The sequence below is a fragment of the Acinetobacter sp. LT1 genome (assembly GCF_059800965.1).
In genome coordinates this window covers 1-57,671 of record NZ_JBBAXE010000024.1, presented here as the reverse complement: position 1 = coordinate 57,671, position 57,671 = coordinate 1, and the positions used below count along the sequence as shown (strand labels likewise).

General features: G+C 39.3%; 54 protein-coding genes and 1 pseudogene (1 of these 55 running past the window's edge). 20 read left to right on the top strand and 35 right to left on the bottom strand.

Annotation, left to right across the window (positions count from 1 at the left end; genetic code table 11):
- A protein-coding gene (locus tag WBW42_RS17905) for a DUF432 domain-containing protein (protein WP_002117309.1) crosses the window boundary here: on the top strand, positions 1-596 show its 3' portion. It extends 226 nt beyond the left edge of the window; only the last 596 of its 822 coding nucleotides appear in the window; the start codon falls outside the window, past its left edge; its stop codon occupies positions 594-596.
- Positions 597-605: 9 nt separating this feature from the next.
- Positions 606-1,523, top strand: a complete 918-nt coding sequence (locus tag WBW42_RS17900) for a mechanosensitive ion channel family protein (RefSeq protein WP_005066312.1) — start codon at positions 606-608, stop codon at positions 1,521-1,523.
- Here the strand turns inward: WBW42_RS17900 and WBW42_RS17895 are convergent.
- The gene (locus WBW42_RS17895) at positions 1,513-4,317 is read right to left on the bottom strand and encodes a DUF2339 domain-containing protein (RefSeq protein WP_032057504.1); all 2,805 of its coding nucleotides are present in this window, start codon (positions 4,315-4,317) and stop codon (positions 1,513-1,515) included. The genes WBW42_RS17900 and WBW42_RS17895 overlap by 11 nt on opposite strands.
- Positions 4,318-4,471: 154 nt before the next feature.
- Here WBW42_RS17895 and polA point away from each other — a divergent pair, with 154 nt between their 5' ends.
- A complete protein-coding gene (gene polA / locus WBW42_RS17890) occupies positions 4,472-7,243 on the top strand; it encodes a DNA polymerase I (protein WP_032057505.1) in 2,772 nt (923 codons plus the stop codon).
- 54 nt (positions 7,244-7,297) lie between these two features.
- Here the strand turns inward: polA and WBW42_RS17885 are convergent, their stop codons facing one another.
- Genes WBW42_RS17885 through ppx form a run of 5 tightly spaced genes read right to left on the bottom strand, consistent with a single transcriptional unit; the run spans position 7,298 to position 12,397 of the window.
- Positions 7,298-7,867: a YggT family protein gene (locus WBW42_RS17885; protein ID WP_000501183.1), complete on the bottom strand. Its 570-nt coding sequence runs from the start codon at positions 7,865-7,867 to the stop codon at positions 7,298-7,300.
- Between the two features lie 21 nt (positions 7,868-7,888).
- Positions 7,889-8,725 (bottom strand): pyrroline-5-carboxylate reductase, encoded by an 837-nt coding sequence (gene proC, locus WBW42_RS17880; protein WP_005804294.1) that lies wholly within the window; start codon positions 8,723-8,725, stop codon positions 7,889-7,891.
- Positions 8,700-9,980: a tRNA lysidine(34) synthetase TilS gene (tilS, locus tag WBW42_RS17875; RefSeq protein ID WP_017482375.1), complete on the bottom strand. Its 1,281-nt coding sequence runs from the start codon at positions 9,978-9,980 to the stop codon at positions 8,700-8,702. Before tilS ends, proC begins: the two co-directional genes overlap by 26 nt.
- Positions 9,981-10,036: 56 nt before the next feature.
- Entirely contained in the window at positions 10,037-10,858 is an 822-nt protein-coding gene (locus tag WBW42_RS17870) for an acetyl-CoA carboxylase carboxyltransferase subunit alpha (RefSeq protein ID WP_005066304.1), read from the bottom strand.
- An 18-nt stretch (positions 10,859-10,876) separates the two neighbouring features.
- Positions 10,877-12,397: an exopolyphosphatase gene (gene ppx / locus WBW42_RS17865; protein ID WP_014208409.1), complete on the bottom strand. Its 1,521-nt coding sequence runs from the start codon at positions 12,395-12,397 to the stop codon at positions 10,877-10,879.
- Positions 12,398-12,672: 275 nt separating this feature from the next.
- Here ppx and trxA point away from each other — a divergent pair, with 275 nt between their 5' ends.
- Positions 12,673-12,999: a thioredoxin gene (gene trxA / locus WBW42_RS17860; RefSeq protein ID WP_002054512.1), complete on the top strand. Its 327-nt coding sequence runs from the start codon at positions 12,673-12,675 to the stop codon at positions 12,997-12,999.
- Positions 13,000-13,321: 322 nt separating this feature from the next.
- Positions 13,322-14,590 (top strand): transcription termination factor Rho, encoded by a 1,269-nt coding sequence (gene rho / locus WBW42_RS17855; protein WP_002117304.1) that lies wholly within the window; start codon positions 13,322-13,324, stop codon positions 14,588-14,590.
- A 191-nt stretch (positions 14,591-14,781) separates the two neighbouring features.
- On the opposite strand, the gene WBW42_RS17850 is transcribed toward rho, so the two are convergent.
- The gene (locus tag WBW42_RS17850; protein WP_002117184.1) at positions 14,782-14,907 is read right to left on the bottom strand and encodes a hypothetical protein; all 126 of its coding nucleotides are present in this window, start codon (positions 14,905-14,907) and stop codon (positions 14,782-14,784) included.
- A gap of 94 nt (positions 14,908-15,001) precedes the next feature.
- On the opposite strand from WBW42_RS17850, the gene WBW42_RS17845 reads away from it, so the two are divergent.
- Positions 15,002-15,244, top strand: a complete 243-nt coding sequence (locus WBW42_RS17845) for a hypothetical protein (protein ID WP_002117215.1) — start codon at positions 15,002-15,004, stop codon at positions 15,242-15,244.
- Between the two features lie 139 nt (positions 15,245-15,383).
- On the opposite strand, the gene WBW42_RS17840 is transcribed toward WBW42_RS17845, so the two are convergent.
- The 3 genes from WBW42_RS17840 to pheS are packed head-to-tail and all read right to left on the bottom strand — an operon-like array spanning position 15,384 to position 19,071.
- Positions 15,384-15,680, bottom strand: coding sequence for an integration host factor subunit alpha (locus WBW42_RS17840; RefSeq protein ID WP_000126166.1), 297 nt, complete (start codon positions 15,678-15,680; stop codon positions 15,384-15,386).
- Positions 15,677-18,058, bottom strand: coding sequence for a phenylalanine--tRNA ligase subunit beta (pheT, locus tag WBW42_RS17835; protein WP_017482376.1), 2,382 nt, complete (start codon positions 18,056-18,058; stop codon positions 15,677-15,679). The genes WBW42_RS17840 and pheT overlap by 4 nt, the downstream gene beginning before the upstream one ends.
- A gap of 32 nt (positions 18,059-18,090) precedes the next feature.
- The gene (pheS, locus tag WBW42_RS17830) at positions 18,091-19,071 is read right to left on the bottom strand and encodes a phenylalanine--tRNA ligase subunit alpha (RefSeq protein ID WP_163114379.1); all 981 of its coding nucleotides are present in this window, start codon (positions 19,069-19,071) and stop codon (positions 18,091-18,093) included.
- Between the two features lie 158 nt (positions 19,072-19,229).
- Here pheS and WBW42_RS17825 point away from each other — a divergent pair, with 158 nt between their 5' ends.
- Positions 19,230-20,222 (top strand): hypothetical protein, encoded by a 993-nt coding sequence (locus WBW42_RS17825; protein ID WP_032070382.1) that lies wholly within the window; start codon positions 19,230-19,232, stop codon positions 20,220-20,222.
- Between the two features lie 3 nt (positions 20,223-20,225).
- Here WBW42_RS17825 and WBW42_RS17820 read toward each other — a convergent pair whose 3' ends face one another.
- The 5 genes from WBW42_RS17820 to WBW42_RS17800 form a co-directional block, all read right to left on the bottom strand.
- Positions 20,226-20,729 (bottom strand): GNAT family N-acetyltransferase, encoded by a 504-nt coding sequence (locus WBW42_RS17820; protein ID WP_025468544.1) that lies wholly within the window; start codon positions 20,727-20,729, stop codon positions 20,226-20,228.
- Between the two features lie 57 nt (positions 20,730-20,786).
- On the bottom strand, positions 20,787-21,344 hold the full coding sequence (gene ybiA / locus WBW42_RS17815) for a riboflavin biosynthesis intermediates N-glycosidase (RefSeq protein ID WP_017482379.1): 558 nt from the start codon (positions 21,342-21,344) through the stop codon (positions 20,787-20,789).
- A gap of 91 nt (positions 21,345-21,435) precedes the next feature.
- Positions 21,436-21,795 (bottom strand): 50S ribosomal protein L20, encoded by a 360-nt coding sequence (gene rplT / locus WBW42_RS17810; protein ID WP_000124858.1) that lies wholly within the window; start codon positions 21,793-21,795, stop codon positions 21,436-21,438.
- A gap of 11 nt (positions 21,796-21,806) precedes the next feature.
- Positions 21,807-22,001: a 50S ribosomal protein L35 gene (rpmI, locus tag WBW42_RS17805; protein ID WP_002054552.1), complete on the bottom strand. Its 195-nt coding sequence runs from the start codon at positions 21,999-22,001 to the stop codon at positions 21,807-21,809.
- 11 nt (positions 22,002-22,012) lie between these two features.
- Positions 22,013-22,201, bottom strand: coding sequence for a hypothetical protein (locus WBW42_RS17800; protein ID WP_017482380.1), 189 nt, complete (start codon positions 22,199-22,201; stop codon positions 22,013-22,015).
- A 38-nt stretch (positions 22,202-22,239) separates the two neighbouring features.
- Here WBW42_RS17800 and nreB point away from each other — a divergent pair, with 38 nt between their 5' ends.
- Positions 22,240-23,490 carry a nickel resistance MFS transporter NreB gene (nreB, locus tag WBW42_RS17795; protein ID WP_002117292.1) on the top strand — a complete coding sequence of 417 codons (1,251 nt, stop codon included), beginning with the start codon at positions 22,240-22,242 and terminating at the stop codon, positions 23,488-23,490.
- Between the two features lie 40 nt (positions 23,491-23,530).
- Here nreB and WBW42_RS17790 read toward each other — a convergent pair whose 3' ends face one another.
- The 4 genes from WBW42_RS17790 to thrS form a co-directional block, all read right to left on the bottom strand.
- Positions 23,531-23,959, bottom strand: coding sequence for a YqaA family protein (locus WBW42_RS17790; RefSeq protein WP_017482381.1), 429 nt, complete (start codon positions 23,957-23,959; stop codon positions 23,531-23,533).
- A 53-nt stretch (positions 23,960-24,012) separates the two neighbouring features.
- Complete coding sequence (locus tag WBW42_RS17785) at positions 24,013-24,633, bottom strand: glutathione S-transferase N-terminal domain-containing protein (RefSeq protein ID WP_002117212.1); 621 nt, start codon at positions 24,631-24,633, stop codon at positions 24,013-24,015.
- A gap of 229 nt (positions 24,634-24,862) precedes the next feature.
- A complete protein-coding gene (gene infC, locus WBW42_RS17780) occupies positions 24,863-25,414 on the bottom strand; it encodes a translation initiation factor IF-3 (protein ID WP_075383312.1) in 552 nt (183 codons plus the stop codon).
- Positions 25,415-25,419: 5 nt separating this feature from the next.
- The gene (gene thrS / locus WBW42_RS17775; RefSeq protein WP_230445075.1) at positions 25,420-27,342 is read right to left on the bottom strand and encodes a threonine--tRNA ligase; all 1,923 of its coding nucleotides are present in this window, start codon (positions 27,340-27,342) and stop codon (positions 25,420-25,422) included.
- A gap of 392 nt (positions 27,343-27,734) precedes the next feature.
- Between thrS and WBW42_RS17770 the strand changes: the two genes are divergently transcribed.
- Positions 27,735-29,372, top strand: coding sequence for an acyl-CoA synthetase (locus tag WBW42_RS17770; RefSeq protein ID WP_032057510.1), 1,638 nt, complete (start codon positions 27,735-27,737; stop codon positions 29,370-29,372).
- Positions 29,373-29,420: 48 nt separating this feature from the next.
- Here WBW42_RS17770 and yjgA read toward each other — a convergent pair whose 3' ends face one another.
- The 9 genes from yjgA to mazG form a co-directional block, all read right to left on the bottom strand.
- The gene (gene yjgA, locus WBW42_RS17765; protein ID WP_019767969.1) at positions 29,421-29,957 is read right to left on the bottom strand and encodes a ribosome biogenesis factor YjgA; all 537 of its coding nucleotides are present in this window, start codon (positions 29,955-29,957) and stop codon (positions 29,421-29,423) included.
- A 2-nt stretch (positions 29,958-29,959) separates the two neighbouring features.
- Positions 29,960-30,229 (bottom strand): HPr family phosphocarrier protein, encoded by a 270-nt coding sequence (locus WBW42_RS17760; protein ID WP_000567533.1) that lies wholly within the window; start codon positions 30,227-30,229, stop codon positions 29,960-29,962.
- Complete coding sequence (rapZ, locus tag WBW42_RS17755; protein ID WP_002117179.1) at positions 30,226-31,077, bottom strand: RNase adapter RapZ; 852 nt, start codon at positions 31,075-31,077, stop codon at positions 30,226-30,228. The genes WBW42_RS17760 and rapZ overlap by 4 nt, the downstream gene beginning before the upstream one ends.
- Before the next feature lie 23 nt (positions 31,078-31,100).
- Positions 31,101-31,949: a pantoate--beta-alanine ligase gene (gene panC, locus WBW42_RS17750; protein WP_032057513.1), complete on the bottom strand. Its 849-nt coding sequence runs from the start codon at positions 31,947-31,949 to the stop codon at positions 31,101-31,103.
- 3 nt (positions 31,950-31,952) lie between these two features.
- A complete protein-coding gene (panB, locus tag WBW42_RS17745) occupies positions 31,953-32,762 on the bottom strand; it encodes a 3-methyl-2-oxobutanoate hydroxymethyltransferase (protein ID WP_032057515.1) in 810 nt (269 codons plus the stop codon).
- Positions 32,763-32,807: 45 nt separating this feature from the next.
- Positions 32,808-33,290 carry a 2-amino-4-hydroxy-6-hydroxymethyldihydropteridine diphosphokinase gene (folK, locus tag WBW42_RS17740; protein ID WP_032057517.1) on the bottom strand — a complete coding sequence of 161 codons (483 nt, stop codon included), beginning with the start codon at positions 33,288-33,290 and terminating at the stop codon, positions 32,808-32,810.
- Positions 33,287-34,750, bottom strand: coding sequence for a polynucleotide adenylyltransferase PcnB (gene pcnB / locus WBW42_RS17735; RefSeq protein WP_032057519.1), 1,464 nt, complete (start codon positions 34,748-34,750; stop codon positions 33,287-33,289). The genes folK and pcnB overlap by 4 nt, the downstream gene beginning before the upstream one ends.
- A gap of 125 nt (positions 34,751-34,875) precedes the next feature.
- Complete coding sequence (locus WBW42_RS17730) at positions 34,876-35,280, bottom strand: ComEA family DNA-binding protein (protein ID WP_032057521.1); 405 nt, start codon at positions 35,278-35,280, stop codon at positions 34,876-34,878.
- Complete coding sequence (mazG, locus tag WBW42_RS17725; protein WP_032057523.1) at positions 35,249-36,055, bottom strand: nucleoside triphosphate pyrophosphohydrolase; 807 nt, start codon at positions 36,053-36,055, stop codon at positions 35,249-35,251. The genes WBW42_RS17730 and mazG overlap by 32 nt, the downstream gene beginning before the upstream one ends.
- Positions 36,056-36,167: 112 nt before the next feature.
- Here mazG and WBW42_RS17720 point away from each other — a divergent pair, with 112 nt between their 5' ends.
- Positions 36,168-36,941: an SDR family oxidoreductase gene (locus WBW42_RS17720; RefSeq protein ID WP_014208394.1), complete on the top strand. Its 774-nt coding sequence runs from the start codon at positions 36,168-36,170 to the stop codon at positions 36,939-36,941.
- A 46-nt stretch (positions 36,942-36,987) separates the two neighbouring features.
- Here the strand turns inward: WBW42_RS17720 and WBW42_RS17715 are convergent, their stop codons facing one another.
- Genes WBW42_RS17715 through cysM form a run of 4 tightly spaced genes read right to left on the bottom strand, consistent with a single transcriptional unit; the run spans position 36,988 to position 42,489 of the window.
- Entirely contained in the window at positions 36,988-39,294 is a 2,307-nt protein-coding gene (locus WBW42_RS17715; RefSeq protein WP_002117181.1) for a RelA/SpoT family protein, read from the bottom strand.
- 30 nt (positions 39,295-39,324) lie between these two features.
- Positions 39,325-40,716 carry a 23S rRNA (uracil(1939)-C(5))-methyltransferase RlmD gene (rlmD, locus tag WBW42_RS17710; protein WP_032057525.1) on the bottom strand — a complete coding sequence of 464 codons (1,392 nt, stop codon included), beginning with the start codon at positions 40,714-40,716 and terminating at the stop codon, positions 39,325-39,327.
- Positions 40,717-40,725: 9 nt separating this feature from the next.
- Positions 40,726-41,544, bottom strand: a complete 819-nt coding sequence (locus WBW42_RS17705; protein ID WP_005066255.1) for a 3'-5' exonuclease — start codon at positions 41,542-41,544, stop codon at positions 40,726-40,728.
- 12 nt (positions 41,545-41,556) lie between these two features.
- A complete protein-coding gene (gene cysM, locus WBW42_RS17700; protein ID WP_002117176.1) occupies positions 41,557-42,489 on the bottom strand; it encodes a cysteine synthase CysM in 933 nt (310 codons plus the stop codon).
- 172 nt (positions 42,490-42,661) lie between these two features.
- Here cysM and WBW42_RS17695 point away from each other — a divergent pair, with 172 nt between their 5' ends.
- The 6 genes from WBW42_RS17695 to WBW42_RS17670 all read left to right on the top strand — a co-directional run bounded on the left by WBW42_RS17695 (position 42,662) and on the right by WBW42_RS17670 (position 49,552).
- Entirely contained in the window at positions 42,662-45,469 is a 2,808-nt protein-coding gene (locus WBW42_RS17695; RefSeq protein ID WP_032057527.1) for a GacS-like sensor histidine kinase, read from the top strand.
- 94 nt (positions 45,470-45,563) lie between these two features.
- Entirely contained in the window at positions 45,564-46,352 is a 789-nt protein-coding gene (locus WBW42_RS17690; RefSeq protein ID WP_017482394.1) for a crotonase/enoyl-CoA hydratase family protein, read from the top strand.
- A 12-nt stretch (positions 46,353-46,364) separates the two neighbouring features.
- Positions 46,365-47,234, top strand: coding sequence for an NAD(P)-dependent oxidoreductase (locus tag WBW42_RS17685; protein WP_017482395.1), 870 nt, complete (start codon positions 46,365-46,367; stop codon positions 47,232-47,234).
- Between the two features lie 13 nt (positions 47,235-47,247).
- On the top strand, positions 47,248-48,042 hold the full coding sequence (locus tag WBW42_RS17680; RefSeq protein ID WP_017387608.1) for a hydroxypyruvate isomerase family protein: 795 nt from the start codon (positions 47,248-47,250) through the stop codon (positions 48,040-48,042).
- Between the two features lie 81 nt (positions 48,043-48,123).
- Entirely contained in the window at positions 48,124-48,525 is a 402-nt protein-coding gene (rsfS, locus tag WBW42_RS17675; RefSeq protein ID WP_001047580.1) for a ribosome silencing factor, read from the top strand.
- Between the two features lie 205 nt (positions 48,526-48,730).
- Positions 48,731-49,552: an SDR family NAD(P)-dependent oxidoreductase gene (locus WBW42_RS17670; protein WP_032057529.1), complete on the top strand. Its 822-nt coding sequence runs from the start codon at positions 48,731-48,733 to the stop codon at positions 49,550-49,552.
- A gap of 53 nt (positions 49,553-49,605) precedes the next feature.
- On the opposite strand, the gene WBW42_RS17665 is transcribed toward WBW42_RS17670, so the two are convergent.
- From WBW42_RS17665 to WBW42_RS17655, 3 genes are read right to left on the bottom strand one after another with little or no spacing between them, the layout of a single operon-like run.
- Positions 49,606-51,060: an NAD(P)(+) transhydrogenase (Re/Si-specific) subunit beta gene (locus tag WBW42_RS17665; RefSeq protein WP_017387605.1), complete on the bottom strand. Its 1,455-nt coding sequence runs from the start codon at positions 51,058-51,060 to the stop codon at positions 49,606-49,608.
- A 12-nt stretch (positions 51,061-51,072) separates the two neighbouring features.
- Positions 51,073-51,387: a proton-translocating transhydrogenase family protein gene (locus WBW42_RS17660; RefSeq protein WP_000230434.1), complete on the bottom strand. Its 315-nt coding sequence runs from the start codon at positions 51,385-51,387 to the stop codon at positions 51,073-51,075.
- Positions 51,388-51,398: 11 nt separating this feature from the next.
- Positions 51,399-52,526 (bottom strand): Re/Si-specific NAD(P)(+) transhydrogenase subunit alpha, encoded by a 1,128-nt coding sequence (locus WBW42_RS17655; protein WP_032057532.1) that lies wholly within the window; start codon positions 52,524-52,526, stop codon positions 51,399-51,401.
- Between the two features lie 238 nt (positions 52,527-52,764).
- On the opposite strand from WBW42_RS17655, the gene WBW42_RS17650 reads away from it, so the two are divergent.
- The 4 genes and pseudogenes from WBW42_RS17650 to WBW42_RS17635 form a co-directional block, all read left to right on the top strand.
- Positions 52,765-53,691, top strand: coding sequence for a DMT family transporter (locus tag WBW42_RS17650; RefSeq protein ID WP_017387604.1), 927 nt, complete (start codon positions 52,765-52,767; stop codon positions 53,689-53,691).
- A gap of 68 nt (positions 53,692-53,759) precedes the next feature.
- Complete coding sequence (locus WBW42_RS17645; RefSeq protein WP_017482398.1) at positions 53,760-54,170, top strand: RidA family protein; 411 nt, start codon at positions 53,760-53,762, stop codon at positions 54,168-54,170.
- Positions 54,171-54,185: 15 nt separating this feature from the next.
- On the top strand, positions 54,186-55,376 hold the full coding sequence (locus WBW42_RS17640) for an MFS transporter (protein ID WP_017387602.1): 1,191 nt from the start codon (positions 54,186-54,188) through the stop codon (positions 55,374-55,376).
- Positions 55,377-56,053: 677 nt separating this feature from the next.
- Positions 56,054-57,562: pseudogene (locus tag WBW42_RS17635) on the top strand (restriction endonuclease); the annotation flags it as partial.
- Positions 57,563-57,671: the final 109 nt, after the last annotated feature.

The following is a 57,671-nucleotide window of genomic DNA, read 5'->3' as shown; positions in this document are numbered from 1 at the left end:
ATACGGTTCAAGTAGAACGTTACATGTTTCGAAAGACTAATCCAGAATTTTTACTGATGCCACGTCTGGCAGATCGTTCTGTGGTCATAAAACCTGTTGATCCTATTTACATTCCAGCAGGTCAACGTGGGACTCTATATATCAGCACACCATTATGGATTGCAGGCTTAGTTGAAAGTCAGCATGAACCTTTGTTTGAGATTCCCGTGATTCAGCCTAAAGATACGTGGTTTGGTCCTAATGCACAGCAAGGTGAAATCTGTTATGCCACTTCCGTGGATGGCCGTACTGATTTGAATCTATTAACACCACGCGCTTTCCGTGCTGTTACTCCAATCGACTTTCACAACACAAGTAATCATCAATTACGCTTTGATCGTATGAATGTGCCAGTTACCGCCCTTCCTCTTTTTTATAGTGAAAGTACAGGTCGTTTATGGACTTCACAAATTAAAGTTTATTATGAGGGTTCTGATCGTCCGGCACGTATTCGTATTGAAAATCGTACGCCACCTCTTGCTGGTGAAGTGACCTATGTTCACCCACCACGTTCACCTGGTGGAGCATTATTCAATATGTTTGATTCATTCTTTTAAGAGGTTTATATGGCTGATTCAAATATTCCAAAAGATATCGCTGATAGCCTCAAAAGCATATTTACCAATATCAATACCGAACGTATTAGTGAAATTTTAGTCGCTGTTGTACTGTGTTTCATTGGCTTTGTTCTTGCCCGTATTATTTCCAATACGTTTATTAGAACCATTGGCTCACGTTTTAATGCTCACCAACGCCTTGTATGGCGCCGTGGTATTTTTTATTTCATTTTCTTACTCTTCATCATGACGAGTTTGAAAGAAGCTGGGTTCAAACTTAGTGTATTCCTCGGTGCAGCAGGGATTTTAACTGTAGCACTCGGTTTTGCATCGCAAACATCTGCCAGTAACTTGATTAGTGGTTTATTTTTGATTGGTGAGGGTTCATTTGAAGTCGGTGATACGATCCAGATTACTCTCATTCGTGGTAATACAATTGAAGGCGAAGTCATTTCAATTGATTTGCTTTCGGTAAAATTACTTACACTCGACAATGTCTATATTCGTTTGCCGAATGAACAGCTTATTCGTGCGCCTGTACACAACTTGTCTAAATATCCGATACGACGTATCCCAATTACGCTCGCAATCAACTTTCACGAAGATATTATTAAAGTCCGTGAGGTTCTACTGAATGTAGCAGCTCATTATCCACTTGTACTGGATGATCCAAAACCCGCAGTTACGGTTACCGCATTCAGGGAGTCATCAATTGAGCTTTTATTCACAATGTGGTGTCGACAAGAAAACTCTTTAAAAGTTCGAGATGAAATGCAAGAACGAATCAGAAATGGATTTTTAGATAACCGAATTGAAATTCCTGTTCCTAAAATGGGCTTGATTGATCGGCCGTCTACCGGTTTTGCTGAAGACGATATCGATCAATATAGCAATCAAAAAGAGTTAAAACGAGAGCCTAAAGCTTAGGCTCTTGATTCTTCTGCGCGGTAGACGACGGGGGTAATGGCGCAAGATAAGCAATAATTAACATTACTCCACCTGCTCCAATAAACGAAATGACTCGGGTTAATGTCGCACTTTGTGATAGATCAAGCAAAATCAACTTTAATACCACAATACCTAAAAGTGCAGCACCTACAAACCAGAGTTGACGAATCATTTTACGGCTTGAGAATGTAGTTAATACAAATGCCAAAATGACCCAAAGCAATGTCAAACTTAACTGCACTTCACCATTCGTCCAAATTGCTAAGCTCCATAGTGGTGTCCCCCAGTAATGATGTAAGCCCCTAACGACCACACTACTGAATACCAATAACCCAGCTAAAATTGTTGTAATTTTAAAAGTCCACTCTAGTGATTTATCTTGCTCAAAAGCATGTTGATAAATAATAAAGAGCAGACCTGCAAATACTACAATAGAAAGAAAATCAGTTAAGTTAAATAAAGGAACAAAATAAAGGTACTCAGCAGAGTGGCTATCAACGCTCACAACTAGCAACCAAATTAAGCTTAAACACCAAACCGGAATTTGATGTAACAATGCAGTTTTATGAGCCTTATACACCCAAAGCGAATAAACCACAGGGATAAAAGCCAGAGCAACAACTGGCATTTTTGGAAAGATCGCCAAACCAACTACTGCTAACGCCAACCAGCTTAAACCAGCCCAGACATTTAAGTACCCAGACTCATCCGACTGCGGTTGAGCCATAAGAAATAAGGCACTTAGAATAATGGTAGCGACTAAGAAAGTAGTTTGTTGTAATGAGTCTACCCATTTAAACAACGTAAACACTTGACTCGCAAACGCTTCACCCAAAACTAACAACAGTAACAGGCTAATTAAAATTAACTGCAAACTTTGCCATTGCACACGAAGTTTATAGTGAACGATTGCACTAAATATTGCTATTAGAACTACGGCGAACATCAAATATGGACTCAAAGAATGATGATACCATGTCATTATTTCTACACCAGCTACAGCACCTGCATACATCCCTAAACACAAGAAAATGCTACTAAACATGCTTGCGCTAAAATAGCGTTGCTCTTTACTGTTGTATTGCAATAAATAAAAGGCAGAAATAAATTGAGCAATTGCATAGATGCTTGTGCTTAGCGTTGGGAACTCTTCATTTGCCCACACTTGATAAAACAGTGCAATAGAGCTAAGTAAAACTAAAACTACACCAATATATCGGCTTAAACGGTAGCGCTCAGTTACTCCCCACACAATTAAAGCCGTACCTTGAGCAACCCAACCAATTGCTGTCCAATGTGCTCCTTTTGCAAGCGGGAAAATTAAGGCAAAAAATGCAACCGCGAGAATGAAAAAGCTTTTTGCAAGGACCGAAAGCTGAGGATGAGTTTTTTTAATCCAGAACGTTAATACTGCATAGGTACCCGCCAAGACGGCTGCACCAATCGTCAAGGCTTGTGTAGACTCATGTACTAAGTAGGCATGAAGGGTAAAGCCCAGTACTGGCACACTAAAAATAAGACCAACATCTAAGAGCGGAGGTAAACGAATCCCTTCTTGTTTTTCATGTGCTGAAGTCCGAGCTATATTTTGGCTATAACGAACACTAAGCCAAATAAACAGCGCTATATGGCACCACAAAATCCAGTCTAATGTATTAAATTTTGCGGGTTCTGCATAAAATGCGATTGCACTACCACCAATAAACATTGTGGCAAAGAAAGCAATTTGATTTAAGATTTTCCAAGGCTGAATAAAATTAACCGCAGCAACGGCCAAGTTAATTACTAAGTAGTAGCTAAATAGGAAGGTTACATCAGGACGATATTGCGGAATAACTAAAGGGGCTGCATAGGCCATGCCGAGTGCTAAAATTGCCAAATAAATAGCTTGTTGTTTTAAACTCAGGAATACCGTAATAGCCAATAAGATCGTAAACAGAATACTCGCTGTAGTTAGGTTGGCAATTACACCAAAATGATGTGAGAACACAAGTGTCAGGAATACAACAGCCAGCCCGACACCTTGCAATGCCACAGCAAAAAGCTGATTTTTCTTTTGCAATGTATACCCAAATGCCGTTAACACACCTCCAGCAATCGCAATAAATCCAAGTTTCACACCTAAACTAAGTTGCCAATGCTCACTTGCAAAACGTAATAACAACACCACCCCAACCATAAGCACAGCAACAGCAACTCTTAAGATTGGATTGCCATGAATCATCCAATCCACGGCTGGTTGCCACCATGCGGTTTGTACATGGGTTGGTTGTTCTGTTTGATTGAAAGTTGCCATTTCCGCTGGGACTAGCGTGTCCGTATTGCTGGCACTAACTTGTTCTATTACAGGATTTATAACTTCTGTTTGTATGGTCTCATTTACATGAACAGTTTGTTTTGCTGACTCAAGGTATAATAGTCGAGTATGAAATGCACTGATGGTTTGAATCAAACATAGTAATAAAACCAGTAAAGCCCCACCCGCAATCCACATCCAATGATTTATATAAGCAACTAATGCAACCAAGGCTGCTGCATAAATCACTGTTCTTTGCATGTGAATAGAATAAAGTGGCGTTTTCTGCTGAGAAAACTGCTGTTCTAAATGAGTTAAACGCTCATGTAGATTTGACAGTAATTCAACTAGAATGACAGTAAGTGCAATAGATAAAGCAACAACGGCACTCTGAAATTTAAAACCAATTGAAATGGCTAAAAACAAAGTCAAAGCGATCAAAACAATGATCATTCCCTGTTTGTCTTTTTTATACATGGGCTTAGCAATATGACACCTTCATTACAGGTCATCTTACTTCAAGCCAATACAAGCGTATATTTATACATACAAAATACTGCAAAAATCATAAACCTGCATTCATAGCCGTTTTCACGTAAAATACCCGTAATTCAGATTAAGGAATTGTTCAATGCCACCATTTGTCTTGGTTGATGGGTCCTATTTTTTATTTCGTGCATATCATGCATTACCACCATTGACGACCTCTACAGGGTTACATACCAATGCAATACGTGGGGCAATTTCTGCCATTCAAAAATTAATGCGCCGTATGCAGCCAACACATATGGCCGTCATTTTTGATACGCCTGAGCCAACTTTCCGCCACAAGCTTTCACCTATTTATAAAGGTGATCGCCCGACCATGCCGGAAGAGTTATCTCAACAGATTCCGTATTTGCATGCATTGATTAAAGCTCAAGGGATTCCTTTATATAGTCTTCCAGGTGCAGAGGCAGATGATATTATCGGTACGCTCGCTAAACGTGCCGTACTCGAAGGCCATCATGTACTTATCTCAACCGGAGATAAAGACATGGCTCAGCTCGTCAATGACCATGTAAAATTAGAAGACAGCTTCAAAGACCGCGTAATGGATACCGACGGGGTATTTGAAAAATTTGGTGTTTGGCCAAATCAAATTATTGATTACTTAACCCTTATGGGTGATGCGTCTGATGGCATCATGGGTGTACCTGGCGTAGGTGCAAAAACAGCAGCTAAGTTACTAACTGAATATGGCACTTTAGACAATATTATTGCCAATGCAGACCAACTTAAAGGCAAACTTAGCCAAAATATTAAAGATAACTTAGACAATATTAAGCTTGACCACCAGTTAGCTAGTATCGTCTGTGATCTTCCTTTAGAACTCGATTGGCATGAGTTAAAACTTACTGATCCAAATGTAGAAGCTCTACGTAATCTTTATACTGAGCTTGAGTTTAGAAACCAATTACAGTCGCTTGATCATCCAAACAATCCAAATAGCTCAAGCTATAAACAACAAGCTTCACAGACTATTGTGCAAAATGAAGTTAAACCTGCTGAATCTATAGAAACCGAAGATCAAGCAAGCTTAACTAGTCAAGATGACCAGCTTGGAACTGCAAATTATCATACTGTTTTAACTCAAGAAGCATGGGATCAGCTCTGGCAACGCATGCAAAATGCCGATCATTTTGCTATTGATACAGAAACTACAAGCCTTGATTACCGTATTGCAGAGATGGTTGGTTTTTCAATCGCATTTGATGCGAAAGATGCCTACTATGTTCCATTAGCGCATAATTATGAAAATGTGCCGCAGCAACTAGATCGTGATCAAATTCTGGTTCAAATTAAGCCTGTGCTAGAAAATGAAGCAGTTAAAAAAATTGGGCATCACCTTAAATATGATGCCCATATCTTTGCCAATCATGGCATAGAACTTAAAGGCTGGTATTTCGATAGCATGCTTGCATCTTATGTATTAAATGCAGCAGCCACTCGTCACGGCATGGATGACGTAGCTCGTGTCTACTTAAGCCACTTAACCACCACTTTTGAACAAATTGCTGGTAAGGGTGCTAAACAAAAGACTTTCAATCAAATTGAGATTGAAGTTGCTGCTCACTATGCAGCAGAAGATGCACATGTGACCTATCGTTTGTATGAAGTGCTTTCAAACAAACTTAAGCCATTTCCTGAGCTAGAAAATATTTTATATAACATCGAAATGCCAGTTGCCCGTATTTTATCGGGTATGGAAGAAGATGGTATTCGTCTAGATCATGCCTTCTTAGATAAATTAAGCGTTGAATTTGCAAAAACGATGGAAGGGCTTGAAAATCAAGCGATGGAAATTGCAGATGAAACTTTTAATATTGCATCTCCTAAACAAGTAGGTGAAATCCTATTTGATAAATTAGGAATCAAAGGCGGTAAAAAAACTGCAACTGGACAATACAGCACCAGTGAAAGTGTTTTAGAAAAAATTGAACATCCTTTAGCGGAAATTATTCTAGAGCATCGCGGTTTAGCAAAGCTAAAAAGTACCTATACTGATCGTCTAGTTGAGCAATCTCATAACGACACGCATCGTGTACATACAAGTTATCACCAAGCACTTACAGCAACAGGTCGCCTCTCCTCTTCAGATCCTAACTTACAAAATATTCCAATTCGTAGACAAATTGGGCGCCAAATTCGTAAAGCATTCATTGCGCCAGAAGGTCGAGTATTATTGGCTGCCGATTACTCGCAAATTGAATTACGTTTAATGGCTCATTTTTCTCAAGATGATGCGTTAGTACATGCGTTCCAGCACGGACAAGATGTTCACCGCCGTACTGCTGCAGAAGTATTGGGTATTGCTATCGAAGATGTGACCAATGACCAACGCCGTCAAGCGAAAGCAGTTAACTTTGGCCTACTTTATGGTATGTCTGAGTTTGGTTTGATTCGTCAATTAGGCTTTACACGTCAAGAATCGCAAAACTATATTAAGCAATATTTCCAACGCTATCCTGGCATCTATGAATATATGCAACGCACACGTCAAGTTGCATCAGAGCAAGGTTTTGTTGAAACTATTTTAGGTCGTCGTCTTTATACACCTGATATTGATGCACGAAATGTAATGGTACGTAAGGCTGCTGAACGTGCTGCAATTAATGCGCCTTTACAAGGTAGTGCTGCTGATATCATTAAACTCGCAATGATTGAAGTCGATAAAATCTTGCCAAAAGATCAAGCCAAGTTACTTCTTCAAGTACACGATGAATTAGTATTTGAAGCAGATCAAAACATTGCCGAGGAGCTCTCTAAGCAAATCGCGACTGTCATGGAATCTGTAGTAAAAATTTCTGTACCTTTAGTTGTTGAAGTTGGGCAAGGGCAAAACTGGGATGATGCCCATTAATTAATAGAAATAAAAAAAGGGCTGTATTAACAGCCCTTTTTTTATTGCGTTAAGTTAAAGTCCTGTTAAAAGAACTTTTGCAACTTCATTCATTAAGATCTCGGCAATATAAAGCGCTAAAAAGGCCAAAATTGGAGATAAGTCAATCATTCCCATATTAGGCAATAAACGACGGAATGGTGCGAGTAATGGTTCAGCTAAATCTTGAATCACTTCAATATAAGGTGAACGCGATTGAGTGAACATAACCACCCAACTCAAAATAATTGTCGCGAAAATTAAATAACGGCAGAAACGGATCAGGTCCTGAATCATAGTCACAAATGTCAGAATCACTAAGTGAACCGGACTATTTGGCATAGAACCAGAAAGATACATCACGCCAAAAATTTTCAGCAAATATAAAATAATTAAAAGAACCAACGCAGCCAAATTAAATCGGCCTTTTGCGACCGTCGGAAAAATTCGGCCAAAAATATCAACAATTTTAGTCGCCTTTACGGTCGATAAAACCACAGGATTATAAGGACTTACTGCCGCCAATTGCATTAAAAAACGGAAAAAGACCAATAAAATCGCGACATTAATTAAAATTCCAAAAATTAGCGCAGAATTTGCACCCATAGTTGTCTTATCCTATTTAAGCTATTTCGCACTGTCACTCAATTCTTGAGCCAATTCTTGACTACGCTTCTGTGCAGCAGCCAATGCAGATTGAATATTTTGGGAGATTTGTGCACGGTCAAAAACTTCAAGTGCAGCTTGAGTTGTGCCATTTGGCGATGTCACATTCTTACGAAGTTCAGAAGGAGTGTTTGAACTCGTAATTGCCATTTGAGCTGCACCTAATGCCGTTTGAAGAGTCAACGCAGTTGCAACTTTTTCATCAAGTCCTAAATTTTTACCCGCACGGATCATACTTTCCATGAGATAGAAGAAATATGCAGGACCTGAGCCAGAAACCGCTGTTACCGCATCAATTTGAGCTTCGGAGTTTACCCAAATTGTTAAGCCTGTGGCTGCTAAAATCTGACTTGTTAATTCACGATCCGAAGTACCTACTACATCATTTGCATAGATACCATGCGCACCCGTCTGAACTAGAGCTGGCGTATTTGGCATAACTCGAACAATTCGATTGCTATCAATTAAGTTTGATATCGTTTGAATTTCAGCACCAGCAATAATTGAAATAACCAATTTATCTGATAACAGTCCTTTTAAAGGACGTAAAACAGTCGCCAAAACTTGTGGTTTTACTGCCAGTACAACGACATCAGCATTTTTAATTGCAGCTACATTATCTTGTGTCACATGGACTTCTTTTTCTTGCAATAATTGACGTATTTGCTCAACAGGATCTGAAACGGTAATACGTGTTGGCGGTAAACCTCTTGAAATGAGCCCACCAATCAAAGCTTGGGCCATATTACCACCACCAATAAAACAGATATTACTATTTACTGCACTTGTCATAACCATCTTCGCCATTTACCAGATTACAAGAATAAGAAATTAAATCTGGTTGCCATCCTCCTTGCTCACAATACGGAGACTGAGCCAACCAAAATCCTTTCGGTGTAAAAACCCCAAGCATAACATTATCTATGACTAATATTTGAATTGTATGACGAAGCCAAGGCAAAATATGTGCTTCTTGAATTGCTTTTTTTAATGGCCATTGCCCAACACGACCATATAAATGGACCTTTTCACCACCTTGGCGTCGAATAATTTTTAATTTTTTATTTAATAAAGATGCAGACAAACCCATATTTTTTTGAGTAATTTGAAAATATCCTGAAGCACAATGCACTATTTCCCCCATTTGGAAATAATGCTCTGTCTCGGTTTCAACTGGATTTAATTTTTCAACAAGAAAAACTTGCTTACTCAACCTATAAAGATGATGTTGATAACGAACATAATAAAACTGGTTCCAGTGTAATGCCGCTTGTGCATCAGACTTCGAATTAATTACTTCATTTTTTAAACGCTCAACCATTTCAAATGCAGGTCGATATTGCCCATCACCTTTCATCCAAACCGAAAGCAATTGACGCTGACGGGCAGAAGATAGTTTTAATAGCTGATTTAAGTCCAAACATTCGTCCGTACCACAATTTTGCAAATCAACTTTTAAAACTTCTTCTAAAATTTCAGAAGCATCTTGCATCAGATAGCTGGTACGACTAAGTGCTTGCTGCATTTTTGGAAAACGGTTTTGTAAGAAGGGCCAAAGTTCTTCACGCGACCACGCCCGATCATAATGGATATCGTAATTTGTAGGATCATCTATATACTCAATTTCAAGTTGAGTAGTCCACTCGGCAATCTGCTCACGGGTTAAATCCAAAAAAGGGCGCCAAATTGTCATATCTACACGATGATCAATACACTGCATAGCAGCAAGCCCATCAACACCCGCACCCGACAATAAACGCAATATTACTGTTTCAGCTTGATCTTGCTGGTGATGAGCAAGCAATAAAATTTCGTTGGCTTGTAAATGTTGTAGATAAGCGTGATAACGTGCCTGACGTGCTTGAGCTTCCAAATTACCGTCAGTAACTTGAACTTTTTGAATGGTATAAGGAATATTTAAACGAGTCGCTTGTTTAGCAACGAGTTCGCCCCACTCTACACTTTTTGATTGCAGTTGATGATCTATATAAATTACTCGGATCTTTTGAGGGAAAATTTGAGACATCAAATGTAGTAGCAGCATTGAATCCATGCCGCCACTACATCCAATAAGAAAAGTACTATTTTCTGAAAACTCTTGAGCCTGTTTTAAGACGCAATGCCTAAATTTTCGCTGCCAAACTTCATTAAACGTTGATAACGTGCTTCGCATCGTTCATTTGCATCCATTGGTAGCAACTCATCCAAAGCTTGCTTCAAAACTACTTTTAGGTTTTGCATAACTTGCTCAGGGTCTAAATGAGCCCCTTCGCCTTCATCTACTACGTATTCAACAATACCTAGAGATTGTAATTTATCTGCTGTCAAACCTAAAGCTTCACTTGCTTGAGCCGCTTTTTCAGCAGTTTTCCACAAAATAGATGCACAGCCTTCTGGTGAAATCACAGAATAAATACTATGCGACAACATAATTACTCGGTCAGCAACACCAATACCTAAAGCGCCACCAGAACCGCCTTCACCAAGTACTGTTGCGACAACAGGAACTTTCAAACTTGAAAGCTGAGCAAGGCTAGTTGCAATTGCTTCAGCTTGTCCACGTTCTTCAGCACCAACACCTGGATAAGCACCCATAGTATCAATAAATGTGAAGACCGGAAGGTTAAAACGCTCTGCCATATCTAATAGGCGTTGAGATTTACGGTAACCTTCTGGGTTAGCCATACCGAAGTTGTGCTTTAATTTTTCACGGGTACTACGACCACGGTGTTGGCCAATAACCATCACAGGCTGACCATCAAAACGAGCAAGACCACCTACCATCGCACCATCGTCACCAAACAAACGATCACCATGCAAGGCATCAAACTCTGTAAAGATTTCACCGACATAATCTAGAAACTGCGGACGATCAGGATGACGTGCAATTTGAACCGTTGTCCACGCTTTGGACTGAGTAGCTTTTTTCATAGGTCGAATATTATCCCTTTAATCGATAAATTTTTCCGACTGAATATTCAATTCAATGTCCCAATGCTTAAACTGCTCTTGCTCATCATGCAAGTCGGCAACTAACAATGGCCATTGTTTGGCATCACCAGAAACACTAAGTTGCCATTGTTGATCATTTATGATGGTCAGTTCAATGGCAGGAAGCATCTGATCACTTCGACTATGGTTGAGTAAAACTGCTAGGCGAAGTAATAAACATAGATAAAGTAATTTATTACCACCAGCCTTCAAAATTTCATTTTTTACATCATTTCGCAATTTACGACGGTGGTGAGCGACCAAATGTGAAAGGTGATTTTGATCAATTTGTGAGAAGCCCGGAATATCAGAATGCTGCAATAAATAAGCACCATGACGGTGATACCCACCATGGCTAATCGCCAAACCAATTTCGTGCAAATAGGCAGCTCGGCGCAGTAAGTCACTGTCTTCACTCGTTAAATTAAGCGATTCTGCAACACCATCAAATAATTGTTGTGCTGTATTTACGACTCTTTCTGCTTGTTTTGGATCAGCGTTATAACGTCCCATTAAAGCTTGTACACTGCGATCGCGGATATCTTCATGTTTAAAACGACCTAATAGGTCATACATGACTCCTTCACGTAATGCACCATCAGAATATGCCAAACGATCAATTTCTAAAACTTCGAAAACTGCGTACAAAATTGCCAATCCGGCTGGCAAAACTGCTCGTCGGTCTTCTCTTAACCCTTCAAAATCAATTTCAGAAATATTTTTAAACTTAAGTAATTTATCTTTGAGTTTATATAAGCCTTCTCGAGTAACGTTTTCTTGTTCATCACTCAAGCCCATATTCACCATAATTTGGCGGCAAGCTTTAATGGTTCCACTAGAACCAACTACAGTATCCCAACCTTCCATTTTATACGTTGTTGCAATAGCTGAAAGTTCTTTACGGGCAGCAACTACTGCTTTATCAAAGGCTTTTTGTGTGATTTCGCCATCGGCAAAGTAAGCTTTTGTATAAGCCACGCATCCCATTTGCAATGACTCAGTGTAAATAGGTTCAAACTCTTCACCAATAATGAACTCAGTAGAACCACCACCAATATCTACAACTAAACGTCGACCACCATTTGCCATGGTATGCGATACGCCAAGATAAATCAGACGTGCTTCTTCTCGCCCAGCAATAATTTCAATAGGTTTAGGCAAAATTTCTGCTGCTTTTTGAATAAATTCATGGCCATTTTTTGCCTGACGCAAAGCATTGGTCGCCACAATTCGTAAGCGATTTGGTTGAACAGAACTTAATCTCCCTACAAAACGAGCCAAGCAGGCTAAGCCTCGTTGCTGAGCGGCTTCTGTTAGGTTTTTATTCTCATCTAAACCAGCTGCGAGCTGTACTTTTTCTGACATCGAAGCAACTTTTTTAACTTCGCCATGATCTACCCGTGCAATTGCAAGGTGAAAACTGTTCGACCCCATATCTATGGCGGCAAGTAATTCTTCATCAATCAGAAAATCAGACATTATTGAACTAAACCCATAACAATTCACGCCTAGAGTAATTCACAAGAATGCAATTGAAAAGCCATTTTCATCAACAATTAGCTGTGATTTAAATTTTTCTATTTATTAGTTGATTGTACAAGTCGATGATGAATATCGTGAGCATCCATTAGACAAATTTAGTTAAGCCTTGAATAATAGCATCAAACCCTTACATTGAACTAAGTAGCTATGTAATACTGATAGAGATAATTTCTCCTGTAATAGCACTTTTTTCTAAAAATTGGAGCCGTACCATGTCTGCGACTATTGTAAATACAACTGATGATAACTTCCAAGCAGATGTTTTAGATGCTGAAACCCCTGTACTTGTTGACTTCTGGGCAGGATGGTGTGCACCTTGTAAAGCGATCGCACCTGTTCTTGAAGACCTATCAAGTGAATATGCTGGTAAAGTAAAAATTGTTAAAGTTGATGTGACTTCTTGCGAAGATACAGCAGTGAAATACAACATCCGTAACATTCCTGCTTTACTACTTTTCAAAAATGGTGAAGTTGTAGCTCAACAAATTGGTGCTGTACCTCGCTCTAAACTTGTTAGCTTTATTGATGAAAACGTTTAAGTCAAAATGCTAAAAAAGAAAATACGCTATACTTTTTTATAGCGTATTTTTTTCGCCTATAAATTGACAAATTTGCTAGGCTGGCTTATATTGCATGCTCAAGAGGCACTGAAGGGAATCATCTTCGTCCGGCTTCTTACAAGACACAAACATAAAGATCGCCACTCGGCAACAGAAATTGTTTTTTCACATTTCTCTTCGAAACAATTAATCAGACTTCTGAATTGTTATTGTGTAAATACAATTGCGATAATCTTTTTTGTATGCGAGCGATTTTTCTCCTTTTTAAACCACACTCTACTCTTTCCTAATTCTGACCCTTATGAATTTAACTGAACTCAAGAAAAAACCAATCGGCGAACTAATTAAAATTGCTGAATTTATGGGCCTGGAAGGTATGGCTCGTAACAGAAAGCAAGATATTATTTTTGCCATTTTGAAACGCCATGCGATGAATGGCGAAGAAATTTTTGGTGACGGCGTTCTCGAAATTCTCTCTGATGGTTTTGGTTTTTTGCGTTCTGCCGCAGGTTCGTATTTAGCAGGTCCGGATGATATTTATGTGAGTCCTTCACAGATCCGACGCTTTAACTTGCGTACAGGTGATACCATCACAGGTACTATTCGCCCTCCAAAAGAAGGTGAGCGTTATTTTGCGTTGCTCAAAGTTAACCAGATTAACTACGACACGCCAGAAAATTCTCGTAATAAAATTTTATTTGAAAACTTAACTCCCCTTTTCCCGACCGAACAATTGGTTATGGAATTAGGTAATGGTACGACAGAAGACTTAACTGCTCGTGTCGTTGATTTAGTTGCGCCAATTGGTAAAGGCCAACGTTCTATTATTGTTGCACCGCCGAAAGCGGGTAAAACAATGTTACTTCAAAATATTGCTCAATCGATTGTTAGAAACAATCCAGAAGTATTCCTGATCGTTCTATTAATTGACGAACGTCCAGAAGAAGTAACCGAAATGGAGCGTACTGTTCGCGGGGAAGTTATTGCGTCAACCTTTGATGAAGCACCAGCTCGCCATGTACAAGTTGCAGAAATGGTAATTGAAAAAGCTAAACGTCTTGTTGAACATAAAAAAGATGTTGTGATTCTTCTTGACTCTATTACCCGCCTTGCACGTGCTTACAACACAGTAATCCCATCATCAGGCAAAGTGTTAACTGGCGGTGTAGACGCTCATGCATTAGAGCGCCCTAAACGTTTCTTTGGTGCTGCGCGTAATATCGAAGAAGGTGGTTCACTTACGATCATCTCTACTGCTTTGATTGAAACAGGCAGTAAAATGGATGATGTAATTTATGAAGAGTTCAAAGGTACAGGTAACCAAGAGATTACGCTTGATCGCCGTATTGCTGAAAAACGTGTCTTCCCTGCTATGAATATCAAAAAATCTGGCACACGTCGTGAAGAGCGTTTAATGGATGAAGATAAATTACGTAAAGTATGGATTCTTCGTAAGCTACTTCACCCTATGGATGAATTGGCAGCAATGGAATTCTTACTTGACCGCATGAAAGAAACCAAAACAAATGATGATTTCTTTGATCAAATGAAACGTAAAGCTTCAACTTAAGTAATTAAGCCTTCAAAAAAAGCCACTCTTTTGAGTGGCTTTTTATTTGGTTGACAAGCTTTACACAAAAATACATTTTGCTTATTTTTATGTAAAATTATTTATAAGCTTTTGATAATAAATATTTTTGCATAAAAAAGCTTAGTTTTTTTAGTAGCTTACCTCTACCTTTTCCAATATACACGAGCTGATTAATTGTTTTTTTCTGTTAAAAAACAGTCTGTTTTTCTCTTTTTCATACGTTTTTTTGACAGACGACAGTAGTATTTCAGCATTTGCAGTGATAGCATAGCGGCAGACCAGTTAGACTGCTCCATGCGTTGTTACCTAGCTACGTTTTAGGAATAATAAAAGCAAAACAGTCCAACTTAGGTTTTTTTAATCTCAAATCTTTTTTGTGAGAGTGATGCCATGTTATTCAAAAAATTCGCTGTTGCTGCTGCTGTTGCTGCTACTTTAGCTTTCGTTGGTTGTTCTAAGAAAGAAGAAGCTCCTGCTGCTGCTTCTGAAGCTGTAGCTGCTGCTTCTGAAGCTACTGAAGCTGCTTCTGAAGCTGCTGTAGCTGTTGACGCTGCTGCTTCTGAAACTGCTGCCGCTGCTTCTGACGTTGCTGCTGCTGCTTCTGACGTTGCTGCTGCTTCTGCTGCACACTAATCTATATTCTAGATTAGATAAAAAAGAGGACATTTTGTCCTCTTTTTTTATATCTAAATTTTGATTTTCTAAGATTAAGCGGTCCTATATTGCTGCCCAATAAACTATATAAAGCTATTTAAAATATAAAAAAAGCAGATCAATCGATCTGCTCATTTCCAACGCGTTGTCTAAACTTCTGACCCGCTCTGAAGGTCACTACCCTACGTGCTGAAATTGGAATTTCTTCACCTGTCTTAGGGTTACGTCCTGGACGTTCGCGTTTATCTCTTAACTCGAAATTACCAAAACCAGAAAGCTTAACCTGCTCCCCTGCAATAAGTGCTTGGCTAATCTCGTCAAAGAACAACTCGACCATTTGTTTTGCTTCACGGCGATTTAAGCTGGTTAACTCACTTAAATGATCAGCCATGTCTGCTTTAGTTAATGCTGTCATGAGGCCCTCAATGTCGCTTGATAAGTGTTTTCCAACACTTGGATTATATTGTCCATACCAGATTTAATTTCAGCATCTTCAAGCGTACGTGAAGGATGTTGCCATAATAATGCAAACGCCAATGAGCGCTTACCTTCTTCGACACCCTGCCCCGTATACACATCGAATAACCATGTAGAGTCTAAAAGCTCTCCACCAGTTTTTTCGATTAACTGCTGAATATCTCTAACATTTATATTATCAGAGATTAAAAGCGCAATATCACGTCTGATCGAAGGAAAACGTGATAATTCTGTAAAATTAGATACATAAGATTGCAAAACGGCTGTTTGATCGAGTTCAGCAACCCACGTTGTTGTTAAATCAAGCTCATTTTCTAGAGATGGATGCAAACGTCCTAAATAACCAATTGATTGTCCATCAACTAAAATTTCAGCAGACTGCCCCGGATGCAACCATGCACGCTCAGAACGTACATATTCAACTTTGACACGACCAGCAGCCAAAATCTCTTCTATCTCTCCTTTGAAGTCAAAGAAATCCATTGGTTGAGGCTTCACATGCCAAGATTCTGGTTGTTGCGAGCCAACTGCCACTAGAGCTAAAGTCGGAATCTGTTTTAGATCTTCAATACTCTTAGCATTTTGATAATCAAAACGAAGTCCTAATTCAAAGAAACGAACACGACTTTGTTGACGATTGAGATTATATTGTACGCAAGGGATTAAACTTGAAAGTAGAGTACTACGCATTGCAGCCAAATCACTTGAAATTGGATTTGCTAGCATTAACGGATTTACTTGCGGGTTCAATTGCTTTTCAAGTTTTGCATCAGCAAAGCTAAAACTAATTGCTTCTTGATAACCTAAAGTCACGATAGTTTGGCGTAACTCTGCAATTTCAAATCGGTCTTGATATTTAGCTAATTGAACATCCATGCTTGGTAAGCTAATTTGGATATTGTCATAACCATCAATACGTGCCACTTCTTCAATTAAGTCTTGATAAATAGCCATGTCATAGCGATGTGATGGAGGTACTACATTCCACTCACCTTCAGCTTTAACAGTTACTTCACACCCTAGTCGAGTTAAAGCATCTGCAATGAAATCAGCCGTCAATTGATATCCCAACAATTGGTCTACCTGAGCTTGTTTCAGTTCAATTGCTTCACGCTTTGGTAAAATTTCAGTTTTTTCAGCCACAGTAATTGGACCAAATTCACCACCTGCCAACTCTTGAATAAGCTGCGAAGCACGGTTCATGGCAATTAACGGCAACTCAAAATCTACACCACGTTCATAACGCTGTGAAGAATCAGTATGCAAGCCAAAACGACGAGCACGTCCAGCAATAGCAAGTGGCGCGAAGAAAGCACTTTCTAGGAAGATATCGGTAGTATCATCAGTTACGCTTGATGCTAAACCACCCATAATTCCAGCAATTGCCAAAGCTTTCTGGTCATCAGCAATCACCATAATATCTTCTTGTAATTCAACTTCTTGATCATTAAGGAGTTGTAATTTTTCTTGTGGCTGAGCTTGACGCACATGTACAGTCCCTTCGATTTTAGCTAAATCGAAAGCATGCATTGGCTGACCCAGTTCCATAAGGACATAGTTCGTCACATCAACCAAAATACTGTGCGTGCGAATTCCTGAACGAGCTAAAGCCTGCTCCATCCACTCAGGAGTAGCAGCTTTTACATTAACGTTTTTAATTACACGTCCTAAATAGCGTGGAGTACCTTCAGTGCTGATCACTACTTTCTTCTCATCAGCAATTGTCGCTTCAACTGATTTAATATCAGGTTCATTCATTTGCAGTTGGTTAATTACTGCAATCTCACGAGCGATACCACGGATACTGAAACAGTCACCACGGTTTGGTGTAATACTGATATCGATGACGTTATCATCGAGTTTTAAGTATTCACGGATATTTATCCCTACTGGAGCATCAGCAGGTAACTCAAGCAAACCATCGATTTTATCTTCAAGATCAATTTCAGAAGCACCACAAAGCATGCCTTGTGACTCAACTCCACGAAGTTTACCTTTTTTGATTTTGAAATCACCCGGTAATACAGCACCAATCGTTGCAACTGGAGCTTTCATGCCAGCACGAACATTCGGTGCCCCACAAACAATTTGTAAAGGCTCGCCCGAACCAATATTAACTGTCGTTACACGCAAACGATCTGCATCTGGATGCTGCTCAACTGTTAAAACTTCGCCGACCACGACGCCAGTAAATGGCTTAGCAACAGGTGCAAGTTCATCAACTTCAAGACCAAGCATAGTTAACTGATCAGACAATGTCTCACTATCAATTGCCGGGTTAACCCATGTGCGTAGCCAATTTTCGCTAATCTTCATCTTTATAAACCTTTTTTAATCCTGAAAAAATGTTAGGCAAATTGGCGTAAGAAACGCACATCATTTTGATAGAACATACGCAAATCATTAATGCCATAACGCAACATTGCAAAACGCTCTACCCCTAAACCAAAAGCAAAGCCTTTGTATTTATCAGGATCAATACCCGCAGCACGCAATACATTTGGATGTACCATGCCACAGCCTAAAACTTCTAACCAACGTCCACGCTCATCCATGATATCTACTTCTGCACTAGGCTCTGTAAATGGGAAATATGAAGGACGGAAACGTACTTTTAAATCTTTCTCAAAAAATTCATTCAGTAGGTTAATCAATAAACCTTTTAATTCAGCAAAGCTTGTGTTCTCAGCAACATATAAGCCTTCGATCTGGTGGAACATTGGTGAATGCGTTTGATCCGAATCACAACGGTAAACACGGCCAGGGCATACGATACGAATTGACGGCTCACTCGTCTCCATTGTACGAATCTGTACCCCAGAGGTATGCGTACGTAGCAAGTGAGTAGCATCAAAGTAGAAAGTATCGTGCATAGCACGTGCCGGATGGTGACCAGGAATATTTAATGCTTCGAAATTGTGATAGTCATCTTCAACTTCTGGACCGGTTGCAACTGTAAAACCAGCTTTAGTGAAGAACTGACAAATTCGCTCTTGTACCTGAGTAACAGGATGAACTGTACCAATACGTTGACCACGGCCCGGCAATGTAATATCAATCGTTTCACTTGCTAGCTTTTGTGCAAGTGCTGCCTGTTGTAGTGCCGCTTGACGTTCTGTTAATGCAGTATTAATTGTTTCTCGAACAGCATGAATCGCAGCACCTTGTACTTTGCGTTCTTCAGGGTCCATTTTCCCTAATGCTTTCGATTGTTCTGCAAGCTGGCTTTTTTTCCCTGTAAATTGCACACGCACCTGATCAAGTGCAACAAGGTCTTGAGCTGCTGCAATGGCAGCAAGCGCTTCTGTGGTCAGGGCTTCCAGTGACATATTAACTCTCAAAGCAACAAATTTAAAAAATATAATAAAACACTGCATTCTAACAGTTTTTCATTGAATTGATGAAGTTTATCCATCATGAAAAATGTATTAGGCAACAAAAAGATAAAACGTATAAGATAGTAGTATCGTCAATGAGATCAACTATTATGGCGCTTAATCAGATTTGGAAACAACAACTTACGCTTGTGACATATGGTAATGAATACCTCCGTCAGAATTTAAGCTTTAACCAATGGCGACAACATCATATTTTCGACCATCATAGTTTTCAGTTTCGTGACTTAACTTCTCAACATTTGTTGGCCCAACACTTCCAAGTTTGGCTAGAAGCATTAAAAAAACAAGGTACCTCAAAGCTCAGCTTACATTTATCAAGCCTTCTCAATGAAGAACAAAATCCAAATAGCAATGTCGAGCTCTTACCTTATACTCATTTTATCGTGACCCATCAAAATGATAAGAAATTTGCTTGGATTTTTGGCCATGAGCTTGCCGAATGGTATAACAATGATAATGAGTTTGAAGCTCCTGCTTCACAAACCTGTGAGCTTCGTTTAGAAACTTTCTGGCGTTTTGAACTCAATGAAAAATTATCAAAAAAAATTGAAGCTGATTTAAAAAATCCGCCATGGCAAGAAATAGCTGATTTTATGGATAGTGAATTATTTCATAGTAAATATGCAGCAGGCTTTGAGGAGCCAGAACTTCAAAATGCTCTTTTTGATGGTACAAATATTAAAAGCTTAGAGCCAAAACTTGCATTAATTCCAGAGAATTATCCCGCAGATTATGCCCATCAACTTTTATCTCGCACTCAAGCATTAGCTGACTACTTAGAACAAAAGAAACGTATTGCAAATGATCCTTTGGGAGAAGAACTAGACCAAGAGCAACTCATCAATTTAAGAAACTTTACACAAAAAACTGATGATTTGTTTGCCAAGCTTATTGTGAAAGTTGCCAACCATTATCAGACAGCTCAGATGGTGCCTGTAGTTAAAGCATCTCCATTTGAGCAATCAAATGAAAATCCACAGCATCTCAAGTCTCAGCACCATAAAGGCACTGGTTCAGGCGTTATTAAACTGGTTATTCTAACGATTATTATTTGTGCTTTGGCTTATTATTTTGGACTTTAAAGATTAGAGTTCCCATTGATAAAGTAACTCTGTTATTTCGGGACCGAACTCAAGTAGTTCGGTTTCCCCAATTAATTTAGCTCCCATTTTTTCGTAGAAGAAACGACTTGGATTTTTATTAAAAACTTCTAAGCGAATAAAACTGTATCCTTGATTTAAAGCGCATTGGTAGAACTTTTGAAATAACTCACGTCCCATGCCTTGCTTTTGAACTTCTTTTAAAAGATAAAAAGCCATAATTTCAGCAATATTATTTTCTGGGTTTAAATAACCATCGAGAAAGCCTTTCACTGCCCCATTTTCAGTATAGACAAATAACTTATGATCAGGGCTTTTTGCTATTTCTTTCCATAATAACTCCTTATCTAGGATTTTAAGCTCATCTAATATTTCTTGCTTAATTATACCTGTATAGGTTTCTTTCCACCCCTGTATATGTACTTCTGCAATAGATAATGCATCCTTGAGTGATGCTATACGAATATCCATATCATTTAATGATTTCAATTTACTTCCCTCACGTCACTACTTTTAAAGTGAAGCATTGATTGGTCTCACACCAACCTACTCAGTTAAAAGTAGCTCTCGAACATGCATTAAAGCAAAACCCAACAAATTTAGTCCTTGCCATAGAGATGGATCTTGAATATATGGATGGTCCTGCGCCATACCAATTCCCCAAATTTTATCGACTGGAGATGCTTCAACTAAAATACGGTCTTTCGTTGCTAATAAGAATTTCTTCAACTCAGGATGCTGTGAGAATTTGGCAAAATTCGCCTGTACGACAATATCAAACCGTTTTTCTTGCCATATCTGTTCCTCATAATTACGTACTTTGCGACCTAGTTGTTTCGCCTCATTAGGATGTTTAACTTGCAAAATCCGTGCAAAAATTTCTTCATCATTAAATATTTTTGCTTTTTGCGCCATCATATAGTGCTCAGCAGTAAAGTACTCGATACTCTCTACTTCAAATTGCGCAGGAAACCACTGGCTAAAACAACTCTTATCAACAAGATCAGCTTTCTTAGGAGTATGCCCCCAGAAATATAAATATTTGAACTGGTGACCTTGCTGTACTTTTTTAATTAAATCATTAAGAAATTTTTCGTCTTTCATCTTTTATCTCTGATTGTTATCTCTTTTTAAAATAGAACCGCTAAAAATAAAAAAGACCGCTAAAAAGCGGTCTTTCTTTAAATCTCTAAGCTTATGCAGCTAATGCACCTTTAGCTTTTTCAGCTAAAGCAGCAAATGCTACTGCATCATGCATAGCGATGTCAGCTAATACGCGACGGTCGATGATCACTTGAGCTTTTTTCAAGCCATCGATCATACGGCTGTAAGACAAACCGTTTTGACGAGCACCAGCATTGATACGCGCAATCCATAGAGCACGGAATTGACGTTTCTTTTGACGGCGGTCACGGTAAGCGTATTGACCAGCTTTGATTACCGCTTGGAATGCTACGCGGTAAACGCGTGAACGAGCACCGTAGTAACCTTTAGCGCGAGCAAGAATTTTTTTGTGACGACGATGAGCCACTACACCACGTTTTACACGAGCCATTTATAATCTCCTTAGATGTATGGGCACATACGACGAACTGAATTCATGTCAGAAACATGAACCATTACACAGCCGCGTAATTGACGGATACGTTTAGCAGATTTTTTGGTCAAGATGTGGCGCTTGAACGCTTGTTTACGCTTAAAACCGTTTGCAGTCGCTTTGAAGCGTTTAGCTGCACCACGGCGAGTTTTTAACTTAGCCATAGTAACCTCTTTTAGGCACCTGTTCGGCGCGATTGCACCATTGCAAAATCGACCTGCAGGTAAGGAAGCGCGTATTTTATAGCAACCTGAGCAAAATTAAAACTATTAGTTACTGTTTTTATGGTTGCAAGAAAGACTTTTCCAAATTCAACCTTGTCAGCAATATCAATAATAAATAAAGCGCCTATGCTTTTTTCCATTTATAATACGATCAAATTATCAACATACGATATTTCTAATGCAGAAACATGATGCATTTGCAGCCTTACGCTACAGAGATTTCTCAATTGTTACGATTAATCAATTTTGCTTAACGTTAGCAATTTTGATTCAAGAAATTATTGTTGCTTATTCACTTTATCAAATTACCAAAGATCCTCTAACTTTAGGCTTAATTGGATTAGCAGAAGCCATTCCATTTATTGCCCTATCGCTTTGGGGTGGCTATTTTGCAGATAGATTTAATAAACAGATTATTATGAAAATCTGTTTGTTTTTCTCGGTTCCTCTTCCTTTAGTGCTGTGGTCGCTGTTCCATCTGCATGGGTTAGGTCATATCAGCGTAAATTTCCTTTCTTGGGGTATTTATGCTGTTATTTTTGGCTTAGGTACTATACGTGGGTTTTATAATCCCTCTGCAACGTCTTTAAAACCATTTTTGATACCTCGTGAACTGTATGCAAATGGTGCAACATGGACGACAATCGGTTGGCAAAGTGGAGTAATTATCGGGCCAATGCTTGGTGGTTTCATGCTTGCCTATTTAGGCCGAGAAACAAGTCTATTTAGTGTTGCGGTTTTACTTGGTATTTGTTTCATCTTAATTAACCTATTGCATAAGCGTACTTTTCCTAAAATTGAAACTGCTAATGTTTTAGAAAGTTTAGGAGATGGTTTCCGTTTTATCTGGAAAACTAAAATTGTTCTTTGGGCAATTTCTCTTGATTTAGCTTCTGTTTTATTTGGTGGAGTCATCGCATTATTGCCAATTTTTGCAGAAGATATCTTAAAAGTCGGCCCAGAAGGACTGGGATATTTGCGTGCGGCGCCATCTATTGGAGCGCTCGTCACTATGATTGCTTTGACTCGCTTCCCGCCAACTCAACATGCATGGCGTAACATGCTACTTGCTGTTGCAGGATTTGGTGTTTTCACGATTCTTTTCGCATTCTCAAACAACATGTGGTTATCACTATTTGCGTTGGCTATGACAGGCGCTTGTGACAGTATTTCAGTTGTGGTTAGACAAACCATTTTGCAAATTTTTCCACCAGAAAATATGCGTGGTCGCGTTGCTGCTGTAAACGGAATGTTCGTTTCATCAAGTAATGAGCTTGGTGCATTTGAGTCAGGTTTAGCAGCCAAATATTTAGGAACAATTGCAGCCACTATTTTTGGGGGTTGTATGACACTTGCAGTGGTCACCTTCTGTTGGCTAAAAACCAATGATCTATTTAAAGTCGATATTACCAAAAGCTCAGAAGACTAGTTAGACCATTTTATTAAAAGCATCTTCGGATGCTTTTATTTTAAATAAAACCTGTAATCACCCAATAAATAAAAATATAGCGTCCTGCTTTAGCAATCAAAACTATAATTAAAAAACGCCAAAAATTTTCTTTGAATAAACCTGCAACTAAAGTAAGTGGGTCACCAATAATAGGTGTCCAACTTAAAAGCAGCGAATAAAACCCATACTTATGATAAAAGCTTTGAGCTTGCTCTAAACGCTTTTCAGAAACAGGAAACCACTTTTTGTGTTTAAACTGCTCTATTTTTAAACCAAGCCACCAGTTCACACACGAGCCCAGTACATTTCCGAAAGTGGCGATAGAAATTAGAAGAAAAGCAGAATATTCTTTTTTTAATAATAAGGTGGCGAGTACAGCTTCTGATTGTAACGGTAATAATGTAGCCGCCCCAAACGCGCTCAAAAAAAGTAAAAAGTAACTTAGCATATTAAATTAGACCAAATCACCTTTCACTTTATTCATTACGCTACCAATAAAAGTTAAATAACTTTAATTGATAGTGCTTTTTGTACCGCAGGACGTGCCGTCAAGCGAACAATATATTCTTGCACATAAGGATAATCCTCTAGCTGAATACCTTGCCATTCATAGCGCAAGATCCAAGGTAAAATTGCCATATCAGCAATCGAGTATTCACCCGCAACAAACTTCTGGCCAATGAGCTGCTTATTCAGCACACCATATAAGCGCTTAGTCTCATTTACATAGCGGTCTATAGCGTATGGAATTTTTTCTGGTGCAAAGCGGTTAAAATGATGATTCTGCCCTAGCATAGGCCCTAGCCCACCCATTTGCCACATGAGCCATTGTTCAACTTCAACTCGCTCTTGCTCATCAGTTGGATAAAATAATCCAGTTTTTCGACCTAGATATTGCAGGATCGCACCTGATTCAAATATTGAAATTGGCTCACCACGAGGTCCATCTTGGTCAACAATCGCCGGAATTTTATTATTTGGAGAAATTCTCAGAAAGTCTGGTTGAAATTGATCATTTTCTAAAATATTGATTGGGTAAAGAGTGTAGTCTAGTCCCATTTCTTCTAAGGCAATTGTGATTTTATGTCCATTGGGAGTTCCCCAATAATATAGATCAATCATTCTATTTTCCTATTCATCGTTATCATGACTGCGTCTTGCGTTATAGCATGTTTTAAGAGGGACGATGAGATTTCCAACACTAAAAAATACATAAAATTCAAGAATTGAATTTCTTTTAAAAGATATAGCAATTGTCTTAAATAAAACTGAACAGAGAAAATTAAATCATCTTTTTTTATTATGATAAGGATATAAAAAAGCACTGCTTTTGCAGTGCTTTTTTTGAGTATTACTTTTTCTTTTTCGGTCCAAGTAACATACCCATTTGACGGCCTTCCATTTTAGGTGCTTGTTCCACAACCCCAAACTCAGCGACATCCGCTTCAATTTTTTGTAATTGAGCTAAGCCAAGTTGTTGGTGAGCCATTTCACGACCACGGAAACGTAAAGTGATTTTCACTTTGTTTCCTTCTTCAAGGAATTTCAAAATAGCACGAAGCTTAACTTGATAATCACCAACATCAGTTGCAGGGCGCAGTTTGATTTCCTTCACTTGCACTTGATGCTGTTTTTTCTTCGCATCTTTTTGCTTCTGCTTAAGGTCAAACAAGTGCTTGTTGTAATCCATAATTTTACAAACAGGCGGCTCGGCGTTTGCAACGATCTCAACTAGGTCAAGATCTGCCTCTTCAGCAGCGCGCAGTGCTTCATTTAATGAAACAATTCCTTTTTGCTCACCGTCAGCACCAACGAGGCGTACTTCTTTTGCACGGATCTCGTCGTTAATTGCTGGACGGTTGCTTTTTGCACCTTGTTGTTGGTTACGGTCAGGCTGTTTAATCTTTCTTACTCCACAATATACCGGCCACGTTCGGCGACGGCAGACTTCACTAAGTCAATGAATGCATCTACTGACATAGTACCTAAATTTTTTCCTGAGCGGGTACGCACATTCACTGTACCTTCTTCAACTTCTCGATCACCAAGAACTAATAGGTAAGGAATACGCTCTAGAGTACGCTCACGAATCTTAAATCCGATTTTTTCATTTCTCAAGTCAGAAATAGCACGAAGGCCATTTTCTTTGAGTTTTGCTACGACTTTCTCACAAGCTTCAGCTTGAGAGTCGGTAATATTCATGACACATGCTTGTAACGGCGACAACCAAGGTGGCATGAAACCAGCGTAGTGTTCAATTAGTATACCAATAAAACGCTCAAAACTGCCAAGAATTGCACGATGCAACATTACAGGCTGATCACGATCATTGTATTCAGTCACATAAGACGCATCTAAACGTTCTGGTAAGTTGAAGTCACACTGAATAGTACCACACTGCCATACACGTCCGAGACAGTCTTTCAATGAGAATTCAATTTTCGGACCGTAGAACGCGCCTTCACCAGGTTGTAATTCCCATTCGAGACCCGCTGCATCTAAAGCATCTGCTAAAGATTTTTCAGCCATATCCCAAAGTGCATCATCACCCACACGTTTTTCTGGACGTGTAGAAAGTTTCATTTGCACTTCTTCAAAGCCAAAATCTTTATAAACTTCTAAAGTCAGCTTAATAAAGTCAGCAACTTCTTGACCGATCTGCTCTTTAGTACAGAAAATATGTGCGTCATCTTGTGTAAAGCCACGTACACGCATAATGCCGTGTAAAGAACCTGATGGTTCGTTACGATGACAAGAACCAAACTCTGCTAAACGAATCGGTAGATCACGGTAAGACTTCAAACCTTGGTTGAACACTTGCACATGACATGGGCAGTTCATTGGCTTAACCGCATAGTTACGATTTTCAGAATGAGTCGTAAACATGTTGTCTGCGTAGTTGGCCGCATGTCCTGATTTTTCCCACAATGTAAAGTCTACAATTTGTGGTGTTTTAATCTCAAGGTAACCATTGTCTTGCTGAACTTTACGCATGTATTGTTCAAGTACTTGATAAATAGTCCAGCCATTTGGATGCCAGAACACCATACCCGGTGCTTCTTCTTGCATATGGAACAAGTCTAAAGCTTTACCAATTTTACGATGGTCACGCTTTTCAGCTTCTTCGATACGCTTGATATATGCAGCGAGCTGTTTTTTGTCTGCCCAAGCTGTACCATAAATACGTTGAAGCTGTTCGTTCTTCGCATCACCACGCCAGTATGCACCAGAGATTTTAGTGAGCTTGAACGATTTTAAGAATTTGGTATTCGGTACGTGTGGACCACGGCACATATCCAAATAATCTTGATGGTAGTACAAGCCCATTTGTGTTTCTTCAGGCATGTCTGCAATCAAGCGTAATTTATATTCTTCGCCACGCGCAGTAAATTCAGCAATAACTTCATCACGTGGTGTCATTTTTTTAACGACATCATAATCTTGATCGATGAGCTTTTTCATGCGCTCTTCGATAGCTGCCATATCATCCAAAGTAAAAGGACGTGGCATCCAGATGTCGTAGTAAAAACCTTCTTCAATGACTGGACCAATCACCATCTTGGCTTCCGGGAAAAGCTGTTTAACAGCATGCCCTACAAGGTGTGCACAAGAGTGGCGAATAATTTCAAGACCTTCCTCATCTTTTGGAGTGATAATTTGTAAGGTCGAATCTTCGGTAATTAAGTCACATGCATCAACTAAGCGATCATTTACACGGCCAGCAACAGTATTTTTTGCTAGACCAGGCCCAATACTTTGGGCAACTTCCATAACAGATACAGCGTGATCAAAACTCTTTTGATCGCCATTTGGCAATGTGATAATTGGCATAAAAAAATCCTTAAGGAGTGATGCCCTATACGAAGGAGCATTTCACCGCGAGATTATGATCGAGGCGAACCTCAAAATATAAAAACGGTGTAAATCAAAGTTAAAAAACCTGAAAGATTTTACACTTGTTCAAGCAATGTGAAAACCTTTGAGCCCATAAAATCATAAATACATTTTGCTTATCGCGTAAACAGCAATAAATGACTTAAAAATATATTGAGATGATTTTTAAACATGTTTAACACAAGTGGTTTAAGATGAAGAAAATAGCATTTCTGCTCATTTTTTGACTGGAGGGTATCGCTCTTTAAGACTAAAGCATAGATGCTTTGATTAATATTAAATCATATGTTCAAAGAATGAGTTAAAAATAGAACACGGAGTTGTTTCACATGGTTAGTGCTTATGATGAGTTACCACGCACACCCGCAAACTTTGTTGCATTGTCACCTCTACGCTACCTAGAGCGTGCGGCTTATATTTACCCAGATCAAGCTTCGATTATTCATGGTAAGCGTCAAATTTCATGGAAAGAAACTTATCAGCGCTGCTGTCAATTTGCATCTCAGCTCAAGCAACTGGGAATTGAGAAAAATGATACGGTATCTGTCTTATTGCCAAATATTCCAGCCATGATTGAAGCGCATTTCGCAGTTCCTATGGCTGGTGCGGTACTTAATACTCTCAATACACGTTTAGATGCAAAAACAATCGCTTTCATGTTGGAACATGCTGAAAGTAAAGTACTGTTGGTTGACCCTGAATTTGTGAATTTAGCAAGAGAGGCCCTCTCACTTATTCCGAATCAACACATTATTGTGATTGATGTAGCTGATACAGAATATGAAGACGAAAATCAGTTTTTAGGTTCTTTTGAATATGAAGAGTGGATCGCTCAAGGCGATATTAACTTCTCTTGGCATTTACCAGAAGATGAATGGGATGCGATTAGCTTAAATTACACATCTGGCACTACAGGTAATCCCAAAGGCGTGGTATATCATCATCGCGGGGCTTATCTTAATGCTGCAAGCAATATCTTGGCTTGTGGGATGAAACCGCGTGCTGTGTATTTATGGACACTCCCCCTCTTTCATTGTAATGGCTGGTGTTTTGCGTGGAGCATAGCAGCAAGTGGTGGAACCAATATTTGTTTACGCAAAGTTGATCCAGAATTAGTCATGCAATTGATTGCAGCCCATAAAGTTGATTATTTCTGTGGTGCGCCTATTGTTCTTTCAATGATTCTTAACTTACCTAAAGAAAAACAAACGAACTTTGATCACCATGTTGAAGTCATGGTTGCTGGGGCAGCTCCACCTGTTGCCATTATTGAAGGGATGCGAAACATGGGGATTAACGTAAACCATGTATATGGCTTAACAGAAACTTATGGACCTTCTGCTCTATGCGCTTCTCAATCTGGATGGAATGAGCTATCAATTGCTGAACAAGCCCAACTTCATTCCCGTCAAGGCGTACCCTACCCGTTGCAAGACAGCATGCGTGTGTTAGATCCCGAGACTATGGAACCTGTGCCTAATGATGGTCAAACCATGGGAGAAATCATGTTCCGTGGCAATATTGTCATGAAAGGCTATTTAAAGAATCCTAAAGCAACTCAAGAAGCCTTTGCTGGCGGATGGTTTCATACGGGCGACCTAGCCGTTTGCCACCCAGATGGTTATGCAAAAATTACTGATCGTTCGAAAGACATTATTATTTCAGGTGGAGAAAACATTTCATCTTTAGAAGTAGAAGATGTGTTGTATAAACACCCTGCTGTATTAACCGCTGCGGTAGTCGCTAAACCCGATGCACGTTGGCAAGAAGTACCATGCGCGTTTATTGAGTTAAAGATGGGTGCTACAGCAACACCTGAAGAAATTATTGCACATTGCCAAAAAGAATTAGCGCGCTTTAAAGTACCTAAAGATGTGGTTATTACAGAAATTCCAAAAACCTCGACAGGTAAATTACAGAAATTCATTTTGCGTGAATGGGCAAAAGAACGGGCTGAAAATATATAAATAAAAAAAGCGACGCCTTGAGCGTCGCTTTTTACTATTGAAGAGCAATTAGCCTTGATCAGACAATAAGGCAATTTGCTGCACATAGTTAACAAATTTACCTTTTGATGCCTCAAGCTCTGCTTCACTCACTTCTTGAGTCTTATCACGCTTGATTCTCAACACATGCTGACGCAATGTGTGACGTTCCGATGCATTATAAATTTTGCTAAATTCATTAATTGCAGGGTCGCCTTGTTCGATCATACGATCAACCCAACGCATCAATTGAGCCTGCTTTTTTGCGCCTTGCTGCGGAGTTAAATAAGACAAAATAACGGTCTCATCTTCATTGCGCAATAATTTACCAATACGTTGAAACTGACGACGACGAGCTTCAAAAGAACTAATGTTCTGTACTTCCATTAACGCATCAATTAAACGTTCATCTACTGGGAGTTTTTGAATCTGTTTAATAGAAAGTTGTGCTAACTGCTCGCCTAAAGCAGCCATACGTTGAACTGCTTTTTTCTGTTCTGTCTTACTTGCACGTCCTTCTAAAGAGCCAAAATCTTCTTCAGTATAACGTTGGGGACGACGTGCCACGATTAATCTGCCTCATAAAATTTTGCGGCGAATAACGCCTGTACTTCATTTAATGCCTGCTCTTCGTCGGTACCATCAATGACCAATCGTAAAGTGGTCCCTTTACCTGCACCTAACATCAGCAAAGACATAATATTTTTTGCATCTACTAAATGATCGCCTTTTCCAATTTGGATTGACGAACGAAATTTTGTAGTGACCTCTATCAGTTTTCCTGATGCACGAGCATGTAAACCGAGTTTATTAATTACATCAACAGTTGTGTCTATCATGACCAGTGCTTCATTTCTCTGTGTAAGACCTGAACAGACCATTCTGCCTCAAGTGCTTGTTTTAGTCTATCTACGATATAAACGGAACGATGTTGACCACCAGTACAACCAATAGAAATCGTCATATAGTGACGATGTCCTTCAGCAAATGCTGGAAGCCATTTTTTTAAGAAGTGAAGAATATCATCAAACATTTCGTTTGCTTGCGGACTTGCTTCTAAAAATAGTCTTACTGGCTCATCCAAACCAGAAAAACGTCTCAATTCTAAATCCCAATGCGGATTTGGTAAATGCCGTACATCAAAAACATAATCAGCATCTAAAGGAATGCCATGTTTATATCCAAATGACTGCAATATCACGATGAGCTTATCTGACTGCCCCAATTTAGACAGTAAAATATGCTTTAAATCATGCACACTTTTATCTGTTGTATCAATATGAACCGTAGCGCGGAACTGAATTGGGAGCAGTAACTGCTTTTCTTCATGAATACATTGCAACAGACTTTTAAAACGATTGGCTAATGGATGCGGACGACGTGATGCACTAAAACGTGCGATCAAATCCTGATCTTGCGTAGTCAGATAAATCACATCAACTGTGCCATGTTTTTGTAGTTGCTCAAAAACATGATCGAACTCTTGCATATCTGCACGAGTGCTTCGAACATCCACACCTAATGCCAACTGTTCTAGATTATTTTCATGATCTAGCTTTGCTACAATTTCGGGCAGCAATGCCAAAGGCAAATTATCAATACAGTAATAGCCCAAATCTTCTAACACTTGGAGAGCTGAAGATTTTCCTGAACCAGACTGTCCTGTCACGATAAGTATACGCTTCATGGCATGGCTGTCCTTTGATCTGTTTATTGGGGTGTAAAGGCAACTTCTAAATTATCAATCAAACGTGTTGCACCCAATTTTGCCGCGACAAATAACACAATATCACGATCAAACTGAGTAGCAGGTAACAGATTTGACTGACGAGCTTCGACATAATCCACAACAAACCCATTATCTGTCAACTGAGTTTTGATATCTTCTAAAACTTGTTGTAGATCTTTGCCTTGATGTAACTGCTGCTCAGCTTGCTTTAAACTTTGATAAATAACCGGAGCGACCTGACGTTGCTCTGGACTTAAATAACCATTTCTTGAACTAAGAGCTAAGCCATCTGCTGCACGAACAATTGGCACACCAATTACTTCTAGCGGGATATTTAAATCTTGTACAAACTGGCGAATCACTGCTAACTGTTGGTAATCTTTTTGACCAAAGAAAGCATAGTTAGGTTGCACAATATTAAAGAGTTTGGTGACCACCAAAGCTACGCCATCAAAATGCCCAGGACGTGAACTACCACATAAAGCATCAGTAATTTGGCTAACACTTATATTGGTTAAACGCGGCTGAGTACCGTACATTTGCTCGACTGATGGTGCAAAAATAATGTCACAACCTACATCAGCTAATAGACGACTATCTTGTTCTAAAGTACGAGGATAGTTATCAAAATCTTCACCCGGTCCAAATTGAGTTGGGTTTACGAAGATACTAACAACCACAACATCACATAACTTTTTCGCTTCACGAACAAGTGTGAGATGTCCTTCATGTAGATTTCCCATTGTTGGGACAAAACCAATAATTTTACGCGCAGCTCTAGCAGGATTTAAAGAAGCTGCAAGACCTTGTATGGTGGTTTCTGTTTTCATGAATTACAGCTCAACGTGGAAAGTATGTTCTTTGGCTGGAAATGACTGGTCCTGCACAGCAGCATGAAAAGCTTTAAAAGCGTCTAGGATTGCTGTTTCGCCAGATTGTTCTTTCATAAAGTTACGGACAAAACGCGCAACTCGACCAAAAGTTAAGCCCAACATGTCCTGTACTACAAGTACCTGACCATCAGTCGCATTACCCGCACCAATACCAATCACAGGTGTATTTGGAAATAGTTCAGCAATTTCTTGTCCCAACTGAGCAGGAACACATTCAAGCAATAGAACTGCTGCACCTGCTTCAACCACTGCCGTACAGTCAGCAATAAGTTGATCAGCTGCTTCACGTGTTTTAGCTTGTAATTTGTAACCACCAAATACGTGTACAGATTGAGGAGTTAAACCTAAATGTACGCACACAGGTACACCATTACGAGTTAACACTTGTACAGTTTCACCTAGCCAAGCGCCGCCTTCGATTTTGATCATCTGAGCACCAGCTTGCATAACTGTTCTTGCGTTTTGCAAAGCATCATTTAAAGTGGCATAACTCATAAATGGTAAGTCAGTCATAATCAAAGCATGCTGGTTACCACGACGCACCGCCGCCGTATGATAAGCCATGTCCTCAACAGTTACAGGTAAAGTTGAGTCACGACCTTGAATTGCCATTCCAAGAGAATCACCAATTAAGATTGTATCAATTTCAGCAAGTTCCATTGCTTTTGCCATACTCGCATCGTAACAAGTTAGACAAGAGAACTTACGTCCTTCGGCTTTAAATTTTCTTAAGTCACTTAGACTAATCATGATGGTATCCTCTACAGGAGTTTGCAGAACGTAATAAGTCTGGTTTTAAGCCCAAGACTCATCAGCAAGTACAGTCAGCGTGGGCTGCTGTATGAGTTCTAAATTTTTAAGTGGCTGATCGTTAATATGTAAATCAGCGTCTAAATCTAATAAAGGAATTACAACGAAATCTCGCTCTAAAATTCCAATGTGTGGCACAGTTAAGCGCTCATTTTGAATTTTTTCATCACCATATATAAGCAAATCCAGATCTAAGGTACGCTCTCCCCAACGACGAAGGCGTACACGACCAGCTTCTTGCTCAAATCGTTGTAACTGATCTAACAAATCTAAAGGAGTGAGATCGGTATTTAGCTCTGCAACTGCATTTAAATAATTTGGTTGATCTTGAGGACCCATAGGTGGACTTTGATAAAGTTTAGAAACTTTCACTCCACCTAAAGTTTTAAGCTTAGCAATGGCTTCAGATAAGATTTGGCGTGAATCACCCAAATTACTTCCTAAACCAATATAGGTCTTCGTTGTCATTGCGTTGGCCCAAAAATAACTTGGCTTAAATCGCGTTGTACACGCTTACGCTTCAAAATCGGATGGTCGCTCATCACCCCAGTTTCTGTAGCAGAGGCTTTTTCAACGAAACGACCCATCGATTGTTCTTGTCGAGCACGTTCTTTTTTCCCACGACGGCTGCGTGGTTCAGGAATATCAACCAAAGGTTCGATTTCCGTCTCAACTTTATTGTTTTCAACAGGTTCAGCAACGGCTTTACGACGGTTTCTAGCTTTCTGACGATTGTACTGGCTAATTGCAGCTTCTTTTTCGTCATTCGACATTTCTTGGTAGGCTTCCCACCAGCTTCCCATCCCCTGTGTTGTGTCATCACCTGACTTTTCACGAAGTAACAAGAAGTCAAAACCAGCACGGAAACGCGCATGTCCAGCCAATGCTTCAATTTGCTGTGGTTTCGGGTTAAGCAAACGGGTCTGCATTTCCCAAACTTCACGAATAAAAGTTTCTGCAAAACGAGGAATCACAGTGCGGGTTGCCTGACGTTTTAAGACATCTAAACCAGCTTGTGCACGCGCTTCAGCTGGTACCACACCTTTAGATAAATAAAATTCACAACGCTCTAAAAATGGTTGCCACAATAAGACTGCGTAGAAAAATGCTGGGTTAATTGTTTTACCCACTTGAATACGCTGATCTGTATTCTTTGCTGCTCTTAAAATAAATGGAGTGAGGTTAGGCTGAATATCAGCAAAGAGTTGTTTCCAAACACCAAACTCAATCAACATTGGCAAAACACGCGCCAAATGTCCCATTGTAAAGAGCTTCTGAGATTCATCATATAAACGATGCGGAGAAACATCACGCAATAGTTGCGTCATCTCTGCATCAAATATATCGAGAATATCTGAATCAATTTTAAAATTTAACTTCGCTGCAAAACGTAAAGTCCGCAGCATACGCACAGGGTCTTCTTCAAAGCGCTGTGCCGGATCGCCTAATAAACGTAGAGTTTTATTTTTTACATCGTCAATTGCTTTGCAGAAATCAAGCACAATACTCTTACGCGGTTGGTAATATAGCGTATTGATTGAAAAGTCACGGCGAGCAAAGTCTTGTTCGATGGTTCCCCAGTTATTGTCACGTAAAATCATGCCTGAAGCACTAGTGACTGCTTTTTTTGGAGGAGCACGGAAAGTTGCAACTTCAATAAGCTCACGCCCTGAATAGACATGTGCTAATTCAAATCGACGGCCAATGATTCGACAACGTCGACCAAAAACTTCTTTAATCTGGGAAGGTGTTGCATTAGTGACTGCATCGAAATCTTTAGGATTAAGCCCTAGCATTAAATCACGGACACCACCCCCAACAATATAAGCTTCATAGCCAGCTTTAGTCAGGCTATCGATCACATCTAAAATCGAAGAAGGAAGTTGGGCTGTGGACAAACCACATTTTGACGCTCGCAAGGTTTGCAAAAGACGCTGTCTCCTACGTCAGGACGTAAATAACAAGTTGTCGCTAATCATAGCTCTAACGCACACAAAGGGCAATTTGATTCTCTGTAGTTTGCGCATGAAATGATAATTGACAGACAGATGATTTATAAAGTCAAACGCGTTTTATTCTTTTCAAAAATGGCGGGACCAATGCCCTTTACGTTTTTAAATTCATCAATATTTTTAAAGCCACCATTCTTTTGACGGTATTCCACAATTGCCTGAGCCTTTTTCTCACCAATACCTTTTAGCTTTTGGAGCTCATCAATATTGGCTTGATTCAAGTGAATTTGCCCTGACGAATCAGTCATAACTGAACTTTTTGGACTGTTAGAATGAGAGGAATGCTGCATGCTCAACTTCTGATCATACCTCTGCTGTTTAGTCTTCCACTCCTTAAAATTTTGATCAAAAGATTGAGCCTGAATAAAGGTTGAAGAAATCAGGCTCCAAAATAAAACAATGAAAATATTGTGCTTATTCTTCCAAAGATTCATGCTGAGCTGCATGTGTTTTTTCCCCTAACTTTAACTGCCGCTTTGCCTGATTCCACAATTCATCCATTTCAGACAGGGTCATGTCCTCTAATGTTCTTTGCTGTTTTTGCGCTTGATCTTCAATAAAAGCAAAACGGCTTCTAAATTTATGTATTGTCGATAAAAGTGATGTTTCACTTGAAATCGCAAGTTTACGTCCAACATTGACTAATGAAAACAGGCAATCTCCAAATTCTTCTTGAATTTCATCAATATTTTGATTTTTTAGGGCCTGCTTAAACTCATCCAACTCTTCTTCTAGTTTTTCATAGGCATCTTCTACCGTTTCGAAATCAAACCCAACCTTAGCTACATTTGTTTGAATTTCTTGTGCCTGTAACAATGCTGGCCCATGCTTTATTTCATCTAATCTTGATTGCGGCTTGCCTTGTTTTTCTTGTTGTTTAATTTGTTTCCAAAGCTCACTTACTTGTTCTGGGCTTAAATTATTAAATTGATCTGCCTGAAAAACATGTGGATGGCGGCGTATTAACTTTTCACTTATTGCCTCAACAACATCTTGAAAGTTAAAAGCGCCTTGCTCACTAAACATTTGTGATTGAAACACAACTTGCAATAACAAATCGCCTAGTTCATTTCTAATTTCATTAATATCACCCTGACGAATGGCCGCCTCGACTTCATATGCTTCTTCAATCGCATATTTAGTCAGTGACATTGGAGTTTGCTGTTGATCCCACGGACATTTTTCACGTAACTCTTGCATGATTTTAAGCAATTTATCCATGGTAACCCTCAAGTTTAAAAAGTCGGTCAGTCAAACTAAGATTTTAATTTGTTATGATCAAAATCAAAGCGATTAAATCAGTCGCACTATTGTACTGACAAAGAGAAAAAAGATGAGATACAGTATTCTGATTAGTGGTGCCGCTCAAGGTATTGGGGCTGAAATTGCACGCGTATTCTACAAACAAGGATATAAAGTAGGTATTTATGATATTAATGAATCGCTTGCTCAGGAACTAGCAAATGACTTAGGGCCAAATGCCCGTGCCGGCTATCTAGATGTAAGTGACTACAGCCAGTGGCAACACATATTAAAAGAATTTACCGAATGGGCTGGTGAACTTAATATCTTGGTAAATAATGCCGGTATTTTATATTCTGGTGCATTTGAAGCAACTGATATTAAAGCTCACCAAAGAACAATAAATATTAATGTAAACGGCGTAATCAATGGCTGTCACGCTGCTCTACCCTACTTAAAGCAAGCGTCTTTTGCACGCGTTATCAACCTCTCTTCGGCTTCTGCAATTTATGGTCAAGCTGATTTAATCTCTTATTCAGCCAGTAAATTTGCTGTTCGCGGGATTACTGAAGGTTTAGATGTGGAATGGAAAAAATATGGTATTCGCGTTTTAGATGTGATGCCGCTATTTGTAAAAACTGCAATGGTTAACAATATGGATGCAGGCACTATTCAAAATATGGGGATAGATTTAACCCCAAATGATATTGCTCAGCAGGTGCTTACGCTTGTAAAGAAAAAGGCTCATTTCTGGATGCCTACCCATACTCCAGTGGGTATAAAAACCAAACTGCTTTATCAGCTCTCAACATTGAGCCCACAATTTCTAAATCGACTAACCAATATTTATTTATCTAGAAAGTAATTTGCAATAAAAAGGCTGTCATTTGACAGCCTTTTTACTCAATTTATTAAACGCCTTGAATCATGCGTCGCGCACTAATAATTCCAGGTTGCTGCTCTAAGCGTGCCAATAAGCGAGAAAGCTGTGCTAAACCTTTAACCTCAATGAGCAACTTCATATTAGCAATACCATCTGCCTCAGAAATTGTATTAACCTGCCGAATATTGATTTGGTCAGAGAAAATCACTTGAGTTAAATCTTTAAGCAGACCACGACGATCATAAGCTTCCACCACAATTTGAACGCTTTGACCACGTGTTGGCTGCATTTCCCAATCAGCTTCTACAGCACGCTCTGGCTCTTGCTTAATCATACGCTGATAGTCAGAACAAATGACTTTATGGATGCTGACACCACGGTTCAAAGTAATATATCCAGCGATTGATTCACCATGCACCGGCTGACAGCACTGAGCAATGTGCAGCTCTACATTATCCAAGCCATCAATTAAAATGCCATGTGCTGATAGCGTATGGCTAGCACGCGGATTTAACGTTGGTTTAAGTACTAGTTCAGGCTCATCCTGATCTAGATGCATTTGGCGGTTCACCTGATTAATCAGGGCATGTAAGCTAATATCGCCACTGACCAGATTCACCAAAATGTCGTCGCCAGTCTTCACATTAAAATGTGATGAATAATCATTTAGGTCGATACTTTTTGGGTGAATCGCAAGACGAGCCAACTCTTTATTAAGCAGTTCTCGGCCTACTTCAAGATTCTTACTACGGTCTTGCTGTCTAAACCAATGACGCAACTTATCACGTGCACGAGAGGTTTTGATATAACCCAAAGAGTTCACCAACCAGTCACGGTTTGGTTCACGATCTTTTTTAGTTAAAATTTCAACCTGCTCACCCGTTTTTAAAGTATAGGTCAGTGGCACATAACGCTGGTTGACCCGCGCGGCATAACACTTATTCCCTACTTCTGTATGCACATGATAGGCAAAATCTAAAACTGTTGAGCCACGCGGCAATTCTTTAATATCACCATCACGACTGAAAACATAAATCTTCTCAAAGCCTTCAAAGTCTTGTAACTGTTCAAAGCCTTCTGTTTCATCTTCGTTTTGATGTACCGTCGTTTCATTACGTTCTTGATAGTGTTCTAAAACAGCACGTAATGAATGCAAACGATGGTTAAAGGAATGGTCGGTATTCTTTGAACCTTCTTTATAGTTAAAGTGTGAACATACACCTAACTCTGCTTCATCATGCATTTCATGAGTACGAATTTGCACTTCAAGAGATTTGTTTTCAGCAATTACAGCCGTATGCAAAGAACGATAACCATTGGCTTTCGGGTTTGTAATATAGTCATCAAACTGATGCGGAATATGACGCCAGATTTGATGTACGATACCTAAAGAGTGGTAGCATTCTGGCACACTATTGACCAACACACGCAAAGCACGAATGTCATAAAGTTGGTCGAAGCTCAGGTTTTTGCTCTTCATTTTTCGATAAATCGAATAAATGTGTTTTGCACGCCCTGTAATTTCAGCTTCAATGCCGTAAGACGCTAACTCATTTTTCAAACGGTCAATGACGAACTGAATATAATGCTCACGCTCTAAACGCTTTTCATTGAGTAATGAAGCAATCTCTTTATAGCGATCTGGAGCCAAATAGCGAAATGCTAGATCTTCGAGCTCCCATTTAAGCTGAGCAATACCAAGTCGATGTGCCAACGGCGAATAAATAGTAAGAATTTCACGCGCTACACGTTCTTGGCGTTCACGAGAGGAATTTGCAAGCTCTCGCAAAGAATAAGTACGTTCAGCAAGTTTAATTAAAACAACACGAACATCTTCGGTCACCGAAATCAGCATTTTATAAATGCCGCTTAGATGTTCTCGTTGATTATTATTAAAGTGATCTTCTAACCGTTTATTTTTTTCAATAAGTTCTGAGAGTTTACCCATTGCCAAAGTACCTTTGACAAGGTTGTAAACTTGCTCCCCGAATTTCTGTTTTACTTCTTCTATATCGGTAATGCCTTCACGCACACTACGATAAAGCATTGCTGCTGATAAAGTATCTTCATCTACATGGAGATGTGCCAGAATGTCGGCCATTCCAACGCCTGTAGCAAAAGTATTGGAACGATGATTAACCGTTGAATCTAACTCTTTTTGCAGGGTTAAATGAGCGACTTTTTCAAGTTGTTCAAGCTCCGCCCCATCTAATATTTCACGCACCCGATCCAACCATGAGGCTAAACCGATTTGCGTTTCGGCGGCATGCTCTACAGTCGTTTCCTCTGACAACTCGGTTAGTTGTTCAGGTAACTGTTCACGTACTGTGACCATACCATTCTCCTCAATATGTAACTCATGTTTTTAATCGTTTATCTCTTGAATTTTTTCAAATAGTGCAATGGATTCAACATGTTCGGTATGCGTAAACATGTCCATCACTGCTGCTTTTTTTAACTGGTAACCATATTGGACCAAAACACCCGCATCCCTTGCCAGTGTAGCTGGATTACATGATACATAAACGATTCTTTTTGCTCCAAAATTTGATACATACTGCATAATTTCATATGCACCAGCACGAGGAGGATCAATCAATAATGCATCAAATCCTTGATTTGCCCAAGAATGATGCGAAAAATCTTTTGTTAAATCTTGTGAAAAGAAGGTTGCTTGCACCAAACTATTGCATCTCGCATTAGCTGTTGCTCGCTGCACCATTTCTTCACTCCCTTCAACACCGACAACCTGACCACTCTCACCAACACATCGTGCTAACGGGAGTGAGAAATTGCCCAAACCGCAAAATAGATCAAGTACCTTTTCACCTGGTTGCAACTGAAGCAATTCACATGCCAATTGAACCATCTGTTCATTTACTGTGGCATTGACCTGAGTAAAATCCAATGGCGAAAAAGCAAAATTTACATTAAACCTTTCTAAGGCATAATGTAAACGTAAAGCACCTTGTTCATCATCAATACGACGAATGCTTTCAGGACCTTTAGGTTGCAAATACAACTGCCACCCTTTGTGTAACGCAAATTGCTTTAATTGGTTGACATCAGAATTATTTAATTTTTCTACATGACGAACCAATAAAGAAATTTCATTATCACCTTTTGCTAATTCTACATGACCAATGTGCGCTTTGCCTTTTAGACTTTGGAGTAAAGTGCGTAACTCAGGCAGACTATTTGATAAGTTTTTATCCAAAACACTACAGCTATGGATCGAAGTTAAACGATTACTATGATGTTCGCGAAAACCCATGATTAAGCGATCTGGTTTTGGCAAATAGCGCACGCCTATTCGAGCACGACGACGATAATCACTTTGTAAAGATCGAATCGGTTCTAGCCACTGTTCAGGTTGAATACCTGCAAAATGCTGTAAATGTGACTGGAGTACATTTTGTTTTAAACGGATTTGTTCATCAGGATGAATATGCTGCATGCTACATCCACCACAGATACCATAATGAGGACAAATTGCCTCTATACGATGTGCTGAAGGTTCTCCTAACAACTGTAACATTTCAGCTTCTTCAAGACGCTTCGCTTGATGGGTAATCTGAGCCTTTACAGTTTCTCCTGGCAATGCATAACGAATAAAAACTTTTTTGCCATGCTTATCTGCAGGGTGCTCAGGATGAGAACCATAATGCGCAATTCCACGCCCCTCATGAGAAAGTGTTTCAACCTGAAAAATATATTCAGGCTGTTGAAGGTTGCGAGATTTGGCTTGTTGTTTCAAAGAATGAACCTAAAAATCTGAAGAATTAAAATAGTGAGAAGTAAATTCAGTATGTTTCGAAGTACGTTCCCATACTTCAAGGAAGTCGGCCTGCTGTGGCATAGTCTGTAAATATTCAATACTCGAACTGATCCAATGGTTATGCTCATCTGCATTTAATTGGCCTTTTAGTACTAACCAACGCAAATAAATAAACCATGTATTGAGCACATCCCCTTCACAATAGCTCGTCAATTTTAACCACTGTTGATTACGAACATATTCAGGCACATGATAACCCGACTCACCACGCTTACCCGGTAAACCTAAAATACAGGCAATATCATCAAGCTTTTGAAAATTACGACCATTAAACATTGCCATCACGTCCATTAAATCTATATGGCGATGGTGATAACGGTTTTGGTAATTATTAAAACGCTTCTGGCTATCAATCTCACCTTGATCAAACAGACCGGGTGCAGAGAGCCCATGATACATAGCGCGAAATAGGATAACTGGCAAATCAAATTGTGAACCATTCCAACTTACTAGAGTCGGATGGCGCTTATCAAAAATAGATAGAAATTTCTGTAAAATTTCGGCTTCAGAATATTGTTCTCGACTAAAAGAAAATAATCTAAAACCAGACTCATCGATCCATAGGCCAGAAATACAAACAATTTCATGTAAAGGCAAACGCTGAAAATCCATACCTGATTCTTGGCGACGGATTTTCGTCAATGCTTGCTCTACATCGGCCTCAGGTAAATCAAGATGATATAAATGCGCACCCGCTTTTAAATCAGTTAAAGTTTCAATATCAAAAACTAAGGTAGGGAAACGCATTATTTCTCTCAATTATGAGTTATCGTCCTGTACTGAAAACAGACCTGTAGACAAGTAGCGATCGCCACGGTCACAGATAATGCAAACAATAACAGCATCCGGATTTTCTTCTGCGATTTTGATTGATGCCCAAACTGCACCACCTGAAGATGTACCAGCACTAACACCTTCCATACGAGCTAATTTACGCATAGTTTTTTCAGCTTCAATTTGTGGAATATCGATAATACGATCAACACGGCTACTATCAAAAATAGTAGGCAAATATTCTTTTGGCCAACGGCGAATACCGGCAATACTTGATCCGTCTGCAGGCTGTAAACCAACAATTTGAATATCTGGGTTTTGTTCTTTTAAATATTTAGAAACACCCATAATGGTACCGGTTGTGCCCATTGAACTCACAAAATGGGTAATTTTACCGCCTGTTTGTTTCCAGATTTCAGGACCAGTCGTTAGATAATGAGCTTCAACATTATCAGGATTACCAAACTGATTTAAAACGTGCCCCTTACCCTCTTTTTCCATTTGTAAGGCTAAATCACGTGCACCTTCCATTCCTTGCTGTGGTGTCACTTCAATCAGCTCTGCGCCATAAGCCAACATTGCGTCTTTACGCTCTTGGCTCATATTGTTCGGCATAATAAGTTTCATTTTATAGCCGCGCATTGCCGCAACCATAGCCAAAGCAATACCTGTATTACCGCTGGTTGCTTCAATTAATGTATCACCCGGTTTAATTTGACCACGTTTTTCTGCCTGCATAATCATGTTATATGCAGGACGGTCTTTTACAGAACCTGCCGGATTATTACCTTCCAATTTTGCTAAAACTATCGCTTGCGTATGAGAAGCTAATCGCTGCAAACGAACTAGAGGCGTCTTACCTACATAGTGATCTAACAAAAATTCGTCGGCTAAAAAATCAGGTTGTGTATTACTCATGATCAACACCTATATCGAGGTGGGCCTATTGTATGAAAAAATGCTCGGTACTGCACCCATTTCAATATGCTTTTTCATGAAAGCGATTAAAGCTCGGTCATTTATAAAATGCCGTCTGTTTTAAAATAAAGCGTGATAAGATGCCCTACAGAGAGATAAATCTGATGTAGCCATGTCTAATTTCAATAAAACCTTATCGAAACGCTTACGTCTGAATCACGCATATGGGCAATTGATTGCTCTTATTTTTGTGCCCATTATGATTTTAACGTGTGTTGGTGCTTTTCTGGTTTTAACTGAAACCTCGCATTCAGTAAAACAACAACAGCTACATCATGCCTCAGCAATTTTAGCCCGCTATAATCAAATCGCACTAGATTTATACCACCTAGTTGAACTACAGCCCGATGAATATGACCATGCTCAGCACATCATGCAAAGCATGTTTAATGAAAAAAATCTAAAACGTGCTGCGTTAATTGATAGCAATGGTCAGACTTATTTAAGTATCGGTTATCGAGACAATCGTTATTGGCCAAACTTTACTGAAAAAAATAATTTTTTTGGTCCAATCTCTTATAACCACAACAATATTTATGGACAGCGGATTAGCGACACACCCGGAAAAGCACCTGTCTGGCTTGTGATTGAAATGGATAATCAGCCACTAGAATTGGCACGTTACCGTATTTTGATTGCCCTCGTCATTACTGGCTTAATGACCTTACTGTTACTTTTACTTTGCTTGAATTTTTATTCGCGTCGGTGGATTGCACCGATGTACGAAATTCGCATGCAGTTGCAACGTTTAAATGCAGACACGTTGGACCAGCATATGGTCATTAACAGTACGGGTGAATTGCGCTTATTACAGCGTGATATTGCAAACGTTGTTAAACGATTGCACTTTAGCTTTTTAGAGTTAAAAGAACACACCGAACAAACCGAAGAAGACTTACGCAGAACGCTAGATACCTTAGAAGTTCAAAACATTACCTATCGTCAAGCACGTGACCAAGCGATTTCTTCAAACCAAGCCAAATCGGTTTTTCTTGCCAATATTAGTCATGAGCTTCGAACGCCTTTAAACAGTATTGATGGCTTTATTCATTTATTACTTCGTCAACAAAACCTAAATAACGAACAAAATCTTTACCTGCAAACTATTCGCAAGTCATCAGCCCATTTATTGGCATTAATTAATGATGTATTAGATTTCTCAAAAATTGATGCTGGTAAATTAGAGCTCGAAACAGCGCCGTTTGATTTAGAAGAAGCCGTCTTTGACGTCATGGATATGCTGTCTCCACTGGCTGCCCAAAAGCATATCGCTATGGCTTTTTACTATGCCGACAATATTCCACAACAAGTGATTGGTGATGCTTTACGCTTCAAACAAATTCTGACTAACTTGATTTCGAATGCGATTAAATTCACTCCAGATGGCGAAATTATTGTTCGTGTTCGTATGGAACATGATGATATCGGACAATGCCTACTTCATTTTAGTGTTCAAGACAGTGGTATTGGTTTAAGCGGTACAGATCGTAAAAAATTATTTGAATCATTCTCGCAAGGTGATGCATCCGTTACACGTCAATTTGGCGGTACAGGTTTAGGTCTTGCGATCTCTAAACAGCTCGTTCATCTCATGCATGGCCAAATTGGCTTTGAGGACAATCAGGAACGTGCTCCAACAGAAAAAGGTTCAACCTTCTGGTTTACCGCACAATTTGTAGTAGATGAAGATTACGAGATTGAACACCCGCACTTTGAACATTTACAAGTGGTGTCTTATCTTGCCCACCCCGCTACAGCAAGTGTTTTACGTTATTACCTTGAGAACTATCATGTTCCTCACATCGAGACGCAATCGATTCTGGACTTGTTTAGCCGCTTAAAGCATCTTGATCAGAAAGATAATACATGGCTCATTGTTGACCATAGTGGTGATACTGAAGCGTTATTAAAAGAAATTCGTAGTCGTTATCAAGGTAATTTGGCAGTTTATGGCTATCAAATGACGCTTGAGCCAAACATGCTCACTGAATATCGTGCTCGTCCTCTCTATCAACCACTCAGCCGAAGCGGACTCATTCAATTATTAAATGATCAGCGTATTTTTGAAGAGGAACAACAAGACTTTAATGGTCAGGGTTTACACATTCTGGCAGTGGATGACCATTTACCTAACTTAATTGTTTTAGAAGCCCTACTGGGTGAACTTAACGTTAGAACAACTAAAGCAATCAGTGGTCAAGAAGCGCTTAATCTGATTCAAGAGCGAATCGATCAGAAACTCAAACCATTTGATTTAGTGTTTATGGATATTCAAATGCCTGTTATGTCAGGTATTGATACAACTCGCGCTATTCGTTCATTAGAGTCGACTTTAGATGGTGAAATGCAACTTCCAATTATTGCATTAACAGCCCATGCCCTTGCCGATGAAAAACAAAAACTTCTCAAAGTCGGCATGAATGACTATGTCACCAAGCCAATTCAAATGGAACAAATTATCCAGATTCTAACGCAATGGACTAAAAACAACTTTACAGCAAAAGCTCCAGATAAAGACCATCATGTCGTTGCAGAAGCATTAGACCCAGAAATTCTAAACTGGCAACAAAGCTTGCAGCTTGCAGCAAACAAAGAAGATCTTGCTCAAGATTTACTTAAAATGTTAGTTGATAGTTTCCCAACTGAGCTAGACGAAATGCAGCAGCTTATTGAGCTTGAAGACTTCCCTCAACTTGAGCATGTTTTACATCGTCTTTATGGCGCTACACGCTATGTAGGGACTCCAAAACTACAACAAGTGACCGGTGACTTTGAGCAATTTGTTTCAACACTACGCAAAGAACGCCGTATAGCCGATGAAAGCTTTATTGAAGAAGTTATGAGACGCTTTGATGAGTTAGGACTTGTTGTCAAAGAAGTAGAAAGTGCTGCTCATCAAATCTTAGTAATCCCTGACTAACAGACCGACTAAATAGGCATGACTGAGCTGTCATGTTTCCAAATTACAGCCATGTTATGCTCCGCTTATCGATAAAAAAATAAGCGGGAATTTCATGGCACTTTTACGTATTGAAAAGAATAATGGCATTGCAACAGTTTATCTAAACCGTCCTGATAAACGTAACGCCATGAGTTTTGCCCTTCTCAAAGAACTCGTTTCAACAGCAAAAGCCATTAAAAAAGATAGAGAGATCCGCTGTGTGATTTTGACAGGTGAAGCACAAGTTTTTAGTGCTGGAATTGATTTATCTGATCTGAATAATCCGAAAAATTCTGCCTTTGCCATTTGGGAGCTTGTGAAACCCGGACAAAGCCTATTCCAGAAAGCATTCCTGATTTGGCAAAATTTACCTGTACCTGTGATTGCAGCTCTTGAAGGATATTGTTTTGGTGCCGGAATGCAACTTGCCTTAGCAGCTGATATTCGCATTTCTCATCCAGACACTAAAATGTCGATTATGGAAAGCCGTTGGGGCTTAGTGCCAGACATGGGACTTACTCGTTCATTGAAGGGACTAATTGGCGTTGATCTTGCAAAAGAACTCACCTTAACCGCTCGTGTTTTCAATGGAAATTATGCAAAAGAAATTGGTCTTGTAACTCATTTAAGTGACTCTCCGCTAGAAAAAGCAAATGAAATTGCCACTGAAATGTTACAACGCTCACCCGATGCTCTCACTGCTGCAAAACGTGTACTTGATGCAATGGAACACCAACCAGAAAAATCATTACGTCTAGAAAAAATCTGGCAACTTAAATTATTACTTGGTAAAAATAGCAAACTTGCTCGTAAAAAAGACAAACATCCGGAAGTTAATTTTTTACCACGCCAATATAAATAAAGAGCTTAGATTATGAATTTTGATCGCAACACCCCTATTGCTTTTTTAGGTATAGGGCTTATGGGGAGCCGCATGGCAACCCGCCTTATTCAAGCTGGCTTTCAAGTTGCGGTTTGGAATCGAACCCCTTCTGCATGTGAAGAACTGATTGATATCGGCGCACAGCCTCTAGATCTTATAAATATTGGCGAATATCCTGTTATTTTAATCTGTCTAGCAGACGACAAAGCCGTAGAGGCAGTATTTGAAAAAATTCAGCCCAACTTAAAAGCTAAACAAGTTATTGTGGATTTCTCAAGCTTATCTGTTGCTGCAACAAAAACACTTGCTCAAGCAGCTTCCGCGCATGACGTTACATGGATTGATTCACCCGTATCAGGTGGAACAGCTGGTGCCGAACAAGGCACACTTGTTATTTTTGCAGGTGGTGATGCTCAAACCATTACAGAATTAACGCCTGTTTATAATGTCTTATCTCAACGTGTAACACGAATGGGAGACACAGGAACTGGCCAAGCCACCAAAATCTGCAATCAACTCATTGTTGCAGCCAACAGTGCTCTTATTGCAGAAGCTGTTGCTCTTGCAGACCGAGCTGGTGTAGATACGACTTTGCTCGCTCCAGCCTTAGCAGGTGGATTTGCAGATTCAAAACCTTTTCAAATTCTCACCCCACGTATGGCAACTCATACCTTTGAACCTGTTCAATGGAAAGTTCAAACATTATCAAAGGATCTTAACAACGCAGTAACATTGGCTAACAATGTTAATTTAGATATCCCAGTTGCACAAAAAGCTCTATTACAGCTACAAACTCACCAAAAAAATGGCTTTGCCGAGAAAGATTTAGCTACTATGATTCAATTAATAGAGCAAAAATAAACGGAGTTTGAGTATGGGTCGTCTTGCAATCAATTTATCCATGATTTTTACCGAAGTTCCTTTAATTGAACGCTTTGCTCTGGCCCATGCTCAGGGCTTTGAATATGTCGAAATTCAATTCCCTTATGAATTGTCTATTGCAGATATTCAAACTCAACTCGAACGCTATAACCTCAGCCTTTGTTTAATTAATGTGCCTGCAGGTGATCTTATGCAAGGCGGAAACGGTTTAGCAGGCATTCCCGGCCAAGAAACAGCATTCCATGAGGCATTAGAATTGGCTATTAGCTATGCCACGGCTTTAAACGTTCCTCGTGTTAATATTTTGGCGGGTAAGCAACCACTAGATGCTGACTTACTTCCTTGTTTAAAAACACTAGCAGCCAATTTAAAACTTGCCTGCAACTTACTCAGTGAACATGATATAGAACCCGTTTTTGAAATGATTAATGGCACGGATATGCCTCGCTTTTTGGTGCAGAACATTGCGCAGGGCCAAGAAATGCTAGAAGCAGTCAATCATCCTGCCCTCAAAATGCAATATGACTGCTATCACATGGCCATGATGGGGGAAGATGTACTTGAGGGTTTGCAAGAGAATATTAACTTAATTGGACATATTCAATTTGCAGACTGTCCGGGCCGCCATGAGCCTGATACAGCTCAAATTCCTTATGAACAAATTTTTTCTTGGTTAAAGCAAAGTTCATATCAGAACTATATTGCAGCGGAATATAAACCTGAAAATGGTTCAAATCAGTCGTTTACATGGAAGAAAAAATACTTTTCTGATGATGTAAATATATAAACTGTTACGACTTCTGTTTGAAATTTAGTGCGAAAACCACTATATTAGATAGTGAGTAATTGTCAGGAAAATATACCCTATATGAATTTAGAACCATCGCCCAGCGTGTCTAATTCTCACGATTTCGCAATGAACACCTCAAATAAAGACGTACAAGCTTGTCTCAAAGTCGTCCACGATGCTTTAGTTGATGTAAAAGCAAAAGATATTCTCCAGTTAGATGTTAGCTCAATTAGCAATGTCGCTGATGCTATTGTAATTGCAAGTGGTACTTCTACTCGCCATGTCAAAGCACTTGCTGACAATGTTGCAGAAGAAGCTCGAAAAGCCGGTTTCCGCCCGATTGGCGTTGAAGGTGAACGAGATGCAGAATGGATCTTAATTGATCTCGGCTTTGTTGTAGTACACGTAATGCTACCAACAGCTCGTAAATTCTATGATTTAGAAAGCTTATGGCGTACGGCTCCAGAGTCGGTTGCTTAAAATTTTGCTTTTAAAAAAAGCGGCTCTTTTGAGCTGCTTTTTTTATTTATCCACATCTATTTTAAGCACTTTCAAATACCATACCCTATCCCAAAACACCAATCATCACATATATCTAAATTTGACATGACAAATTGTCAAATTTACAGCACTATACAAATTCTTGAAGTCCCCACCAATAAATAGCATAACCAGAGTACAGAAAGTGAAGATATTAATTACAGGTGCTAATACGGGCATAGGTTTCGCCACAGCAGAACAACTCGTTAAACAAGGACAACATGTGATTTTGGCATGTCGAAATCCTCAAAAAGCGCAAGAGGCACAAAACAAACTAAGCTCACTTAACCAAGGACAAGTCGATGTCGTTTCTATCGACTTAAATAGTCTTGAATTAACTAGAAAAGCCGCCGATGAAATTGCTGATCGCTATGGCAACCTTGATGTACTTATTAATAATGCAGGTTTATTTGCCAAAACCAAACAGTTGACCAGTGAAGGCTTTGAGCAACAATTTGGGGTTAATTATTTAGGTCATTTTTTATTAACTCAAAAACTACTCCCAGTTTTACAACAATCTCCTAAAGCGCGCATTATCCATCTTGCATCTATTGCCCACTGGGTGGGCTCAATTAAACCCAACAAGTTTCGTGCAGAAGGTTTTTACAATCCCCTGTTCTATTATGGGCAATCGAAGCTTGCAAATTTATTATTTAGTAATGCATTAGCAGAACAGCTAGCTGGAAGTTCAATTACCAATAATGCATTACACCCGGGTGGTGTTGCTTCTGATATTTATCGCGACTTACCCAAACCTGTCTATGCGGCGATGAAATTAGGCCTAGTACCAACTTCAGTTCCAGCCAAACTCATTACAGAAATGGCAACTGGAGATGCATGGCAGAAGCGTAATGGTGAATATGTGAGTGCACATATGCCAGACTGGAAATCCTCACATGCTAAAAATCAGCAACTGGCACGTGACTTATATCAACAATCTATGGATCTTGTAGAAAAATTTCTTTAAAAATCAGCCCAAATAAAAAACCACCCGAAGGTGGTTTTTTATTTCAAAGCAAATTAGTGGCCTGTACCGTTAATTGCTTTTGTCATATCTTCAACAACTTTCTTAGCATCACCAAAGATCATCATTGTTTTTTCGTTATAGAACAAATCGTTGTCTAGACCAGCATAACCAGTTGCCATAGAACGCTTAATCACCATGATTGTACGCGCTTTATGAGCTTCAAGAATCGGCATACCATAAATCGGTGAGCTTGGGTCATCTTTTGCAGCTGGGTTTACAACGTCGTTTGCACCAATTACAAGTACTACATCTGTTGCAGGGAAGTCTGAGTTGATCTCATCCATTTCCAAAATGTCTTCATATGCTACGTCTGCTTCAGCAAGTAGTACGTTCATATGACCAGGCATACGACCTGCAACCGGATGAATTGCAAAACGAACGCGAACACCTTGCTCTTTCAAAAGTTCACACAACTCTTTTACAGCATTTTGTGCACGACCTTGCGCCATACCATAACCAGGTACAATCACAACGCTGTCCGCATTTGACATTAAGAAGCCAGCATCATCAGCAGAACCTGAACGGTAGTTACGTTGAACTTGTTCACCTTTATCTGCAGATGCAACTGCTGCACCACCCATTGCTCCACCAAACAATACATTGATGATCGAACGGTTCATTGCTTTACACATGATGTACGACAGAATCGCACCAGATGAACCTACAAGCGAACCTGCAACGATCAACATGTTGTTTTCAAGAGTAAAACCAATACCTGCCGCTGCCCAACCAGAGAATGAGTTAAGAAGCGATACCACTACAGGCATATCACCACCACCCACCGGTGCAATCCAAACCCAACCAAATGCAAGTGCAAGTGCTGTCATTGCCCAGAAAGCAGTCATGTTGCCAGTTGTAAAGAAGTAGAAACCACAAGCCAACATCGCAACAAAGATAAGTGCTTGAACAGGTTTAACCCATGCACCAGAAATTGTTTTAGCCCATTTTTTCGCAGCCAATTTACCGTAGGCAAACACAGATGCGGTAAAGGTAATCGCACCAACGAAACAACCAACAAACAATTCAAATAAATGAACCTTACTCATGTGTGCATGCTGCACGCCAGCTGCTGTTAAAGCCGCCTCATTTTGAGCGAATAGTTCAGTAAGTTGGTTGTTATGTAAAATTGCAGCAATCGCAATGAGAACAGCAGCCAAACCCACTAATGAGTGCATAAGCGCAACAGTTTCTGGCATTTGCGTCATTGGCACTGTACGTGCACGCGCAATACCCACGATTGCACCTAACACCATTGCCCCAACGATCATCCAGATGACTGGGTTATTCGCAACAAAGAAGGTTGTTACAACCGCAATCGCCATTGCGATCATACCGTAACGGTTACCTTGAATTGCTGTTTTAGGGCCAGATAAGCCACGAAGCGTCAAGATAAAGAGGATTGCGCCAACAAGGTACAACCAGTTTGCATTTGCTTGAATAAATTCCATGTCAAAGCCCTCTTATTTCTTTTGCTTAGGCTTGAACATTTCCAGCATGCGTGCAGTTACTGCAAAGCCACCGAAAATATTAATGCTTGCCAAAAATACTGCAATCGCACCGAGTACGCTCACCACATTCACACTTTGAAATGCAACGTTAGCATCTACACCTAAAACTGGCAGACCTACAGTTTGCAACATCGCACCTACCACAATAATAGATGACAAAGCATTAGTTACCGCCATAAGTGGTGTATGCAAAGCTGGCGTAACACCCCAAACCACGTAATAACCTACGAAGATGGCAAGGACGAAAATTGTAATAGTTTCAACCATGAGAAATCTCCTTAACCACGCTTAAGCAGTACTTGACCGCCATGAGTGACCAATAGGGCTTTTTGGATTTCGTCTTCCTGATTAATCACAAAGTTTTTCTCTTTGTCGAATAAGGTCTCTACGAAATTAAAAACGTTACGCGCATACAATGCAGAAGCTTCTGTTGCTACAGTTGCCGGAATATTTGGAATACCCAAAATTTTCACGCCATTTTCTGTAAACACAGTCTCACCAACTTTAGAGCCTTCAACGTTACCACCAGTTTCAACAGCCATATCTAAAATGACAGAGCCCGGTTTCATCTTGGCAACAGTTTCAGCTTTAATCAGACGCGGCGCATCACGACCTGGTAACAATGCAGTAGTAATCACGATATCAGCATTAGAAACAGCTTTATCTACAATCGCAGCTTGGTCTTTGATGTATTGCTCACCCGGCATCCATCCATAACCATTTTTAGCGGCATCTGCTGCACGTTGTTGCTCTTCTTCAGACATTGGGACGTCTAACCACTTACCACCTAAAGACTCAACTTGATCTTTAGCTGTAGGACGTAAGTCTGTCGCTTCAACAATTGCACCTAAACGTTTTGCAGTTGCAATCGCCTGTAGACCAGCAACCCCAACCCCCATGATCACAACACGCGCAGGCTTTACAGTACCCGCAGCAGTCATAAGCATTGGGAACATGCGTTGATATTCAGCAGCAGCAAGTAAAACTGACTTATAACCAGCTAAGTTTGCTTGAGAAGACAACACATCCATGTTTTGTGCACGAGAAAGCGTACGAGGAAGCAGTTCTAAAGCAAAAGCAGACACTTGTTGATTCGCAAACTGATCTAGCTCGGTATTACGATAAGGATCAAACATTGCTACAACAGCAGTATTTGCTGCAAGTTTCTGAATTTCCCCGCCCTGTGGTGCGCGAACTTTCAAAATAATTTGACTACCCGTATAGGCATCATCCGTAATGGTTGCACCGACCTGTTCATAAGCACTGTCAATGTACGCAGCCTTTACACCAGCACCACGTTCAATCACAACGCTATGACCAGCGCTAATCAACTTCTTTACTGTCTCTGGCGTAGCAGCTACACGATTTTCACCGACGACAGTTTCGGTTGGGATTCCGATCTGCATGAGCGTTCCTCAAGCTAATTTCTCATTGTCAAAAACATTGCAAGCTGCAATGTTTCCCCCATGTGTATTCTTTGTACAGAATTTGGATTCTAATTGAACTTTTTTAAAATACCACCCACTATTTATTTAATAAATACCCATATTTTGAACTGATGATTCACGATATTAGTTTAGAGGTGTAACATAGGAAGATTTTTCTTTTTTTGCAGACAATAGTCTCTCTTATACAGTCCTGTATATGAAAATTTCTTTATCTTCGTTTCAAATCGGGTCTTTTTTTGCTCTTTGCTCTGCGTTTCTATTCAGTACAAAAGCAATCTTTATTAAACAGACTTATGCCCTTTCTCCATTAGTAGACGGTACGGTCCTGATGGCTTTACGCATGTTAAGCGCTTTACCGTTCTTTCTATTAATTTGCTGGTTTAACAGGCATCATAATCAGGGCATAAAAAAGAAGGATTGGCTAATTTTAATTTTTGCTGGTCTATTAGGCTACTACTTTGCAAGTTGGCTCGATTTCATGGGCCTTATGTTTATTAGTGCCTCTTTAGAACGAATTATTCTATTTTTATATCCCACGCTTACAGTCATCGTATCAAGCTTACTCTACAAACAAAAATTAGATGTAAAAAGTTTCTTTGCCATTTTTCTTAGTTATGGTGGAACCGTGCTGGTTATGCTTCAGGAGCACAACAACGCACCAATTCAGGGCAACTTCTGGTTAGGGACAAGTTTCGTATTTGCAAGTGCCGTGGCTTTCGCTGGCTATTTGTTGCTGACGCCACCTCTCATTAAGAAATTTGGCTCTTGGAATTTCACAGGGTTAGCCTTAACCGTGGCCTGTATCGGCACATTAACTCATTACGCATTAAGCACACCTCATCCAATTCAACTCCTATTACAACTCCCTTCTAGTGTAATTTGGTATGGCATTGGCTTAGGCTTTTTAGTTACCGTGTTACCTACCGTTATGCTCATGCAAAGTATTGAACGATTAGGTGCCTCTCAATCTGCAATGATTGCTTCAATTGGACCAGTTTTAACGATTTTGCTTGCCGTTGCTTTTTTAAATGAACATCTCAATATGTGGCAATGGGTCGGCTGCCTTCTTAATATTGTCGGCGTCATGATGATTACACTTAGAAAGAAAAGACTAAAACATTAAATTCTCTTGACCTCAACTTAAGTTGAGGTTGGATACTCATCTAAATTTTAATAAACGGTTGAGTTCCAATGAGTCAAGAAATTTTTAAAATCATAAATCCATCAACTTTATATGACCCAACGCCAAACGCTTATAGTCATGTTGCTGTAGTGGAAAGCTTTAAGAATATTATTCATGTAGCAGGTCAAGGAGGCGAAAATTCCCAAGGTGAATTAAGCCCAAGTTTTGAAGAACAAGCGAATCAAGTTTTTGATAATATTCAACATGCTTTAAAAGCGGCCAATGCAGAGCTTAGCAATATTGCTGTATTGAGAGTTTTAGTTGTTGACCACTCGGTCGAAAAACATCAAATTCTGATTAAAATTATGCAAAATTTATGGAAAAATCATCCTTTTCCTGCCTGTACACTTATTCCTGTGCCGCGCCTTGCACTAGAACACATGCTTATTGAAGTTGAAGCAACGGCATACACCCAATAAAACTGAGAGAACGTCATGTCTACCCCTGAAGATATCAGTCAAAATAAACCTTTGCTTTGGTTGATGGCAGCAGCATGCGGTTTATGTGCAGGTGTGAATTATTATTGTCAGCCTCTAATTCACTCTATTCAGCAAGAGTTTGCTGTAACTCAAGCACAAGCCGCTTTAACAGTGACATTTGCTCAGGTGTCTTATGCCCTCGGTTTACTCTTTATTGTCCCATTGGGTGATATTGTCAATAAAGCCAAAGCTATTCCGTTTTTGATGGTACTTTGCGCAGTTGGTCTATTTACATCTGCTTTTGCCGTAAACTTACCCATGTTGTGGATTGGTACAATTTTAGCGGGATTGTTTTCTGTTGCTGCCCAAGTCCTCATCCCACTTGCCACAATGACCGTAAAACCCGAAAAAACTGGCGAGATCATTGGTTTTTTAATGAGTGGCTTATTGGTCGGGATTTTACTCTCTACCAGTCTAGCTGGCTTATTTTCCAACCTTTTTCACTGGAAAGTAGTGTATGTCGTCAGCGGCGTATTAATGCTTCTGTTGGCATTTACTTTAAAAAGCCGCTTGCCTTATGTCTTGCGTATGAAAATGAACTATGGACAAATATTTGTTTCCATGGCTCAACTCTTAAAAGAGGAAAAGCGACTATTATTAAGAGCGCTTACAGGTGCTTTCGCCTTTGCCGCAGTAAGTATTTTGTATTCCACCATCGCCTTACTTTTGACTTCGGCACACCATTTGCCCGATCTATTTATCGGACTAGTCCCACTAGTCGGTATCTTTGGGGCATTATCAACACGCTATATTGGTAAATATGCCGACCAAGGCTACACAAGGTTACTTACGTGGATGGGTTGTGGACTGTTTTTGGTGAGCTGGCTTTGTTTCTATTTCGGACAAACCCTCCTTTCTAGTTATGTTATTGGCTTTGCTTTAATTCAATTAGCACTCGCGCTCGTTCATACCAGCAACCAGAGCATTATTTTCCGTTTACGTCCAGATGCTAAATCTCGTATTAATGCCATCTATATGACAACTTATTTTATTGGAGGAGCTGGTGGCTCTGCCTTAGGGATTTTTGCTTGGAATCATGGCGGGTGGACTATGACATGTGTTGCAGGTGTAGCTCTTGTTCTGCTTTGTATTTTATTTAGTGTCATTGATGCTTTCTTACAAAAAAAGCAGCTCGCTCACTCATAAAGTAAATTGTTATAAATCATCTCCCTATATTCAACATAAGGGTGGTTATAAATTACTCGGTTAAATGCCACTGTCGATTCAAGGCTAAACCCCGTATAATGCTGCCCTTTCATTAATTTAGCGACTTTTGGGTCTATTGGCTATGCAATCACTTCAATCGTTACAACCTCGTATTTCTGTCGCACCTATGATGGATTGGACACACAATTAAAATATTTTCAAAATTATCATTATCTTAAATAATTTTTAGGATTCCATGGTGTAAATTAGGTGTAAATTTCAACTTAACTAAAAAAATATTTGATTCAATTATAACTATCTATCTCAGAAACGAGTGAAGATTCCTACGAATACTCGCTAAACCTATGTGATTGCATATCTATATAAGAATAAATCTTTAAGACTAATATTAGATTTAAGGACCAAGCAATCCTACTACAATATATTAGATACCAACACACCTCGAAGTAGCCACAGTGAAAAAAGCAAAAAAATATATGCAACCTTTTGTTTTTTTTAAAAATTTAATTAAAATTACTTAGATAATAAACTTTTTAAATATCTCATAATCTAACCATAACCTACAAAGAAATTTATTAATTTTAAAGTATTTAAGAGTAGTAAAAGTTTTGATAAGGTTATGACAGCAGAAAATAATTAAATCTTGAGTATTTCTAATGAATATTGAAATTTGTACTCCTAACTCCGCTACAACTAAAGATAAGGGTGATTTACTAGAAAAACTGTGTAAAAAAATGCTTGAAGCACAAAATTATCTAGTGACAGAGGAAGTGCGAAAGACTGGCAGTGAATTAGATTTATTATGTGAACACAAAGTTTCTGGGAAAAAAATTTATGTTGAGTGTAAAGCATATAGAGATAAAAAAATTGATGCGCCAATCATAAGACAATTATTTGGTACAATTGTATTTGAGAACTATAGTGAAGGCTGGTTAATAGGTACTTCAGAATTTAGTAAAGATGCGAAAGGATTTTGTGAGGAGCTACCTAGTCGACCACTTGGTGATCGTATAGTAGTCTATTCATCAACAGATATTGTTGAATCACTACAAGCATCTAAAATTATTAGCTCAATACCTCGTGAACATCTAGAACAACACCTTGATATAAACAGCATTGGTGAATGGTTTTTATTAATTACAACTTTTGGAAATTTTTGGGTAAGTACAATATTAAGTGCAGGCATTCCAACAAATGCTGTATGTTATTATGCAAAAACAGGTGTCTTAGTTGAAGATCAAGAACTACTAGATAACATTGCCTCTACAGATAGTAGTCTTTCTAAGTTAGATTTTTCTAAAATTATAAATACAAAAAAAGAGATGAAACCTTTATTTGACTCTCAAATTGAAGTTGTAGAAGTTCAAAGAGGCGAAGATTGGAATGACTATCGACCTGCACGTCCACAGGATTTCGTAGGAAGAACTAAGGATATTCAAGAGATTTTTGATTTTTTTAAGAAGATTAGAACAAATGAAATAAATACTAGGATTTTTGCTATTACTGGTAATTCTGGATTAGGCAAGAGTTCTTTGATTATTACTCTTTCTGAAAAAGCTAAAAATCGTCATCAAAAACAAAAATTATTTCTTTACGCTATTGATGTTCGTGCGGCTAAATCACCAGAATATATTTACTCCGCATTGTTAAAAACTTTACAAGAGGCCCAAATAAAAGGTTTTGGTGATCCAACTATTAAATTACAAATAACTAACGTAAACCATCCTTTAGAGTCTGAATCTATAGCTAAATACTTGAATAGCCTTGAAAGGTCAAAGCAATTAGTAGTATTAGTTTTTGACCAATTTGAAGAGTTGTTTAGTAAACCAGAGTTATTCGAACTATTTAATAATGCAACGAACATTCTATTAGATGCGGCTAGTTTAAAAACAAATTTATGCATAGGTTTTGCATGGAAGACTGATAGTACAACCCACTCGGAACATCCTGCTTATTTCTTCTGGCATCGTTTGTCAGATTATCGAATTGTAAGAAAATTAAATCCATTTTCTGTTAGAGAATCTAATGCGGTCATAAATAAGTTTGAGGAAGCAATTGGAGAAAAAGTTCATAGCGACTTAAGACATAACTTAATTGTAAGTAGTCAGGGTTATCCATGGTTGTTAAAGAAACTATGCATTCATTTACATGAAAAAATATTGTCTGAATAGCCACCGATTTTGTAGACACCTTTTAGTTAGATAAAATGGCTAATTAACGAGGTGCTTATGAGCAGTAAACGATACCCTGAAGAATTCAAAATTGAAGCAGTAA

Bases quoted from the DNA above. Each gene is read 5' to 3' on its own strand.
- WBW42_RS17770 (WP_032057510.1), top strand. From the start codon at position 27,735: ATGGTTAGTGCTTATGATGAGTTACCACGCACACCCGCAAACTTTGTT.
- WBW42_RS17895 (WP_032057504.1), bottom strand. From the start codon at position 4,317: ATGTATAAAAAAGACAAACAGGGAATGATCATTGTTTTGATCGCTTTG.
- folK (WP_032057517.1), bottom strand. From the start codon at position 33,290: ATGACAACGAAGACCTATATTGGTTTAGGAAGTAATTTGGGTGATTCA.
- WBW42_RS17850 (WP_002117184.1), bottom strand. From the start codon at position 14,907: ATGGAGCAGTCTAACTGGTCTGCCGCTATGCTATCACTGCAAATGCTG.
- WBW42_RS17800 (WP_017482380.1), bottom strand. From the start codon at position 22,201: ATGGAAAAAAGCATAGGCGCTTTATTTATTATTGATATTGCTGACAAG.
- WBW42_RS17650 (WP_017387604.1), top strand. From the start codon at position 52,765: ATGAAAATTTCTTTATCTTCGTTTCAAATCGGGTCTTTTTTTGCTCTT.
- ppx (WP_014208409.1), bottom strand. From the start codon at position 12,397: ATGTCTGATTTTCTGATTGATGAAGAATTACTTGCCGCCATAGATATG.
- WBW42_RS17825 (WP_032070382.1), top strand. From the start codon at position 19,230: ATGGCGCTTAATCAGATTTGGAAACAACAACTTACGCTTGTGACATAT.
- rplT (WP_000124858.1), bottom strand. From the start codon at position 21,795: ATGGCTCGTGTAAAACGTGGTGTAGTGGCTCATCGTCGTCACAAAAAA.
- WBW42_RS17640 (WP_017387602.1), top strand. From the start codon at position 54,186: ATGTCTACCCCTGAAGATATCAGTCAAAATAAACCTTTGCTTTGGTTG.
- WBW42_RS17885 (WP_000501183.1), bottom strand. From the start codon at position 7,867: ATGGGTGCAAATTCTGCGCTAATTTTTGGAATTTTAATTAATGTCGCG.
- tilS (WP_017482375.1), bottom strand. From the start codon at position 9,980: ATGGATTCAATGCTGCTACTACATTTGATGTCTCAAATTTTCCCTCAA.
- rapZ (WP_002117179.1), bottom strand. From the start codon at position 31,077: ATGAAGCGTATACTTATCGTGACAGGACAGTCTGGTTCAGGAAAATCT.
- WBW42_RS17760 (WP_000567533.1), bottom strand. From the start codon at position 30,229: ATGATAGACACAACTGTTGATGTAATTAATAAACTCGGTTTACATGCT.
- rsfS (WP_001047580.1), top strand. From the start codon at position 48,124: ATGAATTTAGAACCATCGCCCAGCGTGTCTAATTCTCACGATTTCGCA.
- panB (WP_032057515.1), bottom strand. From the start codon at position 32,762: ATGATTAGTCTAAGTGACTTAAGAAAATTTAAAGCCGAAGGACGTAAG.
- rho (WP_002117304.1), top strand. From the start codon at position 13,322: ATGAATTTAACTGAACTCAAGAAAAAACCAATCGGCGAACTAATTAAA.
- nreB (WP_002117292.1), top strand. From the start codon at position 22,240: ATGCAGAAACATGATGCATTTGCAGCCTTACGCTACAGAGATTTCTCA.
- WBW42_RS17685 (WP_017482395.1), top strand. From the start codon at position 46,365: ATGAATTTTGATCGCAACACCCCTATTGCTTTTTTAGGTATAGGGCTT.
- panC (WP_032057513.1), bottom strand. From the start codon at position 31,949: ATGAAAACAGAAACCACCATACAAGGTCTTGCAGCTTCTTTAAATCCT.
- WBW42_RS17705 (WP_005066255.1), bottom strand. From the start codon at position 41,544: ATGCGTTTCCCTACCTTAGTTTTTGATATTGAAACTTTAACTGATTTA.
- polA (WP_032057505.1), top strand. From the start codon at position 4,472: ATGCCACCATTTGTCTTGGTTGATGGGTCCTATTTTTTATTTCGTGCA.
- WBW42_RS17665 (WP_017387605.1), bottom strand. From the start codon at position 51,060: ATGGAATTTATTCAAGCAAATGCAAACTGGTTGTACCTTGTTGGCGCA.
- WBW42_RS17870 (WP_005066304.1), bottom strand. From the start codon at position 10,858: ATGAAAAAAGCTACTCAGTCCAAAGCGTGGACAACGGTTCAAATTGCA.
- WBW42_RS17730 (WP_032057521.1), bottom strand. From the start codon at position 35,280: ATGCAGCTCAGCATGAATCTTTGGAAGAATAAGCACAATATTTTCATT.
- cysM (WP_002117176.1), bottom strand. From the start codon at position 42,489: ATGAGTAATACACAACCTGATTTTTTAGCCGACGAATTTTTGTTAGAT.
- WBW42_RS17655 (WP_032057532.1), bottom strand. From the start codon at position 52,526: ATGCAGATCGGAATCCCAACCGAAACTGTCGTCGGTGAAAATCGTGTA.
- WBW42_RS17785 (WP_002117212.1), bottom strand. From the start codon at position 24,633: ATGATTGATCTATATTATTGGGGAACTCCCAATGGACATAAAATCACA.
- WBW42_RS17900 (WP_005066312.1), top strand. From the start codon at position 606: ATGGCTGATTCAAATATTCCAAAAGATATCGCTGATAGCCTCAAAAGC.
- mazG (WP_032057523.1), bottom strand. From the start codon at position 36,055: ATGGATAAATTGCTTAAAATCATGCAAGAGTTACGTGAAAAATGTCCG.
- WBW42_RS17840 (WP_000126166.1), bottom strand. From the start codon at position 15,680: ATGACAGCATTAACTAAAGCAGACATGGCTGATCATTTAAGTGAGTTA.
- proC (WP_005804294.1), bottom strand. From the start codon at position 8,725: ATGGTTATGACAAGTGCAGTAAATAGTAATATCTGTTTTATTGGTGGT.
- WBW42_RS17845 (WP_002117215.1), top strand. From the start codon at position 15,002: ATGTTATTCAAAAAATTCGCTGTTGCTGCTGCTGTTGCTGCTACTTTA.
- WBW42_RS17660 (WP_000230434.1), bottom strand. From the start codon at position 51,387: ATGGTTGAAACTATTACAATTTTCGTCCTTGCCATCTTCGTAGGTTAT.
- WBW42_RS17645 (WP_017482398.1), top strand. From the start codon at position 53,760: ATGAGTCAAGAAATTTTTAAAATCATAAATCCATCAACTTTATATGAC.
- trxA (WP_002054512.1), top strand. From the start codon at position 12,673: ATGTCTGCGACTATTGTAAATACAACTGATGATAACTTCCAAGCAGAT.
- WBW42_RS17720 (WP_014208394.1), top strand. From the start codon at position 36,168: ATGAGATACAGTATTCTGATTAGTGGTGCCGCTCAAGGTATTGGGGCT.
- WBW42_RS17690 (WP_017482394.1), top strand. From the start codon at position 45,564: ATGGCACTTTTACGTATTGAAAAGAATAATGGCATTGCAACAGTTTAT.
- thrS (WP_230445075.1), bottom strand. From the start codon at position 27,342: ATGCCAATTATCACATTGCCAAATGGCGATCAAAAGAGTTTTGATCAC.
- rpmI (WP_002054552.1), bottom strand. From the start codon at position 22,001: ATGGCTAAGTTAAAAACTCGCCGTGGTGCAGCTAAACGCTTCAAAGCG.
- ybiA (WP_017482379.1), bottom strand. From the start codon at position 21,344: ATGAAAGACGAAAAATTTCTTAATGATTTAATTAAAAAAGTACAGCAA.
- WBW42_RS17680 (WP_017387608.1), top strand. From the start codon at position 47,248: ATGGGTCGTCTTGCAATCAATTTATCCATGATTTTTACCGAAGTTCCT.
- WBW42_RS17695 (WP_032057527.1), top strand. From the start codon at position 42,662: ATGTCTAATTTCAATAAAACCTTATCGAAACGCTTACGTCTGAATCAC.
- WBW42_RS17715 (WP_002117181.1), bottom strand. From the start codon at position 39,294: ATGGTCACAGTACGTGAACAGTTACCTGAACAACTAACCGAGTTGTCA.
- pheS (WP_163114379.1), bottom strand. From the start codon at position 19,071: ATGTCACTGGAAGCCCTGACCACAGAAGCGCTTGCTGCCATTGCAGCA.
- pheT (WP_017482376.1), bottom strand. From the start codon at position 18,058: ATGAAGATTAGCGAAAATTGGCTACGCACATGGGTTAACCCGGCAATT.
- WBW42_RS17790 (WP_017482381.1), bottom strand. From the start codon at position 23,959: ATGCTAAGTTACTTTTTACTTTTTTTGAGCGCGTTTGGGGCGGCTACA.